We start from the raw sequence: 56,528 nt of genomic DNA, 5'->3' as shown, positions 1-56,528 counted from the left end.
GTGGGCGCGATCAGGCGGGCATCCGGGGTGTTGCCGACGCCCACCACCGCGACATCGTGCGGCACCCTGAGGCCGAGCATGTGCGCGGCGTTGATCGCGGCGATGGCGGCGAAGTCGGTCGTGGCGTACACCGCTCGCGGCCGGTTCTCACCCGACAGCAGCTCGACCGCGGCGGTGAAGGCGCTCGCCTGGGTGTCGGCGTACGTCACTGTCCAGCTCGGGTCGGGCTCGATGCCGGCAGCCGCCAGCTTCTCGACGTAGGGCGTGTAGCGCGTGACCTGCTCGCCGGCGAGGCGCACGGCTCCCTCCGCGGCGATGCATCCGATCGCGGTGTGCCGCTCCAGCAGGTGCTCCATCGCGATCTCGCATCCGGGGATCGCGTCGGAGCGGATCACATCGAAGCCCTCGGGCTCGAGGTGCTCGGAGAACACCACGAGGCGCTGTCCACGGCGCACGAGGTCGGCGAGGTTCTGCCGCGCCGCATCGTCGAGCCCCACACCGTCGAGGTAGGCCACATCGCTCTCGACCCGGTCGAGGGCGGCGTGCCAGTCACCGTCGGCGAGGATCAGCGTGGTGAGCCCGTGCTTGTTGGCCTCGGCGTTCACCGCATCGGCGACGGCAAGTGACCACGGGTCACTGAGCATGTGCAGCGACAACTGCACCATGCCGCTGCGTCCGGTGCGGATCGCGCGCGCCGCGCTGTTCGGCCGGTAGTTCAGCTCGTCAGCGGCTGCCAGCACACGGGCGGCCGTGGCCTCGGCGACCCCGGCACCCGATGCCGCACCCGCCCGCCCGGAGAACACGTACGACACGGTCGCCGTCGACACTCCCGCCCGCTCGGCGACCATGCGCAGGGTCGGGCGCCGCGGCGCCTGGTGTTCGCTCTTCGCCATGTCTCAGCCCTTCGATCCGCTGAACGCGATGCCCTGGATGAACTGCCGCTGCAGGACCATGAAGGTCACGAGCATCGGCAGTGTCGCCAGAAGCGCGCCCGCCATCAGCACCGGGTAGTCGGTGCCGTGGATGCCGACCAGCTGCGAGAGCCCGACCGACAGCGGCATCTTCGCGGGGTCGGTCGTCACGATCAACGGCCAGAGCAGATCGTTCCAGGACCACAGCACGGTGAACACCACAAGTGCGATGATGCCAGGCTTCGCGAGTGGAACCATGATCCGCCAGAAGGTCTGCCACGGATTCGCTCCGTCGATGCGGGCGGCCTCTTCGAGCTCTGCGGGCATCGACATGAAGAACTGCCGCATCAGGAAGGTGCCGAAGGCGCTGAAGATGCCGGGGACGATCAGTGCCTGCAGCGTGTTGAGCCAGCCGAGCGACTGGATGATCTCGTACTGCGGCAGCAGGTAGAGCTGAGACGGCACCATGAGCACCGACAGGAACACCACGAACAGCGCGTTGCGGCCGGGGAACGGGATGCGTGCGAACGCGTAGCCCGCCATGGTGCACAGCACCACCTGACCGACCGTGCGTCCGACGGTGAGCCAGACGGAGTTCAAGAACATCTGCGCGAACGGCATCGAGTCGAAGACTTCGGCGAAATTCGTGAACACCCATTCGCGCGGCAGGAACGACGGCGGCACCTGCACCGAATCGGACAGCGTCTTGAACGAGGTCAGCAGCTGCCAGACGAAAGGGAAGACCATCAGCACCGCGCCGAGGGCGAGCACGAGATGCACGATCCAGAGGCCGCGGTTCTTCGGCTTCCCGGCGCGGGTTCCGGAACGGCCGGCCGAGGCGCCGACCACGGCGCGCGTGTCGAGCGAGACGTCACTCATAGTGCACCCACTTCTTCTGCAGACGGAACTGCACGACGGTGAGGATCAGGATGATCACGAGCAGCAGGAAGGCGATGGCGGCCGCATAGCCGCGGTCGTTGTCGAGGAAGCCCGCTTCGTAGAAGAGGTAGACGACCGTGCGAGTGTTCGGCATCGCGGGGTTGCTGCGGCCGAGCATCATGTAGATGAGGTCGAACACCTGCAACGCACCGATCACACTGATCACGCTGACGAAGAAGATCGACGGCGACAGCAACGGGATCGTGATGGAGAAGAACTTGCGCACGGGGCCCGCACCGTCGAGGTCGGCGGCCTCCATGATCGTGTCGGGGATGCCCTGGAGTCCGGCGAGGAAGATGACGATGTTGGTGCCGAGGCCTGCCCAGATGCCGACGACGGCGATCGCGATCAGTGCGGTGTTCGGGTCGGTGAGCCAGCTGCGGCCGTCGATTCCGATCGCACCGAGTGCGGCGTTGAGCACCCCGTAGTCGCCGTTGTAGATCATGCGCCAGACCAGCGCGATGGCGGCGGGCATGGTGACCACCGGGATGAAGTACAGCGTGCGGTAGGCGCTGCGGCCCTTGAGCCCTGCGGTGTTCAACAAGGCGGCGATGCCGACCGCGAGCGGGATGCCGATGAGGGCGATGATCGTGTAGATCGCGGTGTTGCGGAGTGCTCCGATCAGCTCGGGGTCCTGGAACAGGCGCGTGTAGTTCTCGATGCCGACCCACTCGGATCCGCCGAACGGGCCGGACTTCGTGAACGAGATGATGAGCGTGCGGACGGTCGGCCAGAGGTAGAAGACGGCGATGCCGAGTGCTGTCGGGCCGAGGAAGACCAGTGCCCACCACGGTGAGGCTCCGGGATTCCGCCGGCGGCGACGGATGCCGGTGCTCTGCGGCTCCGGCATCCGCTCCGCCGTCTCGACCGCGCGCGGCGCGATGACGGTCATGCGCTCACTCCTGCTCGGCGTCCAGTGCCGCCTGCATCTGGTCGGCGAGGTCCTGCAGGCCATCCTTCGGAGCCACCGCTCCCGACCACACCTGGGAGAGCGCCTCGCTCTCGATGCTCGTCCAGGCGGAGGTGTTCCTCGACACCGGGTACGGCACGGCGTTCTCCAGCGCGTCGATGTAGACCTGCAGGTCGTACTGCGGCAGAGCGTCGACCCATGCCTGCTGCGTCCCGTCGAACGCGGGGATCACGGTGCCGGTCTCGGCCTGGATCTTCGCGGCCTGCTCCCCCGAGGCGAACTCGGCGAAGGCCTTGGCCTCAGCGAGGTGCGCGCTCTTCGCGTTGGCGACGTTGCCCACACCGTGGATCACGCTCTGGTTGCCCTCGGCTCCGGCGGGCAACGGGGCCACGTCGACGCTGCCGCCGATGTCGGCGTTGTCCGCGTAGGCGATGGCCGCCCACGACCCGTTCTGGAACATGGCGACCTTGCCGGAGAGGAAGAAGTCCTCGGGGTTGGTGTCGGTCATCTGCTGCGCCGTGGGGGAGGAGCCTGCCGCGATCAGGTCGGTCCACAGCTCGATGCCGGCGAGCGCCTCGGGCGAGCCGTATCCGCTCTTCGTGCCGTCGGCGGAGATCACCTCACCGCCGGCCTGGGCGATGGAGTTGTAGAAGTTCTCCTGGCCGTACTGGCTGGCGGCCACCCCGAACTGCCCCTTCGCGGGGTCGGTGAGCTTCGCGGCTGCCGCGGTGAAGTCATCCCACGTCCACTCCGCCGAGGGGTATTCCACCCCGGCCGCGTCGAACAGCGCCTTGTTGTACCAGAGGGCGACGGTGTCGAAGTCCTTCGGAGCGCCGTAGAGCTTTCCGTCGTAGGTGTACAGGTCGATCAGGCCCTGCGGGTAGTCGGCGGCGTCGATCCCGCCGTCGTCGAGCGGCGCGAGCTGACCGTTGGAGGCGTAGAGCTGGAAGTTCGGGCCGTTCATCCAGAAGACGTCGGCCGCCGAGCCACCGGTCGCGGCGGTCTGCAGCTTGGTGAAGTACTCCTTGTACGGGGTGACCTGGATGTCGATCGTGACGTTCGGGTTCTCCTTCGTGAACGCCGCGGCGATGTCCTCCATCGCCGGCTTCTGGTTCTCGTCCCAGATGGCGTAGCTGAGGGTGACGTCGCCGTCGGAGCTGCCGCCGCCCGTCGAGGACGAGCAGGCGCTGAGGGCGAGGACGGCGACCGCTGACGCGGCGAGGGCGCCGAAAGCGCGACGGGTCGTACGGGGCATCGGTGTCTCCTTCGACAGGTGCACGAGTGCGTGAACGGATGTTAATCGTTTAGCGTTAATCGATTAGCAAGGAGATTAGCCCGACGGGGACGCACCCCGCAACCCCTCACCCCGGACTGGGCTTTTCGAGTCGCGCAAGTGGTCGCACCCGGCGCTCGGATGCGACCATGTGCGCGACTCGAAAGCGGCCGGGGTTACAGGACGGAGCCGAGAGCCAGACCGAGTCCGGCCGCGAGCACCCCGAGCAGCAGCATCCCGACGGCGTTGAACGCCGAGGCTCCGCGCTCGCCGTCGCGCCACAGGGCGACCGTGTCGAGCATCGCCGTGCTGAATGTCGTGTAGCCACCGAGCAGGCCGGCCCCGAGGAGGAAGGCGGCATCCGGCAGCGCAGTGGTGACGAATCCGAGCGCGAACGAGCCGGTGAGGTTCACGAGCAGGATGCCCCAGGGAAAGCGGCGCCCTGCCAGACGCGCCACTCCGAGGTCGACGAGATAGCGCAGGACCGCCCCCACTCCCCCGGCGAGCGCGGCACCGAGGAACAGCAGCGGACTCACGACGCCACTCCAGCGCGGGGCCGACCGAGACGCATGCCCAGAGCCGCCGCACCGAGCCCGAGCACGAGGCTGCCCACTGCATAGGCGGAGGCGAGAACGGGCGCACCCTCCCACAGCTCGAGGGTGCCCGTCATGAAGGCGCTGTACGTCGTGAAGCCGCCGAGCACCCCGGTGCCGAGCATCAGCCGCAGGTCTGCCGATGCAGGCAGGCGCACGGCCAGCACCCCGATCAGGAGGGCACCGACGATGTTCGCGATGAGCACCGCGACGGGGAATCCTCCGGCATCGGGAAGCGCGAGGCCCAGCCCGAGCCGCGCGGCCGTGCCCACCGCCCCGCCCGCGGCGACGAGGAGGATGCGGCGGAGGTTCACGTCCGCCACTGTAGTCGCCGACCCGCATCGTGTTCGTCGCCTACTGGCAGCGCGTCGTGCGGATGTCAAGGCAGTGGATACCGAGATGCGTTGGGCGTTGACTGACGACATGAATCCCCTGTGGAAGCTCGACCGGATACTGCCCGTCGGATCGCCCTTCGAAGGCGGCGCACACCACGACGTGGTGATCGTGGGCGCCGGGATCACCGGCCTCTCGACGGCCGTGATGCTCACCCGGGCAGGTCTCGACGTGGCGGTGATCGATGCGGGCGGCATCGCCGAACTCGCGACGGGAGCGAACACCGGCAAACTCTCTCTGTTGCAGGGTGCACAGCTCGCCACGCTCCGCCGCCATCACCCGGCCGAGCTCGTGCGCGCCTACGTCGACGCCAACCGCTCGGGGATGGAGTGGCTGCTCGCCTTCGCCGAACTCGCGGGAGTCCCGTTCACCCGCCACACCGATCATTCGTACGCGCAGGGTCCTTCCGGGATCGACACCGTCCACGAGCAGCACTCCGCAGCCCGAGAGGCCGGGTTGTCGGCGCGGATGCCGTCGCCCACCGCGCTCCCCGCGACACCGTTCCCCGTGGCCGCGGCCGTGGCGCTCGACGATCAGGTCGCGATCGACCCCGTGGCCGTGTCGGTGGCCCTCACCGAGGAGCTCCTCGTCGGCGGCGGCACGCTGCACACCGGCATCAGGGCGACGGGGACCCACGCATTGGCAGGCCGTGTCGACACCGCCCAGGGGCCGATCTTCGCCGACCACATCGTGCTCGCGACCGGCGCCCCCATCACCGACCGCGGCCTGTACTTCGCGAAGACGCGCGGGCTCCGTTCGTACTGCGTGTCGTTCCGGGTGCCGGACGGCCTTCCCGAGGGCACGTTCCTCTCCGTCGACGGGCCGACGCGCTCCATCCGTCCGGTGACCGCAGCGGACGGGCCCGGCGGGGCTGCACGGCTCGTCGTCGGCGGCAACGGCCACCCGGTCGGCCGGTCGGACAGCGAGAAGGCGGCGGTGGAGGATCTCGTCGACTGGACGCAGCTGCACTTCCCCGGTGCCGAGGAGACCCATCGGTGGTCGGCGCAGGACTACGAGTCGCACGACCTCATCCCCTTCGTGGGCGCGATGCCCCGCGGCCTGGGTCGCATCCGCTTCGCGACGGGTTATGCCAAGTGGGGGCTGTCGAACGCGCCGGCCGCCGCCCAGCGCCTCACCTCCGAGATCCTGGGCACGCCCCGACGCGACCGCCCGACCTGGATCACGACGATCGGCACGCGCCTGACGGTTCCGGCCGACATCGCTCGCGGGGCGGTGGAGGGCGGCAAGGTCGCGGCGGCACTCACCTCGGGATGGGTGGATGCCGAACGCCGAAGCACTCCCGTTCCACAGCCTGCCGAGGGCGAGGGCGTCGTGGCGAATCGTGCGGGGCGCCCGGTCGCGGTCTCCACCGTCGACGGTGTCACCCGAGCCGTGAGTGGGGTGTGCACGCACCTGGGCGGCGTGCTCAGGTGGAACGACGCGGAATGCTCGTGGGACTGCCCGCTGCACGCCTCGCGCTTCCGCCCCGACGGCACCCGCATCGAGGGGCCGGCCCTGCGGGACCTCACTCCCCTGTCGCCGGCGGACCCGGAGTGACGTCGCCCGTCGGGGGCGCGCCATCCCACCCCTGCTGCGGCGTCTCGCCGTTCTCGCGGAACACGTACTGCGACACGAGCTTGCGCTGACTGCTCGACCAGTCGATCGCGGGGCGACGCTGCTCCGGCGGTAGGTAGCCCAGTCGGTAGACGGCCATGAGCTCGAGGTCGTCGGGCACGCGCAGCAGCTGCACGATCTCGTCCCAGCGGCCCGGCACCTCCATCGGGAACGAGATGAACTGGATGCCCATGCCGAGCTCGACCGTGGTCAGCCAGATGTTCTCCATCGCCGCGCCCATGCTGAACACCGAGTAGAACGACGAGAGCTGCCCCGGCCGGTACTCGCTGCGGTCCAGCATCACACCCAGCAGCAGCGGCGACCCCGCGACGAGCTTCCGGTTCTCGCCGCCCAGGGTCTTCGGCACTCCGAAGGTGTTCATGAGCGTCTGCCCGCGCTTGGTGAACACCTGGCTCGTGAACGGGCGGAGCGCCGCGGGCAGCTTGTCGAACAGCATCCCGCTGCGCTTCTCGTCCATCTCGGCCTGACTGAAGCGGAAATACGGCTTGTAACGCTCGAAGAAGGTGCCGTTCGACATCGCCTCCGTCATGCTCTCGCCCGAGATGCGGGCGATCTGCTCGATCGTGTCGCGGCTCTCGATCACGACGAACCGCCAGGGCTGACTGTTCAGCTGCGACGGCGCGCGCCCTGCGGCCTCGAGGAGGATGCGCTGATGATCCTCCGAGACGGGGTCGGGCAGGAAAGCGCCGTTGGTGGTCTTGCGGCGGCGGATGGCATCGAGCAGTTCCATACGTGTCACTTCCGGTCGGCGGTGGATCGCGAGAGCACCAGCCCCGCGACGATGAAGGGGGCGGCGGCGAGCGCGACCAGCGGATGCCGCCGGCTGTGCGTGCCGAGATAGGGGATCGCCGCGAGCGGCGCGGCGGCCGGCAGCAGCACGACGGCGGCACGGCGGCCGGCCGTGCGCGGCCCCCGCGACCAGCCGGTCGCGACGGCGACGGCAGAGGTCGCGCACGTCGCGATGTACAGCGCGTGGTGCAGCCAGCGGAAGCGACTGGTGTCGATCAAGCGCGCGGCGACGGATGCTCCGAGCGCGCAGTTCACGGCATAGGCCGTGGCCGCAGCGGCGAACAGCGGCGCGGCGTTCGCGCGCTCACGGCGGTGGACCATGGCATGACCCTACGCCCGCGGCTCGACCGCGGTCTCCCCCTTGCACGCGAGTGCGCCGGTCGGGTAAGTCCCGTTCGCGGAAGCGAACGGCCCCTCGTGCGCGGACATCGCACACGAGGGGCCGAGCGGCGCGCAGGCCTACAGGTTGCCCTCCGCGTAGACACGGAGCGCGTCGCGGACGAACTCCGCACCGTGCGTGCCGCCGGACGATGTCGCGTAGTTCGCGCCGAAGCGCGGGTCGGCGACGTACATCTCGCCGAGCCCGATCACATACGCCTTGACGTCTCCGCCGGGGACGGCTGCGGGTGTGCCCGGGATGCCCGTGAGCCACTCGACGTGGCGCCGCGCGACCTCCTGGGCCTCAAGCGAAGACGGATCGACGCCGCTCTCCGCCGCTGCGATCCAGTCGCGCCCGAGGTCGGACACCCGCTGCTGCCAGTCGGCGCGCTCGGCATCGGTCATCCCACGCCACCAGCTGTCGCTGTCGGCGTAGGCCTTCTTTCCCCAGCGCTCCTCGACCTCGTCCTTGTACTGCGTGTGGTCGAAACCGTCGAACATGTTCTCTGCCATGAGATTCTCACCTCCTCTCAATGCCGTGATGGTGGATTCGACCGACGCGATCTGTCGCGCCAGCCGGGTCTGTTCATCGCGCAGGAGCGCGAGATGGGTTTCGAGCGCCGAGGCCTCGTTCGCCGCGGCATCGATCGCGGAGGCAGAGCCGAGCACATCCGCGATCTGCGGCAGGCCGAGTCCGAGCTCCCGCAGCAGCAGGATGCGCTGCAGTCGCACGAGTGCCTTCTCGTCGTAGTGCCGATAGCCGTTGTGCGCGATGCGCGACGGCACCAGCAGACCGATGTCGTCGTAGTGCCGCAGTGTGCGGCTCGTGGTGCCGGCGAGGCGGGCGATCTCCTGGATCGACCAGTCGTCCCTCTCCATCACGCCTCCTCCCGTCGTGTTCGCCGTGATGCCTTGAACTCTAGAAGTTGACGCTGCGTCAAGGTCAAATCGATGGGCGAGATTCATATCGAATCGATTGAGAATAAACAGGTCATTCTGTATGTTTCTGAGCAGGCGTCACCCGACGCCTCGACCGGAAGGAATTCAATGAAGAATCGATCCAAGGCCCTCGCGGGGGCCGTGCTGGCAGTAGGGCTCATCGTGGCCGGCGCCACCAGCGCGCAGGCTTTCAGCGGCAGCCGCAGCGTCACGCTGCCGGGCACCAACATCAATCTTCAGGCGAACGCCTGGAGCCAGAGCGTGTTGAGCGGCGGTCGAGCCGACTTCGCCACGTCATCGAAGGCGACCGTCAACGGAAGCGCCAAGTCGGTTGCCACCATCAAGAACACCGCGACGATCGAGGCGCGAGGCGTCAACGCATCGATCTCGGTGCCGGGGGGAGTGAGCGTCGGGGGGTCGGCGTCCGCGAAGTCCCTGAGCTGGACGAACAACAACGCCTGGATCTCCGACCTCGGCGGCACGGCTTCGTACTCCGGGCTGACCGTCTCGGTGCACGCGAACAGCGCAGCTTTCGCCGTCCATCAGGGCGTGAAGAACTACGTCGACGTTTGGTCGTGGTAGACCTCACGCGTACGGTGGCCTCGGGTCGAGACCCGAGGCCACGACGCGCGGGGGCCGTCCCCGCGATCGCTGCTCTCACGGCGACACTGATCGGCGTGACCGGCTGCACGTCTCCGGAGGACGAGCGGAGTGCCACTCAGGCCGATACCTATGACTACGTGGACCGCTTGAGGGGCGTCAACGACCTGGCGCACTCTTCGCTCGAACTACCCGCAGCTGCGACGCTCGCCGGAGTCGCAGCCATCGCCATGAGCCAACGGTACGTCGGGGCTGAGCCCGAGCCGATCGACGACGTCGAGCTGAGGCGGCTCGCCGACCGTTCGCCGGAGGATGCTCCGGCGATCTTCTCCCAACTGTGCGAGATCTCTTCTGGAGATTCCCGGAAGGCCCGCAGCGCTCTCTCGCCTGACGACGCCGCCTCCCTCGACGCTCTCTCCGCGAAGGACCTGCCGTCGATCGATGACGAGGACGCGGCTGTGTTGGCAGCCGACGTCCTGAGCGCAATGGCCTGTCGTGACGGAGTGGCGGCGACCGCTGTGCCACACGACATCCGTGACAGGCTGCATCAATCCGTCGAGAGCTTTCCGTTGCCGTTTGCTTCGCTGCAACATCAGGGGCTCCTCGCAGAGTCCTCCTCGCCGACGGTGGCCCCCGAGGACATCGAACAGCTTCAGTCGGAAATCGCGGCGGAAGGATGCACGCAGTGGCGACAGGCGTGGGCCACCGCCGCGTCACGAGCAGCGACGCTTCCCGACACGATCATGCAATGCGCGGAGAGCACGACGACGGAGTTGGATGACCCGACGGTGCTGTACTACTTCGTTTCCGCTCAGATGCCACGCGCCGTGCTGTCCGGCATTCTCGAGCACAACGCCGCGGCCGTGTCCGAGTGGAGCCGCGTCGACGCGGTGTTCAGCACGGGGACCGACGAGCCGACAGGGCTGGGGACCATCGCCGCGACTCGCGACGCGGTCACCCTCCTGAAGACCCGGGGGATCGATACGCCTCCGGATTGGATCACGGACGGTCTCGCAACGGCCCTGGAGGGCGACCCCCTGGCATGGTCCGACGCGGGCTCGGCCAGCGACTTCCTTTATCTGTGCGAGTCCCTGGCCGGCGCATGCCCCGCGAGCGTGATCGAAGAGGTCCGCAGCACCGTGACGGCAAGCATCGAAGATCTGAGCCTTCCGGCACCCGGCGATGACCTGTCGGCGGCGCGGATCCTCGAAGCGGCTGCCGTCGCAGAACTCGAACTCCCGGGCTGCACGCCCGAGACGGTGGACCAATGGGCCCAGGACGCTCCTTTGTCGCTCGCGATGCTCGCCATGTCCCAGAAGGAGTGCTGGGAGACTCTGTCCTTATCGAAGCAGGACTATATCGAGGATGCGTCCGCTGCCATGCAGACGACGGAGTACCCGTCGGCGGCCGGCTATGTGATCCTTCACGCACTAGGCACCGATGGCAGCGGCGACAGCGAGATGCGCGACGCCGTGTCGGCGAGCCTCGACGGCCTGATCGCATTGATCGATGAATCAGAGGGGGCGGGTTATGTCGCCAAGGCGCGGCCACTGCCACTGGAACTGCTCCGTGCACGAATCGAGGATTGGACCGAGTGATCGATGCTTGTCGCTGAAGACGTGAGTTACCGATACCCCGGGAGCGCGCGTGGCATCTCCCATGTCAATCTGCACGCGCACGCCGGCAGAGTCACGGCGCTGGTCGGACCATCCGGCTCCGGGAAGTCCACCATCCTCGCCTGCCTGGCCTCCGTGCTTCGGCCTGATTCGGGCCGCGTCACGTGGAACGGAACCGACACCTCCGCCGCCGGATCGCGTGCGTTGATAACGCAGAACAGCTCACTCTTCGAAGACCTGTCGCTGTGGGAGAACGTGGCTCTGGCGTTCGGCCCACCGCGACGCGCGTCCAGACGGCGCGCCGTCGCGGTTCTCGAAGGTCTCGGAATGCACGAACTGGCGGACTCGGCTCCCTCCACGCTGTCTCTCGGCCAGCGCCAACGAGCGGCCATCGCCGCGGCCATTGCCCAGGAAGCGGACGTGATCCTCGCAGATGAGCCCACCGGAAGCCTGGACGAGGCGAACGGTCGGCGGGTGATGCACGCGCTGAGAACCATCGCCGACCGAGGAAGCGCGGTTCTGATCGCTACACACGACCCTCAGGTGATGAAGCTCGTCGACGCCGTCGTGACGCTCGAATCCGAAGGTGGAGAGCTGTGAGTTTCCCCCGCCCCAGCCAGTGGTTCGCGCTCTCCGTGCGCCGGCGATTCTCGACCGCCCGAGACTTGGTTCTCCCCGTCGCCTTCGCGACACTCGTGCTGAGCGCCATCTTGACCCCGGTGGCCGTGCTCTCGGGATTCGTGAGGGCACAGGAGGTCTCGAGCACAGCACTGACACAGGTCGACGTGACGCCGGCCGCAGGCATGGAGGACGAGATCGGCGGCATCACGTCGAAAGACATGGAGCGGATGGCGGCGATCTCTGGAGTCGTGGACGTTCTTCCGAACGCGTCGGTGGGGATCTACGCCGCCGACGGCAGCACGTGGGCCCTCACGCTTCATGTGCTGAACCCGGCCAATCTCCCGCCGGATCTGCCTGAAGCTGCAGCAGGCGAGGTCGTCGGCGACGGGATCGTGGTTCCGGACAAAGCCGACGGATCGGACCTGTCTGCTCTCGTCGGCGAAGCCGTTCCCGTCTCGTACACGCGAATGACGGGCGACAGCACCGGCGAGTTGAGCGAACGCGAGGTGCGCTTCGTCGCGTCCTACGAGTCGACCTGGCAGGGCTATGGTCCCGGCGTCGCCCTCGCATCCGAAGATCTGGTGCTCGAACTCCTGGCGGCGCGGGGAGGCCTGCCTGCCGACGACTATCTTGCGACTGTCGGATTGACGGCGGTCACCGTGACCTCCGCATCGTCCGACGAGGTACCGCAGGTCACCGCCGAGCTCCGCGATCTGGGATTCACCGCCGTGCCGGTGGGCGACCGACTCGGAACTCTGCCGGGGATCTTTGCGATCTTCCCGCAGATCCTCCTGGTCGCCGCTTGTGGGAGCGCCGTCCTCCTGCTGCTCCAGCTCTCTCGTGCTGTGCGCGGTTCCCTGGAACGCAGAGCCCCGGAGTTCGCACTGCTCCGCATCCACGGGTGGACCTCCCGCGACGTCAAGCACCTCATCGCTCTCGACGTCGCGGCCGGCAGCCTCGCCGGCGCGTTCGGCGGTGCGCTGGCGGGCGTGTCGATCGGCGCGTTGCTCGTCGTCACGCTCGTGCCCGGTGTCGCCCCGCCATTGGTTCTCACCGGCGCGCTCGCGGTGCCTGTCCTGGCACTGGTCGTGGCCGTCTTCTGCCTCGTCGTCTCCGTCTTCGCCTCACGGCGGGCCTTGAGGATCGATCCGTTCATCACTGTCATGTCGAGGAGCAGATGATGACACCGACGGGCACGACCGAGGATTGCGCCATCGACAGGTCGACGGTGCACCGATCGTCATCCGGCTCCGTGCTGCCCACGGGGTTCATCAACAACGGTGCGGACTTCGCGATCACGTTGAGACGACCCTCTGATCAAGTCTTCGCGGGCGACCGTTTCGATTCGCTGTTCCTCGCTGAGATGATCCGCCAGTCGACCATCATGATCTGCCACCTCGGTTATGGCGTCGCACCTACCCAGCGGTTCATCATGCTGGGGCTCGGCTTCGAGATGACGAGCCCGCAGCGGCTGAGCACCCGACTGAAGGCGCGAGCATGGGCGGAGTCGCCGAGGTTCGCCGCGGATGGGCAGCTCCGGTCCACGCGGATCCGCTTCGAGTTCAACGATGAACAGGGAAGCCTCGCTTCAGGGTACGGCGATGCGCGCATCGTCGACAGCTCCACCTATCGACGCATCCGGGGTGCGCACGCAGATGCACAGCCGCCGTCCGGACGCCCGGCGAGCAACATCCGCGCGAGCCAGATGGGAAGACGTTCCGAGATCGACGTGGTCATCCGGCAGGTGGGCGACGAGATCGCCCTCGATGTCGACGGGCGTCACCCGTTCTACTTCGATCATCCACTCGACCACGTCCCGGGGGTTGCCGTGATAGAGGCGTTCCGACAATCGGTCGCCGCACTCACACGCTGTCCCACCGCCGAATTCGAGACGTTCGAGGCCGTCTACTCACGCACCGTCGAGTTCGACACGGACGCCCTCCTCGACGTTCGCATTCGTCCCGGCACACGGGATGTCGAGTTCATGATCGTGCAGGATGGAAGGCATGCTGTCCGCGCCTCGGCGAAGCTGCAGGCGAGCCCCTCAGCCGATATCTCCGAAGATCCGGTCCGCCTCATCGATGAACTCGACTCTGCGGTCGGTGTGTGACACGGCATTCACCAGGACATGCCACATCTCGCCGACGCGTCTCCGGAGATCAGCCCGCCCCGTGAGCGTCTCGGACACCAACTGAATCCCGGTGAAACTGGGAATGATGAAACGGGAAAGGACCTCGGGGGGAATCTCGCCGTTCGTCTCCCTGTTCGCATCGGCTGCACGCGCGAGTTCGGTGAAGAGCTCGAGCCAGTCGAGGTAAGGATCCGTGACGGGTCGGCCGAAGGTGGAAGAGTCTGTGGTGAGCCGAACCCCGGCACGCACCACCTCTTCGTCCGTCAATCGTCGCGCGAGGTCCTCGCAGAGCAGCATCATCTGCGTGATGGCCGGGCGCTCCACCGAGAGGATCTCGGCGGCGGCCTCACGCACGATACGGTGCTGTTCGTCGACCAGAGCTCGAGCGACATCTTCTTTGGAGCGAAAATGAAAGTAGAGCGCACCCGCCGTCACCCCGGCCGCGTCCGTGATATCCCCGAGCGTAGCGTTGGCGTATCCCGACCGACGGATCGCCACCGCGGCGCCTTCGAGTATTCTCCGTCGAGTCGTGCGAGCCCGTTCCTGCATCAGGTCTCCAGGTGTTCAGGGGTCGTCAGTACTCTACCGGCCGCGTGTGCCGCCCGTGCCCGCCGATGACCGGCACCGGTTCCCTTCCGTCGACGGCAGAAGTGGCGCTGATCGGGAGCAGCGGATTCATCGGCGGTCATACCAAGGCCGCCCTGGCCGAACAGGGCGTCACCGTCCGTACGCTCTCGCGGCGTGAGATCGGACCGGCGGGCCACCCCGTCGACATTCGAGACGCTCGCGCACTCCGACTGGCTTTGACGGGCGCCGCGGCAGTCGTGCACGCAGCCTCCTATGTCGGGAGCGACTCGAGCCTGTGCAGATCGATCAACATCGATGGCACGCGCAACGTCGTTCGAGAATGGCAGGCGAACGCCCGCGGGCCCCTGGTCTACGTCAGCACCGCTGCGGTATACGGCGATCACCGCCTTCACGATCTGGCCGAAGGCGATCGAGAGCCCGCGCCGCGAACGGTCCGCAGTCAATCACGTCGCGAAGCAGAACTCATCGTTCTCGACGCAGGGGGAACGGTCGTACGACCTCATCTGGTGCTCGGCCACGGAGACCGTTGGGTCGCTGACGGAATCCGTGACCTCCTGGCCAGATTCGGCACGCTGGGAGACGCGGGTTCGGCGCGCCACACCGCGATTGAGGCCACGCTTCTGGGACGCGTACTCGCCGAACTCGCTGTCAGCCCGCGCCGGTGGCCAGCGGAGGTGTTCCACGCCGGGAATGCCGAACCCATCACGGTGTCCACGTTGCTCGATCTGCTCGGCGTCCCGGCACAAGGGCCACGGAGTGACTCTGCGATCATGACGGACATCGCGACGCATCCCGCTTATCGATTCCTTGCCGCCGATCGACACCTGAATGTCGACAAGCTCGCCCAGGTGTTCACGGGGAGCCTCACCTCGCCGTTCTCACTGGCGCCCTCGTCTGCCGCGTGGTACCTCTCCCGCTCGTGACGTCGGGCGCCAGGATTCGTCGCCGCGGAGCACTATCTCTCAGAAAGCCTTGACAGGATCGAGATATATCGTGTTATCGTGGCAACACACGATATATCGTGACCTTCAACCCAGGAGAAGCAGACATGACCGAGAAGTGGCTCATCGCCCCCGGCGAGGAACGCGTCATCGACATCGAATCCGTCACCCGCCTCAAGGTGGGCCTCGTCGGCGGACAGGTCGACATCATCGCCCACGACGAACCGGGCATCCGCATCGAGGTGCACGGCGTCACCACCAAAGACCTGCGTATCGAGTCCCACGACGGCGAGGTCGAGATCGACCACCCGCAGCTGGGCTGGGACAACTTCCTCGAGGTGTTCCGCAACTTCGGCTCGGGCGGTCCCCGCGCCGAGGTGAGCGTGGCGGTCCCCCGCGCGATCGCCCTGAACCTCGGCGTCGTCAGCGCCGGCGCCCTGGTCTCCGGGCTCCGCAACGATGCCCGGCTCAACACCGTGTCGGGCGACATCATCGTCGACACCCTGATCGGCGACCTCACGGTCAACTCCGTCTCGGGCGACGTGCAGGTGCGCGGGCTCACCGGCTCGATCAGCGCGAACAGCGTCTCGGGCGACGTGGCCGTCACCGGAGCCGTGCGCCGTGCGACCGTCGACATCGTGTCCGGCTCCACGCTGGTCGATGCCGCGGGCGACGTGAACACCATCAACGTCAACTCGGTCTCCGGTGGCACCACCGTGCGCCTCGACGAGTCGCTCGCCGCGAACTACGTCATCCGGTCGCTGAGCGGACGCCTGCTGATCGACGGCGTCGAGCGCAGCACCTCGGGCCCCAGCAACTACACCGGCACGACCGGAGAGCTCGCCGGACGATTCGTCGACCTGCGTGCGAACTCCGTCTCGGGCGGGGTCACCGTCCTCCGTCGCACCCCGGCGTCGATCACCGACGATCCGGAGTGGGAAGCATGAGCCCCGCGGTCTTCTCCCACGGCGACCTGCGCCTGTACCTGCTGTCGCTCCTCGCCGAGGCGCCGCAGCACGGCTACGGCATCATCCAGTCGCTCACCGATCGCACCGGCGGCACCTACACGCCGAGCGCCGGCACCATCTACCCGCGGCTCGCGAAGCTCGAGGAGGAGGGCCTGGTCACCAAGACCGTCGACGGCCGCACCACGATCTACTCCATCACCGAGGCCGGTCGGGCCGAACTCGCGTCGCGCGAGGGCGACCTCGCGGGCATCGAGGCCGGCCTCACCGACTCCGTGCGCCTGATCGCGAGCGAGGTGCGACAGAGCGTGCAGGACGCGATGAAGAGCCTTCGCGCCGACCTGGCAGCGGCGGAGAAGGGCGAGCGCACCGCAGCGAAGAACCGTCCCCGCACGGCGACCGATGATTCCCGTCTCGTCAGCCGCGAGGAGATGCATCGCGCAGACGCCGTGATCAACGCCTTCCGCGCCAGGGTGCGCACCGACCTGCGCACCCACATCGCGAAGGGCGGCACCCTGTCGCCGTCGGTCGTCACCGAACTCGAGACGGCACTCGACACCGCGGCACGCGGCGTGACGGTCGCCCTGAGCACTCCACGCTCGTGACCGCGTCGGATCCTCCAGCCGCACGTCCGCGGCTGGAGGGTGCTCGCCCCCGGACGGCATCGCCCGCTCCGACGCCGCAGCCGCCCAGCGCCGCACCGCCCAGCGCCGCACCGCTCGCGCCGCAGGCGCCGTCGGCGCGGCGTCACGGCATCGTCATCCACATGGGGTGATCCACGACGAGAAGAGGCCCCGCCGGCGTATCGCCGACAGGGCCTCTTCTGCGTTCGCGGACCGGCCGCTATTTCTCGGGCCAGATCTCCTTCTGCTCGTCCGGCACCGACTCGCCGAGCGGCACGACCAGGATCGAGCGATGCTGTCGATGGGCGAGACGCGCGGCAACCGATCCGGTGAAGAACTCCCTGATCGACTCGCCGATGCCGCGCTTGCGCGTGCCGACGACGATCAGCTGCGCGTCGAGCTTGTTTGCCAGCTGCTTGATCGCCAGGGCCGGATCGCCGACCAGCTGGCGCGCCGTCCAGGTGACATCGGTCCCTGCCAGGAGAGTGGCGGCCGACGCCTCCACCGCCTCGAACTCCGCGGCGCCGGCGTCGAAGTTGATGTCGATCGGAGCCGAGTGGACGTAGCCATCCGGATCCTCATAGGTCACGAAGCGCGTGACATCGACGTGCGCCACCACGAGGGGCGCGTTCAGCAGCCGCGCGTAGCGGACCGCCTCATCGATCACGTGTCGGTCCTGGTCCAACTGCATGCCGACGATGACGGCTTTCTGCAGCGCCGCGTTCTGTGCGGCCTCGTCGGACGGAGTGGAGGTGTTGTCGGTCATGATGATCGTTCCCTTCACCAGCCTGGCATCAGCCAGAGGGTCTTACCCGCGTGCTATTCTGAATGCTACTCTTACCGGCCTTTAGCCGGTGTCGTGAAATGCCTCGGGCCTGAACAGCCCGCAGCTTAACTCGTGAGGGGGTCTCGCGCATGGGCCGTGGCCGTCAGAAGGCGAAACACACCAAGATCGCCCGCGAACTCAAGGCGTACAGTCCGTCGGTGAACTACTCCGCTCTCGAGCGCGAGCTGGCTCATCCGACCGACGAAGACGCATATGTCGACAAGTGGGCCGATGAGTACGAAGACGAAGACGAAGACGAGCTAGAGAAGGCCTGACCGCCCCTCTGTTCGAAACACCCGCACCACGTGCGGGTGTCTCGTCGTGTCCTGGCGCCGGGAACACACCCTCGGCGCCAGGTCTTCATCCGTCATGCTCGGGCGTCGACAGCTGAGAGGATCTCCTCATGGCCCGCGTCGTCGCCCTCTATCGTCACCCCATCAAGGGGCTCACTCCCGAGCGCCGCGACTCCTTGACCGTGCAGTCCGACGGCAGAGTCGCCGGAGACCGCGTCCTCGCCTTCCGCTTCGCGGATGCCGCCGAGCCGGAAGATCGTGACGGCTACGACTACTGGCCCAAGGCCAAGGGACTCGCACTCCAGGATTTCCCGGCACTGGCCGCGCTGCGTACGAGCTATGACGACGAGACGCGACTCATCCGCATCGCATACGCCGGCTCGGTGCTCGTCGAGGCGGCCATCGACGGCGACGGACGTCGCCAGCTGACCGATGCCGTCACCGACTTCGTCCTGGCGACCCCCGAGGGGCGTCGCCTACGACGCCCCGGACGACTCCCGCTCGTGCTCGTCGGCGATGGGGAGACGTCTCGCTTCCAGGACCGCCCCCGCGGTTACGTCTCGGTACACGGACAGGGCAGCGTTCGCGAACTGGGCGAAGCGCTCGGGATGAGCATCGACGATCGACGCTTCCGTTCGAACGTCGTGATCGACGACGTCGCCCCGTGGAGCGAGCTCGACTGGACCGGCGAGGTGCGGATCGGCGAATTGAACTTCCATGCCGCCGGCCCCATCGTGCGCTGCCTGGCCACGCACGCGAACCCCGATACCGGAGTGCGGGACGCCAAGGTGCTGACCACCCTGACGGGGGCCCTCGCGCAGCAGGAGCCGACCCTCGGGCGCCTGCTGCTGCCCGGCTGGCCCGCTGCGGATGACCACCATCCGCGGGGTGGCGGCGTGATCCGTGTCGGCGACGAGGTCCACGCCCGCTGAGCGCGATCCCCGACGGTGTCGACTCCCGATGTCAGCGCTCCCTTTCGACATCGCGGTTTCGGCTGAGATGTCATCATCCCAGGCTTGTGAGCGCAAACATTTTCTGATTTGATGTGCTTGTGATCGACGACGCCTCGGCGTCACTCCCCCGCCCAGGGCGATCCGCAGGAACATGACCTCAAAGAGGAGAACAGCATGGCAATCACCCCTCGCTTCACCCGCACTGCCGCGATCGTCGCGGTCGGCGCGGTGTCGGCCTTCGGCCTCGCCGCCTGCTCATCCGGCGATTCCGGTGACAGCGGCGCCAGCGGCGAACCCATCACGATCGAGTACCTGCACCGCCTCCCCGACGGCGAGGGCATGACCCCCGCGTCCGAGATCGTCGACCGCTGGAACGCCGAGCACCCCGACATCCAGGTGAAGGCGACGAAGTTCGACGGCAAGTCGAGCGACATGATCCTCAAGCTCGAGACCGATGTGAAGGCCGGCAACGGACCCTGCCTCGCGCAGACCGGCTACTCCGAGGTGCCGCAACTGTTCGTCAAGGGACTGCTGCAGGACGTCGCGGACGAGGCCAAGAAGTACGAAGACGACTTCTCGGCCGGAGCCTTCAGCGGCATGAAGGTCGGCGATGCCATCGTGGGCCTCCCGCAGGACACCGGCCCCCTCGTGTACTTCTACAACGAGGCCGAGTTCCAGGCGCTGGGCCTCGACGCGCCGAAGACGCTCGACGACCTCACGGCCGACTCCGCCACGGCGGCAGCAGCCGGCAAGTACGTCACCGCGTTCACGCCCGATGAGGCGCAGAACTGGCTCGCCGCCCAGTCGGCTGCGGCCGGTGACACCTGGTTCAGCACCGCCGGCGACGAGTGGAAGGTCGATGCGGAGGGCGAAGGCTCTGAGCGCGTCGCCGCGTTCTGGCAGGGCCTGCTCGACGGCAAGCAGACTCTCGCGACCGAGCGCTGGGGCGAGGGCTTCACCGCGGCCCTCAACGACGGCAGCCTCATCGGCCACGTCGGAGCCGCGTGGGAGGCCGGATTCCTCCTCGACTCGCTCGACGGCACACCGGCCGAGGGCCAGTGGCGCGTCGCGCAGTTGCCCGACTTCGGCGCCGGTGCCATGAGCGGGCCCGACGGCGGTTCCGGCGTCTCGGTGATGAAGGGCTGCGAGCACCCCGCCGAGGCCATGGAGTTCAACGACTGGTTCAACACGCAGGTCGACGACCTCGCCTCGCAGGGTCTCGTCGTCGCCGCCAAGGGCGACGTGGAGACCCCCGAGAAGATGCTGCGCCAGTTCGGCGGTCAGGATGTGCTCGCCGAGCTCGGCACCGCGACCGAGAACCTGAACCCGGACTTCCCGTACGCACCGGGCTTCTCGACGCTGTCGAAGATGAACGAGACCGCCGCAGCGGCCGTCGCCGGCACCGCATCGGTCGCCGACATCTTCACCACCGCTCAGGAGACCGCAGTGGCCTCGCTGAAGGACCTCGGCCTTCCGGTCGCGGAGTGAGTCGACGAGAAGGCATCATCGGATGATCGACGGCGGAGTGCACGCGCAATCGTGCACTCCGCCGTCGTCTTGACATCGAGAGGCGACACCATGGTCACAGTGACCGAAACGCGGGGTGCGACACCGGCGCCGACACCGCGCATCCCCGCGGATCCCGCGCGCCGGCGCCGGTTCGGGACCCGACGAGAAGGTCTCACGGGATGGCTGTTCATGACGCCGTTCGCCGTGCTGTTCGTGCTGGTCTTCCTGGTGCCGATCATCGTCTCGATCCGGTCGTCGTTCTTCGCGCAGGTGCCTGCAGGCGACGGACTCTACGGCGGCGGCGAGCTCGTCGACACGTTCGTCGGTCTCGAGAACTTCGTCACCGCCGCGACCAACGGCGCCTTCTGGACGGGCATGGGTCGCGTCGTGCTCTACGCCGCGCTGCAGATCCCCGTGATGATCTTCGTCGCGCTCGGTCTCGCCCTGCTGCTGGACTCGTTCATCGTGCGCCGCCCGACGCTCTTCCGGCTCTCCTTCTTCCTCCCCTACGCGGTTCCCGGCATCATCGCGGCCATGATGTGGCTCTACCTCTACACGCCGGAGGTGTCGCCCTTCCTGCCGTTCCTCCCCGAGGGCACCGATTTCATGGCGCCGGGGACGATCCTCTTCTCGATGGCGAACATGACCACCTGGACCTACACGGGCTACAACATGCTCATCTTCCTCTCGGCGCTGCAGGCCGTGCCCCGCGACCTGTACGAGGCCGCCCGCCTCGACGGAGCATCCGGCTTCCAGATCTCGATGCGCATCAAGGTGCCGCTGGTGCGGGGTGCGGCTCTCCTCGCGGTGCTGCTCTCGATCATCGGCACCATCCAGCTCTTCAACGAGCCGGTCGTGCTCCAGGCCGCGAACTCGTGGATGGGCAAGGACTTCACCCCCATGATGCTCACCTACAACACGATGATGGGCGAGATCTCGCCGTCGGGCAGCGGCCCGGCATCCGCTTACTCCCTGCTCATGGCTCTGATCGCGGGCGTGCTCGCGATCGTGTACGCGCTGCTGCAGCGCCGGAAGGGCGACGCATGACCACCACGCGCCTCATCACCACCGAGGCATCCACGCGTCGGCGCCCTCGCCGTCCGCGCGATGCGGATGCTCCGCCGCCCTCGATCGCACCGAGCCCGCTCACGCGGGTGTTCGGCATCATCGCACTCGTCGTCGCGACGCTGTACTTCCTGGTGCCGGTCTACTGGCTCGTCGTCGCCTCCACGAAGAACAACACCGACCTCACCTCGACCTTCGGCTTCTGGTTCGCCGACTGGAACCTCGACACCAACTACGACAGCCTGATGAACTGGACCCAGGGCCTGTTCTGGCGGTGGGTCGGCAACTCGATGTTGTACTCCGTGAGCGCAGGTGTCATCGGCACCCTGTTCGCGGTGATGGCCGGCTACGCGATCGCGAAGTTCGCGTTCCCCGGCAAGAAGATCGCGGTCGGCGTGATCATGGCCGGGCTCCTGCTCCCCGTAGCCCTGCTGACGGTGCCGCTGTACATCGAGTTCCAGGCCCTGGGGCTGACGAACACCGTGTGGGCGATCATCATCCCCTCGGCGGTGTCTCCTTTCGGCGTCTTCCTCGGCATGGTCTATGCGCAGTCGTCGGTGCCGACCGAGCTGCTCGAGGCTGCGCGCATCGACGGTGCCGGCGAGGCCCGCATCTTCTTCACGATCGTGATGCGCCTGCTCGGCCCCGCCATGGTGACCATCTTCCTGTTCATCTTCGTGGCGACATGGAACAACTTCCTACTGCCGCTCATGATGATCTCGAGTCAGGATCTGAAGCCCGTGACCCTCGGGCTCTACGGCATGGTGAGCTACTTCGCCCCGGACAAGGGCGCCGTCATGCTCGGTGCCCTGCTCGGGGTCATCCCGCTGGTGCTGCTGTTCTTCGCCCTGCAGAAGTACTGGCGCTCCGGCCTCGCCGCCGGCGCCGTGAAGGGCTGATCCCTTCCCCACCCGTCGGGCCCCGCCCGGCACCCCATCCGCCCTCGGCACTGCGCCGAGGGCGGACTTCTTGTGCCCGCGGGTTCTGTTGCGAGCGCGCGAGAGCCGTCGAGTGCACGGGATCTCGGCGAGCGCACGGGTATGCACGAAGACGAGCCGTGCACTCGGCGACGTATCGCGCTCGACGACGGGGATGAGCGAGGCGGAGGGGACGCAGAACGGCCCGGAGGATGAGCCTCCGGGCCGTTCTTGGTCGATGCGTCAGCAGTGGCGGCGTCTCCGCACCCAGAGCGTCAGGCCGAGGCCCATCGCGAGCATCGCCGCGAGAGCCGCGCCCGCCCAGATCGCTCCGTCGGCACCGGTGGTCGCGAGGTTGCCGCTCCCTCCGGGGGCGGCGGTGACCGCGAGGGCACCCCTGGCCAGCTCGACGCCCTGGGCATCCGTCGCGACGAGCGCGTGCGCCCCGGCCGGTGTCCCCTTCGGAATCGAGACGGTCGCCACAGCATCACCGTCGGCCGACATCGTCACCTCACCGATGCGCACCGGCTCGGAGTGCAGCCAGAGCTGCACCAGCGCGTCGGGCTCGAAGCCGCTCAGCTGCACCGTCAGGGTCGCTCCCGCGGCGACCGATCCGATGGATGCCGTGACGGTCGCCTTCTTCCCCGGCTTCGCCTTCTTGACCTTCAACGGAGCGCTCGCGAGTTCCGTACCGGCCGCGTCCTGCACGATCACCCGGTGCTTTCCGAGCTCGGCGTTCGCCGGGATCAGCAGCCGGGTCGTCAACGCGCCCTTCTCATCCACAGTGGCGTCCGTCAGCTTCACGCCGTCGAGCCACACCGACACCGTCGAGCGCGGCCCGAAGCCCGTGAGCGCCATGCCGACGGCGTCCCCGGCGCGCACCGAGTCGGCATCGAGTCCGAGCTGGGGATCGGTCGCCGGGTTGCACGCGCTCAGGTCATCGGCCGGACGCGTCTTCGGCGCATGCCCACCCTGGGCCGCCGAGGATCCGTAGATCGCCATCTCGGCGACCGCGGCGAACTGCGTTCCCGAGATCGATGACGTGGCGGTGACGCGGATGTAGCGGGCCGTGGTCTCCGCGAAGTCCACGTCCTGCCACTCGGCCACGTTCTTCCACTCCCCTGACGTGACCGGCGTGAACGTCTGGCCGTCGGTCGACACGGCGACCTCGTAGCCCTTGATCGGACCGTTCTGATTGGCCCCACGGCGCAAGTACGAGACGCCGTCGACCTTCTCGGCAGCACCGAGGTCGAACGTCAGCACATGCGGGTACGACGTCGCCGGCGAACTCCACCGGCTGTGCCAGAACGTGCCGGCGTCACCGTCGAGCATGTTCACAGCAGCACCGTCTTCGCCGTCCGTCTCCTCGGAGCTCGCCGTCACGGAGACCTGCGCGTTGGGGATGCGTGCCCGTGAAGACACCGACACCTCCTGCGTCGTACTGACCGTGCGCACATCGCAGTCCGCGAGGTACGTCGCCGCGATCCCGATGCCGACGGTCGCACCCGCAGCCGCCGCCGGCGCGGTGACCAGCCATGTGGTCTTCACGCTGTCGCCGGCCGCGACCTCATCGAACAGGTTCGACGAGCCGTCGGCGACCTCCACCAGATAGCCCTCCGGCACCTCGAGCTGCACGCCGATGTTCTCGACGCCGATCGACTCGCTGTTGGTGAAGGTGGTCGTGAACGCAGTCTGTGCACCGGGGCTCAAGGTGCCTGTGTCGCCGGACACGGTCGCGCAGGGCGTGCCGCCGGCCGTCGGGCCGAGGTCGGTGACGGTGAAGTCGTCCAGTATGAAGTCGACCTCCGGTCCGCCGACGCGCTCGAGTCCCACCCAGGTGTAGTCGCCGCATCCGACGATCACGTCCTGCGAGAACTGTGCTGTCTCGTGCGCCTGCGTGATCCCGGTGCGGCTGAGCGTGGTCGACGTGACCTTGCCCCCCGCCACGGCATCGGTGCCGGTCAGCCAGCGATACGCCCCGCTCGCCCCGACCTGGTAGTGGAACCCGATGCGGTAGGAGTGTCCTGCCTGCAGCGGCACGCGGGACGGGTCGGTGCGGTAGACGAGCCCGTTGTTCTCGGAGTGCGACATCAGCGAGTGTTCGCCGTCGAGCGTCGTGTCCACGGCCAAGCCGGCACGGGGCCCCGCATCGAACGGCCTGGCAGTGTTGCGCCAGTCGCTGCTCGTGTACGGGTCGTGACGGCGCGAGATGCTCGTGCGCGGATCTTCGATACCGCCGGCGTCGCCCTTCACGAACGGTCCCCAGCCCGCTTCGTTGCCCTCGAAGTCGTTCGAGTACACCGTGCCGGCCGCGAACGGCGACGTGGTGTCTGCCGAGACGCGGGCGTTGTCGATGCGGACCTTCGCGTCACCCGCGACGGCGCCGACCGAGACGGTGACCTCACCGGAGGCCGGAGCGAGGAACGACGTCGAGCCGCGCTGGTAGTACTGTCCCGCCTTGGAGTCGGCCCGCATGTAGTTGTACGTCGGCGAGAGGTTCCACGTGCGGGTCACCGCACCGGAGCCGGTGTCGACCGAGACGCTCACATCGCGCGTCGCCGTGGGATCGATCTGCACCTGGGCCGAGAACGCGTACCGCTGCCCGGGGGTGAGCCCGGTCACGGTCTGCGAGATCGACGAGGCGGCCGCCCCGAGCACGGCGATGTTGTCGCCGCGGGACTCGTTCTTCGCGCTGCCGAGGTCGGTGCGTTCGATCGTCACATCGCCCTGGGGGTTCCAGCCATCGAGCGAACCGGAGTTGAACCCCGGGTCGTCGAGGCCGGCATCGTGATACTCGACGGCTGCGCGCTGTGCACCCCCCTGCGGAACCACGACGTACGCCGCGCCCTTGTCACCGCTGAGTGTGAGCTCGTCGTCGGTCGCGTTCACCGTGCCGATCTTGATACGCCCCTGGTCACCGAGCTCGAAGACATCGAAGGCGGTGTTGCCGCGGAAGGCGTCGGTGAGACCGAACGTCTTCTCGCCACCGGATGCGGAGTAGAAGTACATCTTGTCGGCGTCGACCGGCGAGCCTGCGTCCTCGTTCGACGCCAGCGACTGCCACGGCAACAGGTACGAGTCGCCGCGCAGCACCGTGGCGCCGTCCATCGTGACGACCCTGGTGGTTCCGTCCATGCGCACCGCCACGTCGTCCGTCAACGTCGCCGCCGCACCTGCCTCGTAGGTGAGCAGGTCGAAATGCTGCAGGAACTTGGTCGGCAGACTCTGCTTCCAGATGTTGTCGACGAAGCCGTCCCAGTTGCGGTTGCCCTGCCACCCCTCGGCGTCGATCAGCCGCTGCTGGCCGAGAAGAGCGTCGTCGTTCCAGACGTCGGCCTGGCCGTTCTGGATGAAGCGCACCATCGTGGAGTTGATGCCCTTGTTGTCCTTGCCGCCGTAGGCGAGGTCGTTGGGCCAGTGCGACCAGACCGTGTTGTCGACGAACTTGTCGCCCCATTCGGTCGCGACCTCGAGGTCCATGCCGTTCAGCTCGTCGGCGAGCTCTTCGGCGACCCAGCCGTTGGAGTAGTACACATCGATGTAGACGCCGCTGAGGCCGGGAACCTCGTCGCGAAGCTGCTGGAAGCGGTCGAGCACCCGCCCGGTCCCCAGGTCGGTCTGCTGATTGATGTAGTACGACTGGTCGAGCCATTCCCAGTTCGGCTTGTAGGGTGCCGCCCCGTCGAGGATCGCGGAGTCGAAAGCGTTCGCCTGGGGGTAGATCTCGGTGGCGTTGACGTGCACGCTCATGTCGGCATTGAGCTTCGCGCCCTCGTCGACAAGGGTGTTCAGGTCGGAGAGACCACCGGCGCGCTCGTTGTAGTTCCCGCCGTAATCGGTGTTCGCCGAGTCGTGACCCTCGCTGCCGAAGCCCTTGTTGAGCACCCACTGTCCGAGACCGTCGGTCTGGTTCGCGATGCGCTTGGTGTTGTCGAGGGTGAGGTCGAAGTAGTTCGTCGCGCTGGAGGCGAAGTTGAAGGGGATGCGGCTGACCACACGCTCGGCGACCCGGTCGGCGCCCAGACGCGGGGTGTCGACCTCCCGGTAGCGGATGGCGGCATCCTGCCAGTCGACCTCTGCATCGCCGTTGCGGTCGGCGGCGAGGAGGACCGTGACCTTCGGCAAGGCGTACGTGGTCACGCGGCTGTCGACGGCGGTGGTCGGATGGATCAGCCAGGCACTGGACCCGATCTCGGCCGTGCGCCCCGCCGCCTCGGTCACGCGCGTGGTCAGACGCGTGTTCCAGGAGGGGGTCCCCCCGGAGGCCTGTGTCGTCGCGTTCGTGATCACGCTGCCCACGAGCGCGCCGTTGCCGAGGAAGGCGAAGGCCGCCCCCTTCTGGCCGGTCGCCGTCGAGGCGTTCACCGCGATGTGCTCGTCGGCGTTCTTCGTGCTGTCGGGGCTGATCACCGTGCGATCGAGCGCCGACTTGGAATCTGCAGCGCTCGCGCTGAGGAAGGCGTTGTCCGGGAGCCCGAGCGTGGTCACGGTCGCCGTGCCGTCGACGGCGGTGACCTCGAACCCGACTGTGCCGTCTCTCGCGACGCGGATGCTGCTGCGCACGGTGACGTCGATGCCGGCGAGCTTCGACACGTAGTCGACGCCGGTGGCGGAGGATGTCGAGGTGGTCTCCGACGCGTAGCTCGCGCCGTTCACCGACCAGGTCTTGGCCGAGGTGCGCTGGCCCGCGATACTCTCACCACCCACCCGGTACCCCGTGATGCGCGGGAACTCGGTGGAGACGACGGCGGTCGTGCCGCCGTCGGCGATCTCGACCGTCTCGTCGGTGTCCGGTACCTCCGGTTCGGTGACGATCGGCGGCAGCTGCTCGTCGGAGAGCACCTCGATCTCGCCGGCGCCTCCGCCGGTGGTCCCCTGCGCGTCGATCACGAGCAGGGCCACGTACCGACCGTCTTTCGCGGTGTCGAGCGTGATGCGCTGCTTCTCGTCGTTCGCGGTCGGCGCGTGCAGCGTCGCCGTTCCCGAGGCCGCGCCCCACCCGCCGTCCGCAGGCGAGTTGCGCGCGACGTCGGCATCGTCCGTCACGTAGACCTCGACCGTCTTGGCAGCGACGCCCTGTCCCTTCTTGACCGAGTAGTCGAGCGCCTTCACCGAGAGCGATCGCTGCAGATCGACGACGAGCCAGTGCGGGAACGGGGCGTTCGCGGAGTATCTCGACGTCCACTGCGTCGCGAAGTCGCCGTCGAATGCGCCGAGGGCGGTTCCATCGAGAGACGGCGGCGCCGGGTAGGGGTCGGATTCGCTCGACACCGCGTGCAGGCGGTAGTCGGTCTTGGGGACCGGGATCAGGTCGGCGGCCTGCGCGGCCGGCGTCTGGGTGAGCACACCGCCGAATGCGAGAGCCGTCGCCAGCAGGGAGCTGAGGGCGACGGCAGCGCGGGGCGGTCGGGAAGGTTTCGACACGTCTTGCCTCTCGGTCGGAGCGACGTCCGGGAGTACAGACGCCCCGATGCGCCGCAGATCGTCATCAATGACTCGCATCGATGTTTGCGCTATCACAATAGGCATGCGCAAGCCGGTATATCAAGCATTACGCCATAGCTAGCGCAAACATTGGCCAAAGGTCGTGCACCCAGCCGAAAAAGAGCCGCCCCGCACACACGCGCGGGACGGCTCTTCGAGCATCCGTTTCAGGAGCCGATGAACTCCTCGGTCTCGCCGAAGGAGGGTTCCTCACGAATCTCCACTGTCGACCCGAGGCCATCGGTGTCGAGCACCACGATCTCGTTGCGGCCCACCTTCCAGAGCGGTGCCGGTGCGTAGAGCGTCTCCTGCGGCCCGATCTTCCAGTACCGGCCGAGCAGGAAGCCGTTGAGCCAGACCATCCCCTTCGAGCCACCGGGGAAGGCGAGCCAGGCATCGAGCCGCTCGACGACGTCGAACGAGGCGACGGCGACACCGTCGGATGCATCCGACGCAGAGGAGGTCGAGGTCGGGGCATGTTGCGGAACCAGGCGGTGCGCCCAGCCGTTCACCAGCCGCCGACCGATCATCACGCCGCGCATGATGCCCTTGCCCTCGCCCGTGTATGGACCGTAATTGATCCGCCCGAGACTCTCGACGACGATCGTGAGCTGGCCCGCTCCGCCGTCGACGGGCAGAGCGAGAGAGGTCTCGCCGTCGCGCTCGAGCACCCCGATCGCCTGACTGTCGAGGAACACCACGGCACGGTCATGGAGTCCGTCGATCGTGAGCGTCGCCTCGGCGGGGAAGGACACGTCCGCCTCGTAGGCGACCAGACCGTCTTCGGTGCCGAGCTCTTCGAATGTGCGCGGCCGTGGCGAGATGTCGCCGGTCACGGGGAGAGTCGCGATCAATTCGAGCAGGGAGGCGCGCGGCTCGAGCGATGCGGTCGCCGAGGCCTGCCGCCGCGGCGACGCGGGGATGGGAGGGAGCTCATTCGCGTGGAAGGGCGCGAACATCGCCCGCAGCGCGTGGAACTTCTCGTTGAGGGTGCCGTCTTCGCCGATCGGCGCATCCGAGTCGTAGCTGGTCACGGTCGGTTGCAGCACCCGGTCGTGGTTCGCGCCGTTCCAGAGCCCGAAGTTGGTGCCACCGTGCGCCATGTAGAGGCTCACGGATCCGCCGGCAGCCAGCAGCTCCTCGATCGTGCCCCCGGTGCTCGCGGCGGATCGCACGTGGTGCCGCTCTCCCCAGTGGTCGAACCAGCCGCCCCACAGCTCGCTGCACATGAGCGCATCGCCCTCGCGTCGCAGCTCCACGGCCCTCGCGACACCGGTACCGAAGGTGAACGTCGCCAGGGCACCGGGCACACTGCCGTGCTCGATCATGTCGCCCGTGATGCCGTCGGCGGTCGTGAGCATCTCGACCATCCCGCGGCGACGGAGCCCGTCACGCAGGTGCGTGAGATACGCGGAATCACTGCCGAACGAGCCGTACTCGTTCTCGATCTGGACCGCGACGACAGGCCCGCCATGTGAAGCCTGGAGCGGGACGAGCCGAGGGATCAGCTCGTCGTACCAGGCGTCGACCGCGGCGAGGAATCCGGCGTCGCTGGTGCGCAACGCGGCGACGCGGCCCGACAGCCAGAACGGGATGCCCCCGTTGGACCACTCCGCGCAGATGTAGGGGCTGGGACGGAGGAAGACATCCAGGCCGACGTCTCCGGCGAGGCGGATGAAGCGCTCGATGTCGCGCCATCCGTCGAAGCGCGCGTCGCCCTCGACGCGCTCGTGGAAGTTCCATGCGACATATGTGTCGACGGTGTTCGCGCCCATCGCGGCGAGTCGGCGCAGGCGGTCTTCCCATTGGTCGGGGTGCACCCGGAAGTAGTGGATCGAGCCGGCGAGGATGCGGTGCGAGACACCGTCGCGGAGGATCTCCCCGTCACGCCAGGTCAGGGTGGGCGCGCCGATCGGCGACGCGGCGGCCGGGGCGTCGACGGCAACGGAAGAGCCGTCGACAGCCGAGGCGAGAAGGTCAGACATAGCGCTCCAAGCACGAGTGTTTGCGTTCACATTATCGCATCACACGACTCGCCGCCTCCTGGATTTACGCCGATTGATCGCTACCATTGAGCACATGTCACCTCGTCGCCCGAGAGACGACCGCGCCCCCAGCCAGGTCGATGTCGCCCAGCTCGCCGGAGTCTCCACGCAGACCGTCTCGCGCGTCATGTCCGGACAGGACAACGTGCGTCCGGATACCGCCAGACGAGTGCTCGCCGCCGTCGAAGAGCTCGGCTACCGCGTGCACGCCGCCGCCGCCTCTCTCGCCTCCGGCCGCACCCGTGTGCTGGGCGTGATCGTGGTCTCGACCGACCGATACTCGTCGGCCGCGCTCGGTGTCGGCATCCAGCAGGCCGCTGCCGCGAACGGATACACGGTGTCGACGGCGGCTGTCGCCGACCATGCGTCGGCCGAGGCGTTCCTGGAGGCCTTCGACCGCCTGGAGCGTCAGGGAGCCGAGGGCATCATCCTGGGTGTGCCGGTCGAGCTCGAGAGCCCGGCGATGCGGGCGCGCACCGAACGCACCCCCGCGACCCGCAGCGAGCGCACCTCCCTCGACGAAGATGCTCCGCTCGCCGTCGACCAGCGTGCGATCGCCCGCCTCGCCGTCGAGCACCTGCTCGACCTCGGGCACAAGACCGTCTGGCATGTCTCCGGCGACGACTACTGGACCGAGACGCAGCAGCGCAGCGAGGCGTGGGAGCAGACCCTCCGCGACCGTGGAATCGTGCCCCCGCCGCTGATCCCCGCCGACTGGACGCCCGAGTCGGGCTACCGCGCCGGTCGCACGATCGCCGCCATCCCCGAGGCCACGGCCGTGTTCGTCAGCAGCGACGAGATGGCCTTCGGTCTGATCCGCGCCCTGCACGAGGCCGGCCGCAGCGTGCCCGACGATGTGTCCGTGGTCAGCGTCGACGACATCGCCCTCGCCGCCTACGCCTCCCCCGCCCTGACGACGGTCCGCCAGCCCTTCGAGGCGATGGGCCGTGCGGCTGCGCTCCGGGTCATCGCCCAGATCGAGGGACACGATGCGGTCGGCGACATGCCCTCCACCGATCCTCAGCTCATCGTGCGCTCGTCGACCGCACCGCCGAGATCCGCGTAGCCCTCCGCGCCGCGGAGAGCAGGGCTCCGCCTAGCGCAGGGCACTGCGGAGCGCACAGGAGGCGGTCGCCGGACGGAAGCTCACGCCAGTGGCAGCGCCGCCCGCACCACCCACTCATCGCCCTCGATCGTCTGGGTGAACTCACCTCCGAGAAGACCGACTCTCTCTGCGAGGCGTGTCGTTCCGAATCCTCCAGAAGGCAGACGGTTGCGCAGGCCGGTGACGCCACGGCGATTCCTGACCTGCAGCGAGATGGTCTGCGCATCTGCTTCGACGTGAATACGCACCGGCCCCTTCCGTCCGTGTTTCAGGACGTTCGTGGTGCTCTCACGGAGAACGCGTGCCAGAGCAGAGTCCATCATGCGAGGTACAGGTTGCGAGAGATTCGAACTCACCGCCGGTGAGTATCCCGCAGTGCGCAACGTCGCCACCATGTCAGTCAGTGTCGTCTCGAAGTTTTCGATTTGCCCTGTCGACACCTCGCCGTGGCCGGGCTCGATGAGGCGTCGAACGTCCCGAAGCGCGCGCCGAGCCGCGTCACCGATCTCACGATGGATCTCGGCCCGCAGCACCGGATCGTCCTGACGTTCGACGACCCTGGCCTGCATCGCGATCGCTGTCAGGTCGTGCGCGATGACGTCATGCAGTTCGTCGGCAATGAGCAGACGCTCGTCACGACGAAGTTCCGCCATGACGGATGCCTGTTCTCGGGCAGTCGCGGCCAACCGCTGTTCACGGCCACGCGCAGACCGCATCAGCAGCCCTGCGGCACCAGAGACCACCGCGATCAGGAGCCCGATCTCGATGAGGACCGGCTCAGAAGGTCGCAGCATGACGATCTTCGCCGCGCTCAATAGCAGCAGTCCGGCGAAGACGATGATCACGCGCGTGGATCCGGTTCTGACCACCACTCCGGTGGCCACGGCCAGTGCCGTGAAGGCGGACCCATCCCACCCGGTCAGGAACGCGAGGACCATCGCCGCAGCGAACATGGCCACGGCGATCGGCGGCGAGACCAAGAACACAGCGAAGAGCCCCGTGACCCCCAGGTCGAGCAAGACCGCGAGAGTGAACGAGTTGCCGAGAGCCGCCGTGAGCAGAATGGTGCCCATCGCGCCGCCGACGACCACGAGGAGGACCATCCGCTCAGCCGTGTTCATCGGAGCGGGGGCCTCAAATGCGTGCGACGCGCCGGATGTTTGGAAGATGGTCCGCACGTTGCTCACAGTCCATTATCGCGACATCATCCACCGGACACCGATATTCCGGCCGTCGCCCTTCCTTCCACTCGAAGTGTGGTCACGCGTCCACACCCGTCGGTACTTTCGTACCTCCTCACGACGATTCGACCTCGTGACGCATTGCAATGACATACATTTGTACCGCGAACTTCAACTTTGATCCCCTTTAAGGCGCACCGCGCAATCACGCTCCTTTCTTCGTGTTAGCTTTTCGACGGTCAGGCGACAGAAGAGCCTGGCAGCAATCTGCTCGAATGTCTCACTGAACAGAAAGGGGGAAATCTATGTTGTCATTTCTGGCTAAAATCGGCGGCGCGGGAGTGCGGGTCGTCAATTGGGCGCGAAATAACTGGGGCACGGTTCAGAAATGGATCGATGCCGGGAAGTCCATCGATTGGATCATCCGCACCATCACCAGCATCATCAGCGGCGGGTGACACACAACGTCGCGAAAGCACATCTTGTGTCGCGACTGTCCATCAACACATACTCGACATCAGCCAACGAGGACTCGGGTGTCGTAATCGAGAACGCAACGGAGAAACAGTAAATGGGTACAGTAATCAAGCTGGTCACGAAGTACGGCGCACAGGCCGTCGCTTGGGTGTGGAACAACTCGAAGCGCGTGGGCGAGATGCTGGCAAGAATGTCGCCTGAAGAAGTGGCGAGGGTTATCGCTCAGATGTTCGGCTAAATCAATTCCGGGTGATGGCCTCGGGGTAGACTGAGGCCATCACCACCCACTCGACTCACCACAGAAAGAAATCTGATGCAACTGGCGCCCAAGGCCGTAGCCGTCGATATCTTGCGCGGGGCAATAGTGTGGGCGATACTCCTCATCGCTGCCGTCAGTCTGGTGCTCGGAATCCCGGCCCTGCAGATCCCCGTCGTGTTCGCCGCTCTCGTACTCGCAGTGATCGTTCTGATCATCGAGCTCGCATGGCTGACGCCGGCCACTGTGCGCAGCTTTCGCTATTCCGTCTCACCTGACGGAATCCATACGTCGGCGGGCGTCATCTTCAGGCGAGAGAATTTCGTCCCCATGCAGCAGATCCTCATCGTCGAGCGGCGCCAGGGACCCATCCTGCGATCCTTCGGGCTGGTGAAGGTGCGATTCCGGGTTCCCGGATCGTTCATCGACATCGACGGCGTCACGGACGACGCCTTCGCCGTTCTGCAACGAGAAGTCCGCTCGGCGCATGCTCCCGACGATCATGGTTGAGAGGAACAGCCGCGTCATGGTCGCGATCGTCTGTGTTCGCGCCCTCCTCGGCGGCACTCTCGGTCTCGCGGTCGCCCTTCTCATCAGCGCGCTGGTCGGCAAGGCCGTACCGCTCGCCGTCTACTTGATCCTGATCGTCGGGTTCGTCGTGCGCCTCGTACTCGCCGTGGCCGAGTGGCGAACAACGACGTATCAGCTCCTCGAGTCCGAGCTCATCTACCGGTCAGGGTACGTCAACTCGAGTTCTTTGCAGGTTCCGTGGTCGACCGTCCGGGGTGTGCACGTCGAAACACCCTGGCTTCTGCGGCTGTTCGGGCGTTCGGAGCTCAGGGTTGCGCACGGTGCCGGGGAAACGAGCGATGTTCATTTCAAAGCGCTTTCTCCCGCAGCCATCGCTGAACTGCGCAACCACATCGAGAGCGCCCAGACCGTGGGTGCTCTCGATGTACGGTTCTCGGACGACACCGAGGACTTCACACGCGCCGGTATCTGGCTGTACGCCTTCACGCATTCGCGGTGGTACGTCATCTTCCCCCTCGCCATCGCCGCGATCGGATTGCTCTCGCAGTTCTTGGAACGCGACATCATTCAGACTTCATTCCATCTGTGGCAGTGGTTGACCCAGCTGCCGGTCGAGATGCTGATCGTCGTGCTGGCGGGCATGTGTGCATTGGCGACGGCGACAGGTGTCGTTTCCCGGTTGGTGGAGATGTCGAACTTCCGGATCCGCCAGACGGAGGAACTCATCGAGACCCGACAGGGACTGCTCTCGACGAGAACGCGAACGATCAACGCCGCGGACATCACCCTGCTCGACCTGCACCAGCCACTCCTGTTCCGTCTGGCTCGTCGCAGTATCGTTCGCGTGTCGGGCGGATCGGGTGAGGGAGACCCACCCAATTTCGTGTCACCTCATGCGACGGCGCAGGAGGCAACCTCAGCGATTCGCAGCGTCTTCCGGGGCCACGACGAAGGCACCCTTCTCGCTCGGTCGAGGATCTTCGGCCTGCTCACCATCGGTGGTCTCTGGATCGGCGTGATCATACTCATCCAGTCGTTGATCGGCGCGGCCTGGTCGTTTGCGGCAGGGGCAACTCTGATTGCCATCGTCGCATTCTGGATCGTGCGTGCACCGACGAGGCTCTTCCTCTCGCGCGACGGGGTCGTGGAGATTCGTCGAGGAGTTCTGTTCCGCCGGAGATTCCTCTTCCGGGCATCGTCGATTCTGTACTACGAATCCGTCGTCAGCCCTGTGGGTCGATGGCTCCCTGCGAACAAGTTGAAGATCACGATTGCCGACAGAGGTACTCGTGACATCTCCGTGAGGGCTGTCCCTCTGGCAGAGCTGCATGTGGCGGTTCAGGCACTCGCCCGATTGGATCAGGTCGGGACGTATCGATACAGCCAGATTCCTGAGGTGATGGAGGACGCGACAGACGACATGCGCGATGACGTCGGCGCGATGGGCTGACATGCGACCGATACGTGTGGTGATCGTCGATGACGATGCGCTGGTACGTCGCGCATTGAGGGTCTTCCTCGAGGATGCGGATGACATCGAGGTCGTCGCTGAGGCGCCGGACGGCATAGCCGGCGTCGCCCTCGTCGAGCAGCAACGGCCCGACATCGTTCTCCTCGATATGCAGATGCCCCGTATGGGCGGCGTCCAAGCAGCGCACGAGATCGTTCGCGCCGTGCCGAACGCCCGGATTCTGGCGATCACGACCTTCGGCTCCATCGACATGATCCTGCCGATGCTTCGTGCCGGTGCGTCAGGCTATCTTCTGAAGGATGCCGAGCCAGAGGCGATCATCGACGCCGTCCGCCTTGTTCATGCGGGGGCCGCAGCACTGTCCGCCGCGATCAGCGCTCGCCTGATCGAAGCCGCTCAGACCGGTGATGTCGAGACTACCGACGAGTTCCCCGACGGACACCTGCTGTCGGAACGGGAGCATGAGACTCTCATGCAACTGGCGCTCGGGCGTTCGAACGCCGAGATCGCTCGGTCCATTCATGCGTCGGAGAGCACAGTGAAAACACATGTCAGCAGCATCATGGCCAAATGGCGTGTGACCAGCCGTGTGCAGATCATCATCCGCGCGGCCCGTGGAGGGCTCGTCCGATTCGACTGAGAACGACCGAGCCAGGACCGAAGTGCACGATTCTCCCGCGTCGAAGCCGCGCCGGCAACTGGCCCGCAGACTCACCAGCGACCGTGCCGGTGCTCCCACTCGTCCTCGACCGTGCGACGACGGCCCGCGACGATGCCGGCGGGGATCGCGACGATCAGGACACCCGCGATGACGAGCAGCGGGATCTGCCAACCGGCGGTCGTCTCGTGGAGCAGCCCGACCAGCAGGGGGAAGGTCGCCGCGATGGCGTAGCCGATGCTCTGCACGAATCCGCTCAGCGCGACGGCGCTCTCGGGTGTGCGGGCACGGATGCTGAGCAGCACGAGACTGAGCGGGAACATGATGGCCGTGAGACCGAAGATGCTCACCCACAGCGGCAGCGCGGCGGTCGGCGCGAACAGGAGACCGGCGAGCCCGACCAGTCCGCCGCCGACGGCCACGAAGAAGAGCGGACGGGTCGCCTGGAACCGGACGACGAGGATCGGCACGAGCAGCGAACACGGCAGACCGATCAGCGCGAACAGGGAGAGCAGGAAGCCGGCGGTCGCCGGAGTGACGCCGCCGATGTCGACGAGCATGGTCGGCATCCACGCGAACGAGACGTAGGCCATGGTCGACGACGTCCCGAAGACGATCGCGAGCGCCCATGCGAGGGGCAGCCGCCACAGCCGGGCGAAGTGCCGACGATTCGCCGGAGTTGTCGAGATCGGGCCGGTCGAGGCGGCCACCGCGTCCTGCATGTCGTCGACGCCGTCGGTGGGATCGGGGACGAGCAGTTCCGTCTTCACCGACTCACCCGCTCGCGAGCCGTTCTTCAGCAGCAGAGCCACCCACGGCACCAGCGCGATCCCCGCGACGATGCCCCACATGCCCAGCGACACCCGCCACCCGAGCGAGTCCGCCACCGGCACGGCGACCAGCGGAGGCAGGAACGTCGACACAGCCAGCGTCGTCGAGTAGATCGTCATCACGATCCCGAGCCGATCCGGGAAGTACTTCTTCACCAGCGGCGGCAGCAGCACGTTGCCCGATCCGACACCCGCGAACACCACGGCGGTGGCCGCCAGCAGGCTGATCGAATCCACGGCGAAGCCCCGCAGCAGCATTCCCAGCGCCATCAGCGTGATCGCCGCGACGGCCATCCGCTCCAGACCGAATCGACGCTCGAACAGCGGCGTGAGCAGACCGAAGATCGCGAAGCACACGGGGGGTGCGGCGCCGATCAGCCCGACGATGACCGGCGAGACCGGGAAGTCGGCGGCGACGTGGTCGATCACCGGGGAGAGGGAGGCGACCGCCGAGCGCAGCGAGAACGCCACCAGGACGATCCCCACGAGTGCGAGAGCCCGACCCTGCCAGAGCGGTCGTGCGCTCGGCGACGTCATGAGGTCTGCGACCGCTCCACCCAGGCCAGGTATTCATCCGAGACGGTGCCGGTCACGTACCGCCCGTCGAAGCAGCTCATGTCGAGATCGGTGAGCACCGAGCCCTCGATGATCGCCGCCTTGAGGTCGTCGACCTCCTGGTAGACGAGGTGATCGCAGCCGAGCTCCTCGGCGATCTCGGGGATCGTCCGCCCGTGGGCGATCAGCTCGTGACGCGACGGCATATTGATGCCGTAGACGTGCGGGTAGCGCACGGGAGGGGCGGCGGAGGCGAAGGTGACCGAGGCGGCCCCGGCATCCCGCGCCATCTGGATGATCTCCTTCGAGGTCGTTCCCCGCACGATCGAGTCGTCGATCAGGAGCACGTTCTTGCCCTGGAACTCGGTCGACATCGCGTTGAGCTTCTGACGCACGCTCTTCTTGCGCACGGCCTGGCCCGGCATGATGAAGGTGCGGCCGACGTAGCGGTTCTTGTAGAACCCCTCGCGGTACTCGATGCCGAGTTTGCGGGCGACCTCCATCGCGGCGGGGCGCGACGAGTCGGGGATCGGCATGACGACGTCGATCTTGTCCATCGGCACGTGCTTGGCGATCGTGTCGGCGAGACGGTCGCCCATGCGCAGACGTGACTCGTACACCGAGATGCCGTTCATCACGGAGTCGGGGCGGGCGAGGTAGACGTACTCGAAGGCGCAGGGCGCGAGCGTCGCGGCCGTGGCGCACTGCTTGGAGAACAGCTCGCCGTCGTTGGTGATGAAGACGGCCTCACCGGGCTCGACCTCGCGCACGACGTCGTAGTCGCCGTTCTCGAGCACCAGCGACTCACTCGCGACGACCCACTCGTCCTTGCCCTCGGCCCCGGCCACGGTCGAGGGGCGACGGCCCAGGATCAGCGGACGGATGCCGAAGGGGTCACGGAACGCGAGCAGACCGTAGCCGGCGATCACGGCGATCACGGCGTACGCGCCCTCGATGCGCTCGTGCGTGCGGGCGACGGCCTCGAACACCCGCTCGGGGTCGAGGTCGACGGTCGATGTGGTGTTCTGCAGCTCGCCCGCGAGCACGTTCAGCAGCAGCTCGGTGTCGCTCGAGGAGTTGAGGTGGCGGCGGTCGCGCTGGGCCATGTCGGCCGTGAGCTCACGCGTGTTGGTGAGGTTGCCGTTGTGGATGAGGATGATGCCGTACGGCGCGTTCACGTAGAACGGCTGCATCTCCTCTTCGTTCGATGCCGTGCCCTTGGTGGCGTATCGCACGTGACCGAGGCCGACGTTGCCGAGCAGCGCGCGCATGTCACGGGTGCGGAACGCCTCGCGGACCATGCCCTGCGCCTTGGCGTTGTGCATCACGCCGTTCGCCTCGGCGGTGGCGATGCCCGTCGCATCCTGGCCGCGATGCTGCAGCAGCAGGAGTGCGTCGTAGATGTCCTGATTGACCGGGGCAGAGCCCACCATTCCGACGATGCCGCACATGGGCTCTTACTTCGCTCCGTCCGCGTAGGCGCCGACCAGGCGCACTGCTCCACCGTCGACGCCCTTGGCGCCCTGTTCGAATTCGCCGGTCGGACGCGGGCCGAAGCCGACGGTCCCGACCTGCCACGAGGGCATGCCCTCGGCGTTGAGCGCCGCGATCGCGGCATCCTTCTTGTCCGCGGCGATGACCGCGAGGAATCCGATGCCGAGGTTCCAGGTGCCCTCGGCGGATTCCAGCGTGGAGCCGGCGATGTCGCTGAGCACGCGGAAGACCGGGCTCGGCGACCAGCTGCTGCGGTCGACCTCGACCCAGCTGCCCTGCGGGAGCACGCGGGCGAGGTTCGCCGCGATGCCGCCGCCGGTGACGTGGCTGAGCGCGTGCACGCCGCCGTTACCCGACGAGCCGCCGAGCTGCTCGATCAGGCGCAGCAGAGGAAGCGTGTAGAGCCGGGTCGGCTCCAGGAGAGCCTCGCCCCACGTGGTACCGAAGTCGGCCGCGTTGTCGCCGTAGCCGATACCCGCACGGGTCACGATGTGACGCACGAGCGAGTAGCCGTTGGAGTGCAGTCCGCTGGAGGCGACCGCGATCACCGCGTCACCGTCCTGCACGAGCTCTGCACCGAGGATCGCATCCGCCTCGACAACGCCGGTCGCTGCACCCGCCACGTCGTAGTCACGCGGACCGAGCAGGCCAGGGTGCTCCGCCGTCTCGCCGCCGACCAGCGCGGTGCCGGTGGCCGAGCACGCCTGGGCGATACCGCGCACGATGTCGGCGATCCGCTCGGGGACCACCTTTCCGCACGCGATGTAGTCGGTCATGAAGAGCGGCTTCGCGCCCACCACGACGATGTCGTCGACGACCATGCCGACCAGGTCCTGCCCGATCGTGTCGTGCTTGTCGATCGCCTGCGCGATCGCGACCTTCGTGCCGACGCCGTCGGTGCTGGTCGCGAGCAGCGGGCGACGGAAGTCGCGCAGCGCGCTGGCATCGAACAGTCCGGCGAATCCGCCGACACCGCCGAGCACTTCGGGACCGTGCGTCGCGCGCACGGAAGACTTCATCAGCTCGACGGCGAGATCACCTGCAGCGGTGTCGACGCCGGCTTCGGAATAGGGATTGGTGGGGGAGGCAGCCACGCCTCCAGCCTACCGCCCGCAGCCGGTCCAACTCTCCGCGAAGTCGGACCTCGGATCCGAACGCCCGACCCGCCTACGATGGGGCCATGGCAGACAAGCCGCAGTGGCTCATCCGCGAAGACGCGAGCGTTCCGGTGCTCCTCGCCCTCGCGCTGCGGCAGCGCCTCGGGATCAGGGTCCCGGAAGATCTGCCGAGCCTGCGCGAGCTCGCCGTGCGTGCACCGGATGCGGTCGACGCCTCCCCCGCGATCGAGGCGCAGTGGCGGGACTACTGGGACATGACGGTCGAGCCTCGCGCGCATCCGTCCGACGTGCCGCTCGAACTCATCGACGGGTTCGACACCCTGGTCGCCCTCCCCGCCCACGGTGCGGAGGAGCTCACGGCGGCCATCGCCCCGCAGGCGACGTCGGCCCTGCTCTACGCGCGAGCCGCGCACGACCGGTACGTGAACTCGATGAAGAGCCACACCGGCGGCGACGCCTACCGCGCCTATGCGAGCGCGATCGCGGAGTTCGAGCGCGAAGTCGGTCGGCGCGCGCACTCGTTCGAGCTGAACGTGCAGGTGCTGCCGTTCTCGCAGCGCGGCATCTGGTGGATCGGGGCTCTCACGGTCGCGGTGACCGATGGCCTGCGCCGCGACGTCGTGGCGTTCGACGCGGCGATCCGTCCGGTGATCGCCGAGCTCGCCTAGGGGTCAGTCCTCGTCGACGACGGTCTCGCGGTCGACCCGCACCACACGGTCGTGACGACGGGCGAGGCGCTCCAGGATCAGACCGGCGACGCCACCGAGCGCGATGCCGATCGGCACCGTCCACAGCAGCAGGAAGCCGAACACCTGGCCGGGCGGGTAGACGACGTCGAGGGCCTGCGACTCGTCGAAGCTGCCGGTCCAGGTGAGGATGCCCGCCGCGATCACACCGACCACGACGCCGATGCCCATGAGCACGCCGTACCGCGGCACACGGCGCACGGTCGCTTCGACGGTCTGGTGGGAATCGGTGGGGGCCATGCCTCCATTGTCCCACCGCCGACGGATGCTGTGTGCCGGGGTCTCTGGACAGCGGACGGCCCTCCCCGCGTCCGCCGCAGGGAGGGCCGTCCGGTCTTGCGCCTCGACTACACCTCGGTCGTCGTCTCGGCGGTCTCTTCGCTGCGGTTGCGACGGGCGATCAGCACGCCGCCGGTCGCGGCGAGCGCCACGACCACCAGGCCGCCCACGATCCACGGCCACACCGGAGCGTCGTCGGAGTCGGCGGGCTCGTTCGCGGCGGTCACCAAGGCGGTCGCCTCGGAGTCGGTCTCGGGCTTCTCCTCGGCGACGCCGCAGTCGGCGCCGACCGGGATCACGGCCGTGACCGGGTCGAGCTCCTCACCCGCGGCGTAGGTGCCGAACGCCGACGCGCCGGCCTCGGTCAGCGTGGTCGGGATCGCGTCGAGGGTCAGCACGCCGTCGACGACAGCCGCATCGCCGAGGGCGAACTCCGCGAGGCGGACGCCCTTCTGGTCGATGCTCTCGCCGCCCTGGGTGGTGCCGGTCACATCGAAGACCAGGTAGCCCTTGTCTCCGGCGAGCTCGATACCCGCGTTCGCGAGCGTGGTGTTCAGTGCGCCGTCGTGACCGGTGAAGGTGATGGCGCCGCCGTAGGTGACCAGGCCCGCGAGGCTCTTGTCGTCGAACGAGCCGGTTCCGTTCCCCCACACGAAGTCGGGGTACTGGTAGGCGACGTCGGTCAGCGTCCAGCCGCCCTTCGCGATGCCCTCGATGTAGGTGCGGAACGACTCCTTGTAGCCCCACTTGAGAGTGGCACCCTCGACCGTGCACGCACCGATCGCGGTGGTCGCCCTGTTCAGGGTGAACGCGAGACCGCGGTTCACCGAGCCCTGGAATGTGAGCGTGTGCTCGCCGTCCTCGAGGCTCGCGGGAAGGGCGCCCGACCAGGTCGCGACGCCGTTCGCGTCGGCCGTCACCGTCTCGAGCTGGACGGGTGTCGAGTACACGACGACCTTGATGCCCTGCTCGTTCGCCCGGAATCCGGATGCCGACACCGTGGCCGGCTGTCCGGATGCGAGCGCGGACAGATTGGCCTCATCGGCCTCGATGCCCTCGGTCGCCGGCGGGGTCGCCGGGAGGGTGGTCTTCGGCTTCACGACCGCCGCAGCCACCGTGCCGCTCGAACCGGCAGGCGCCGCGGCGACCGAGCCGATCGTGAACGTCACCGGATTCAGCGTCGTACCGTAGCCCGACAGCACACGGTCGCGTCCCTCCGCGGTCAGCGCCGCGGGAGCCGCCGTGTACGTCACGGCGCCGTTGGCCGCGATGCGCGCCGCGCTCGAGAGGTCGAGTGTCGCGAACGGCACCTGTGCGCCGCCGCTCGTCACGTACAGCGTCGCCGCGCTCGGTGAGGTGATGCGGATCTGCGGGTTCGAGACCGTCACATCGAGCACACCCTGATGTCCGGTGAAGCGCACCGAGCCCCGGTATACGACGCTGCCGAGACCGGTGTTGACATCGAAGTCACTCCCGACCGTCTGGCCGAACTGGAACTGTCCGCCCGAGCGGGTCGCACCGTCGGAGACCGCGATGGATCCCTTCGCGATGTCGCTCGTGATGTAGTCGGTGAAGGACGAGGAGATCGCCCAGCGGAGGGAGCCGCCGGGAACGTTCGCCGGCGGAGTCGTCGGCGTGACCGGGGTCTCGGGCACCTCCGGCACCGTGACGTCGAGCAGTGCATCCCACTGCGCCGGAGTGATCGTGACGGTCGAACGGGCGTAGATCGTGCTCGCGTCGGGGTTCGAGTGCTGCTTCCACACGATGACCTCGTACGACTTCGTGCGGTCCAGGTTCTTCGCCGCGGTCGTGAGGTCGACCGCGAATGCCCCGAACGTGACCTTCTGCACGTACTGCATCGCGAGGAAGCCACCGTCGGCGCTCACCGCCCCCTCGGTGCCGGCCTCGATCAGCGCGACGTACGCGCCGGGGACCTCACCGAGATTCGTGGCTGCCGCGGCAACGGTCAGACCGTCCTTCGCCGTCGCCGTCTTCACCGTCGTGGCCACGGACGGGCCTGCCGGGAAGAGTGCCTCCCACTGCGCGTCGGTCACCGTGACGGCGCCTCGGGCGTAGATCGTGTTCGCGTCGGGCATCGAGTGCTGCTTCCAGACGATGACCTCGTACGACTTCGTGCGGTCGAGCGTGTCGGTGGCGGCGGTCAGGTCGATCGCGAGCGCGCCTCCCGTGATGTTCCGCACGTACTGCATCGCGAGGAACCCGCCGCCGGCGGTGACGCTCCCCTCGGTGCCCTTCTCGATCAGCGCGACGTACGCACCCGTGATCGCACCGAGCTTCGAGGCGGAGGCGGTGACGGTCAGGCCGTCCTTCGCCGTCGCGGCCTTGACCGTCGGGGTCACGACCGCGGTGACGCCGTAGTCCAGGGCGACGCCGCGCTCCTGATCGGCGTTGATCACGCCACCGGCCGGATACGTGTAGACGCCGTACGTGCCGGGAGAGGCTGCGGCATCCTTCAGTGTCAGCGTCGCCTGGAATGTGCCGTCGGCGGCGATGTCGACCCACTGCGCGCGGATCGCGCTCTGGTACTGCGCCGGCACCTGGTTCAGCACGCCCTCGGCCAGAGCCCAGACCTGCGCCCCCACCGAGCGGGTCGACGATGCCGCGCCCGTGGAGGGCTGCCATGCCGAGGCGAAGTTGCCGAACACCACATAGGTGCCCTGGGGCAGGTGCTTCGGGACCGGCACACCGCGACCCTCGGTGCCGAGGTTCGAGGTCGGGTCGTAGCCCGAGCCCTTCACGACGACTTTGTCACCGGCTTTGAGCGGCACGCCGGCTGCCGGGGTGGTGCCGTCAGCGAGGAACACCTCGATCGCCGCCGAGACCGGAGCCGGCTTCAGGGCCTCCCACTGCGCGTCGGTGACGGCGATGGTCGAGCGTGCGTAGATCGTGCTCGCGTCGGGGTTCGAGTGCTGCTTCCATACGATGACCTCGTACGTCTTGGTGCGGTCGAGCGTGTCGGCCGCGGCAGTCAGGTCGACCGCGAGGACGCCGCCGGAGATCGGGCGCACGTACTGCATCGCGAGGAACCCGCCGCCGCCGGTGACGTTCGCCTCCGTGCCCTTCTCGATCACCGCGACATAGGCGCCGGTGATCGCGCCCAGCTTCGAGCCGGATGCCGTGACCGTCAGGCCGTCCTTCGCAGTCGCCGACTTCACGACCGTGGAGACGGCCGGAGCCTCGGTGTAGTTCAGCGCGACGCTGCGCTCTTGATCGGCGTTGATCACGCCACCGGCCGCATACGTGTAGATACCGTACGACCCCGGCGTCGCCGCCGCATCCTTCAGGGTCACCGTCGCCTGGAACGTGCCGTCGGCCGCGATGTCGACCCACCGCGCACGGATCGCACTCTGGTACTGCGCGGGAACCTGGTTCAGCACGTCCTCGGCGAGCGCCCAGACCTGAGACCCGGACGATCGTGTGGCCGACGCAGCGCCGACGGACGGCTGCCACGCCGAGGCGAAGTTGCCGAACACCACATAGGTGCCCTGGGGCAGGTGCTTCGGGATCGGCACGCCACGGCCTTCGGTGCCGAGGTTCGAGGTCGGGTCGTAGCCCGAACCCTTCACGACCACATTGTCGCCGGCCTTGAGCACAGTGCCCGCGGCGGGAGTGGTGCCGTCGGCGAGGAACACCTCGATCGCGGCGGACTTCGGCGTCTCGCCCGTGCCCGGGTCCGTCCCGGGATCGGTTCCGGGGTCTGTCCCGGGATCGGTGCCCGGACCTGTACCCGGGTCAGTCCCGGGGCCCGTGCCGGGGTCGGTGCCGGGGTCGGTGCCGGGATCGGTGCCGGGATCGGTCGGAACCGGGCCGAACACGGCATCCCACTGTCCGGCGGAGATGGTGACGTCGCCCCGACCGTAGATCGTGGTCTCGTTCGGGTTGGAGTGCTTCTGCCATACGAGCACCTCGTACGACCGGGTGCGATCCAGCGAACCGGCCGGCGCGTCGAGCGTGAACGTGCTCGCCCCTCCGGCGACGGTCGGCATCACGAACGCGGCGTACCCACCTGCACCGCTGAGCCCGGACTCGGTGCCCTTCACGATGAGGGCCGCGTACGCGCCTTCGACCTCGGGCAAGCCGCTGGTCTGCACCTGCACGCTCACACCCGACGTCGCGGCGGAGCCGACCGTGGCCGTGACTGCCGCGCCGGCGGCGTGCGCGGGCGGGACGATCACCGCGCCGGCGGCGATGAGGAGGAAGGAGACGAAAGCGGCGAGCAGCACGCGTATGCGGGCGCTGCCTGGGGATGCTGTGGCTGTGGCGTTCACGGTTCTCCACGGCTCCGGGCACGCAGAAGAGCACGCGCGCCGGCGGTGCCGCAATGCAGTCGGGCGAAGGTGGGAGTTTTGGTTAGGCTTAGCTAAGCAAGCCGCCATTCCTGAGCGTAGAGGTGCGAATCAGCGCGCGTCAAGTTTTAGGATAGCCTTGCCTAATGCGTCGCTTCTCCGCCCTCCTCTTCGTCGCCGCTCTTGCCATCGGGCTCACCGCGTGCGCAGAGCCAGGAGCCACAGCCGCACCGGCCGCCGCTGAAGACGACAACTGCCCGCAGGCCTCCGTCCCCCTTGCCTCGCTCGACCTGATCGACGACGTGCGCGGCCACACCGGCCCGTCCACCGCCTGCCTGTCGAGCCATGCGATCGAGCCGATCGACGACGACAGCGCCCCGAAGCTGCCCGTGACGGTGACCGACAGCGAAGGGCACGAGGTCGAGATCACCGACATCGACCGCATCCTCCCGATCGACATCTCCGGCACGATCGCGTCGACCGTGTTCGCGCTCGGTCTCGGCGATCAGGTCGTCGGGCGCGACGCCTCCACCGTCTTCGCCGGTACCGAAGACCTCCCGGTCGTCACCAAGACCGGTCACACTCTCAACGCCGAGGCCATCCTCGAGCTCGCTCCGACCGTGGTCCTCACCGACACCACGATCGGCCCGAAAGAGGTGCGTCAGCAGCTGCGCGATGCCGGCATCGCGGTCGTCGTGATCTCCAGCGACCGACGCCTCGACACCACGGACGAGCTGGTGACCGAGATCGCCACCGCCCTCGGCGTGCCCAGCCGTGGCGACGCACTCATCGCACGGCTCGACGCCTCGGTCGACGAGACGCTCGCCGAGATCGCCGAGGTGGTACCCCCCGCCGAGTCGGACCGAGCGCGAATGCTGTTCCTCTACGTGCGCGGCAGCGCGAATGTGTACTACATCTTCGGCGAGGATTCCGGGGCCGATTCCCTGATCGACGCGGTCGGCGGGGTCGACGTCGCGGCCGAGATCGGCTGGGAGGGGATGAAGCCGATGACCGCCGAGGCCCTTGTCGCCGCGCAGCCGGACGTGTTGGTGATGATGACCGACGGGCTCGAATCGGTCGGCGGCATCGATGGTCTCATCGAGCGGATCCCCGCCGTGGCCGAGACCCCTGCCGGAGCGAACCGACGGGTGATCGACATGGCCGACAGCGAGATCCTCAGCTTCGGCCCGCGCACCGCCGACGTGATCGGCGCGCTGGCCCGCGCCCTGTACGCCCCCGAGCCCGCGAAGTGACCGGGAAGGTCGTCACCCCGACGCCGACCAGGCACCGGGGCCTGCGCTTCGCCCTGGTGACGGTCATCCTGATCGTCGCGCTCGCGATCACGTGCGTGGTGTCGATCACGAGCGGGCAGTACGACCTCTCCCCCACCTCGCTGGTCGGCGTGCTGCTGCGCGGCATCGGCATCGACACCGCCTGGGCACCCTCGGCGTCCACCGACTACGGCGTGATCTTCAACCTGCGGATGCCGCGCATCGTGCTCGGACTCCTCGTCGGCGCCGCCCTCGCGGTCTCGGGCGTGCTCATGCAGGCCATCTTCGGCAACCCGCTCGCAGACGCCGGGGTGGTCGGAGTCTCCTCGGGCGCAGCGCTCGGTGCAGCCGCGAGCATCACGTTCGGACTCGCGACCTTCGGGATGTGGACCACACCCGCCTTCGCTTTCCTCGGCGGCCTGGTCGCGGTGTTCTCGGTGTACCTCATCAGTCGCTCGGGCGGCCGCACCGAGGTGGTGACTCTTCTCCTCACCGGCATCGCGATCAATGCGATCGCCGGCGCCGGCATGGCCTTCTTCACCTTCCTCGGCACCACATCGACTCGCGAGCAGATCGTGTTCTGGCAGCTGGGTTCGCTCAACGGCGCGCTGTGGTCGAACATCCAGTTGGTGGCGCCCCTCGTGTTGATCGGCGTGGTCGTCTCCCTGATCGTCGCGCCTAGCCTCGACCTCTTCGCCCTGGGCGAGCGCACCGCACGACACCTCGGCGTCAACGTCGAGCTGCTGCGGATCGTGGTCATCGTCACGGTCGCGCTGCTGGTGTGCGCGGCGGTCGCGTTCGCGGGGATCATCGGGTTCGCCGGGCTCGTCGTGCCGCACCTGATGCGCATGATGATCGGTCCCGCCCACCTGCCCCTCGTGATCGCCTCGGCGCTCGGCGGCGCGCTGCTCATCGCCGTCGCCGACCTCGTCGCACGCACCGCCGTTCCGCTCGCCGACCTGCCGATCGGGATGATCACCTCGCTCGTGGGCGGCCCGTTCTTCCTGTGGCTGCTCGTGCGCACACGCCGTCGTTCGGGAGGATGGGCATGACCGTGCGGCTCCGCGGCGCAGGGCTCACCGTGCGCGTCGGCGAAGGGCGCACGATCCTCGACGATGCCTCCATCGAGATCCACGAGGGAGAGATCCACGCCCTGGTCGGGCCCAACGGAGCGGGCAAGTCCACCCTGTTCGGGGTGCTCTCCGGCGACGTCGCCGCGCAGGCAGGAAAAGTCGAGCTCGACGGCCGGCCGATCGACCGAGTGAAGCCGCGCACTCTCGCCCAGCAGCGGGCCGTGCTGCTGCAAGAGAACACGGTCACGTTCCCGTTCAGCGCAGAGCAGGTCGTGCGCATGGGGCGGACTCCCTGGGCACGTACCCCGGCGGCCGATGACGACGACGAGCGGGTGTCAGCGGCGATGGCCCAGACCGAGGTGACCGCACTCCAGGCCCGCGCGGTCCCATCCCTTTCCGGCGGCGAGCGCGCCAGGGTCGCCCTCGCCCGCGTGATCGCGCAGAGCACCGCCATCCTGCTGCTCGACGAGCCGACCGCGGCGCTCGACCTCAAGCATCATGAAGACGTCATGCGGCTGATCCGCGGGCGTGCGGATGCCGGCGTCGCGGTGGCCATCGTGCTGCACGACCTCAATGCCGCCCTCGCACACGCCGACCGCGTCACGTTGCTCGCCGATGGCCGGGTGGCAGCGACGGGTACCGCGGCGGAGGTGCTGACGGCCGAGCGGATCGAGCAGGTCTACGGCCAGGCGGTCGACGTGTTCCCACACCCGGCGACGGGGGTTCCGTTGGTGGTCGCCCGGCGCTGAGACGAGCACCCCTCTGGTGGCGGAGGCTACGTCCGCACTCCCGCCCCTATACGAGGGAGGATCGCTTTTCGGAGGCCGACTACGGCACGAGGATTCCGCGTAGGCCGACTCCGGCGCGGAGTTCGTCGAACGCAACTCGAGCCTCGGTGAGCGGACGCTTCGTACCGACGAGCTCGTCCAGCGGCAGACGCCCGTCGAGGAAGAGACGCGCGAGGCGCGGAATGTCGACGGCGCCGACGCTAGAGCCGTAGTTGCATCCCAGCAGGCGCTTACCCTGGTCGGCGAGGTCGAACGCGTCTATCTGCACCTTGGCACCGACAGGCGGCATGCCGACCACCACGGCCGCACCGCCCGAACGAACCATGGCAGGGAGCTGCTCGATCAGACCGGGTCGTCCGACCGCCTCGAAGGCGTAGTCCGCACCGCCGAGGTGCTCCTGGCACCAGGCGGGGACGTCGACCGACGCTCCATCGAGTGTTGCGGTCGCACCGAATCGCGCGGCAGCCGCGCGTCGCTCCGCGGACAGGTCCACCGCAACGATCGTTCCCGCTCCGGCGAGCCGCAGCCCCATGATGATCGCGAGCCCGACGCCACCGCAACCGACCACCACTGCCGTGTCTCCTGGCCGAACGCCGGCCGTGTTCACGGCAGCGCCGACACCGGTCGTGACGGCGCAGCCGAGTAGAGCACCGACGTCGAACGGCAGTTCCTGCGGAACCCGGATCGCGGCCGTTCGCGGCACGACCACGTTCTTCGTGAACGCACCTAAGCCCAGGAACGGCCACACCGGCTCGCCATCCATGTCGAAGGCGGTGCCCCCGTCCGGCAGCACGTTCTCGACCGCGCGAGTGCCGGTGCACAGCCAAGCTCGGCCCGCAGCACAGCGCTCGCAGCGTCCGCAAGGAGCGAACCAGGAGAGGACCACGTGATCGCCCGGGATCAGGTCGACGCCCTCCCCGACTGTCGTCACGACTCCGGCAGCCTCGTGGCCGAGCACGAGAGGACGATCCTCGGGCCAGTCGCCGTTCAGGATGTGGAGGTCGGAGTGGCAGACGCCGGCCGCGCGAATCTCGACGGACACCTCACCCGCACGCGGCGCACGGACCGCGACCTCGCGGATGCGCATGCCGGATCCCGGCTCGAAGACGACTGTGGGCGTCGTGGGGGTCATCGTTCGGTCTCCTTCTGTGTGTGGGCATGTCGCTGCTCCGGGGCGGTCGCGCCCCGGACATCGAGGTGTGGCTTGCGGACCGCGAGATACCCGAGTTCGATCACGATGAGCGCACTGAACACGAGGACCACCGCCCACACCTGCACCCAGGTGCCCTCCACTGGCGCAAGTTCGGTCCTCGGCCACGCGACGTTGATGACTTCGAAGGCGAGCCACACCACCGCGAGGATGTTGATGATCAGTCCGAAGCGACCAGGGGAGAAGGACCCCTGGCGCGGATCCCAGCGTCCGCTCAGGCGGGCCCACAGGGCGACGACTGCGACGATCAGGAAGACGATGTAGAAGCCGCCCGAGCCGAAAGAGATCAATGTGGCAGCCGCGTTGCCGTTCAGACCCAGCAGGAGTCCGAGTGCCGCCAGAACGGCGGTGGTGACAAGCGCGACATACGGGATCCCCTTCGTGCCGGTGCGGGACAGGAGCGGGGAGAACGGGATCTGACTGTCACGCGCGAAGCTGAACACCATGCGGCCGATGTAGGTCTGGATCGAGACGGCACAGGCGAAGAATGCGATGAGGACGACGACGACGAACGGCTTCTCACTCCAGTCGCCGAACGCCTCGGTGATGGAAGCCAGCACAGGGTCGCCGACTTCACCGGTCACCGCGCGGGCAGGATCGCTCAGCGAGAGCGTCACCGCCGTGCCGCTCAACAGCACGGTGATGCCGACGAAGAGGAAGGAGAGCAGCATTGCCCTGGGCACCGTGCGACGCGGCTGGTGCGCCTCCTCGGCGACCTGCGTCGTCGCATCGAAGCCGAGGAACGCCCAGCCTGCCACCGCGAGACACGTCAGAATCCCTGTGAGCGTCGAGCCACCGGAGTTCTCCTCCGCCCCCAAGGTCTGAAGAAGCGTCCCCACGTCGTTGTGCATGAAGAAGGCGAGCAGCAGGACGCTGACCACGATCGAGGCGACTCCCTCCGCGATGATCCCGGCGCTCAGGAAATACTTGACCGGGTTCACGCCGAGCAGATTGATACCGAGAGCGACCACGAGGAAGATCGCCCCGTAAAGCACGAGCCCGCCAGAGCCGTCGGACGAGTCGCCGACGAGCGCCTTCATCCAGATCCCGCCGAGGTAGGCGACCGTCGAGAGCGACGCGATAGCCGCTGCGAGATAGATCCAGCCGGTCATCCAGCCGAGCTTCGGGCCCGCGAGGCGACGGACCCACTGGTAGACGCCACCCGTCATCGGAAACTGGGACGAGAGCTGCGCGTAGACGATCGCCACCAGCAACTGGCCGATGAACGCGATCAGCACGGCCCAGATCCAGACCGGGCCCGTGAAAAGGAACCCGAGCTGGATGACGGCATAGATCCCGACGACCGGCGAGATCGTCGCGAAGCCGAGGGCGAAGACCGCCCAAGGCGAGAGGGCGCGCTTCAGCTCCTGCTTGTAGCCGTATTCTGCGAGCTCGTTCTCATCGCGGTCCAGATCCGCCGCCTGCCCGGATGATCGAGAGGAGTGAGTGGACATGTCGGAGTGCCTTTCGTCATTGAGAGAGCGGTGGGATCGTCATCGATCGACTGACCGGAACCGGCAGGTCGGCATGCTGCCGAGCAGCCAATCCTTCTCGTCGGATCGCGGACCTGCTCCGTCAGGGACGACAGTAGAGCGGGTTCCGCAAGAACTGAAGCGAAAACCGAGTCTGATTCGAGGTGAAATGTAAATTCGTCGCAACTCGTTGCAGAATGAGACGTCTATCGCGATCTGGGGCACTTTCGGCTCGTGAATCGCTCCCCGCCAATCGATGAATCTGGAGACCGAGATGGAGCACCGGGATCCGCTGACCCCGCAGGTACTCGCCGCACTTCGCGAGGATGGACGGGCGAGCTATACCCGAATCGCTCAGTCACTCGGTGTGACGCGGCGACGCGTCACGCAGATCGTCGAACACGCCGTCGAGCGCCACGAGGTGGTGTTCACGGTATCCGTGAGCCCGGATCTGCTGGCACTGCAGCGCTTCGCGTACACACAGCTCCGACTCGACGGGCCGGTTTCTCCGGTGCGCGACGCGCTCATAGCGATGCCCGAAACCACGTTCGTCGCTGACATCAGCGGCGAAGCACCGATCGATGCCGAGATCCGCGTGGGTGCCGACCCGCACCTGCGACGCACCCTCGACCGCATCCGCTGCCTCCCGGGAGTACGCGACCTGCAGACGCACCTCTACGAGAGCATCGAGATCAACCTCTACTCTCCTCTCCGCACCGGTCGCACGGCATTCCGCCTCGACGCCGTCGATCGCGCAATCGTGCGTCGACTCCAGATCGATGGCCGCGCGTCCTTCCTAGAGCTCGGAGAAGCAGCCGGCATCTCCCCCAGCGGCGCCCGGCTGCGCCTGCATCGGCTCGTCCATCATGACGCCGTCAAGGTCGTCGGTATCCCGGTGCGGCACCACAGCCCGGATGTCCTCACCCTCGGCGTCGGCATTCGAGTCCGAGGCGAGGTGGCCACCGCACTGGAGCATGTACGCAGCCTCTCGCCGGAATTCCTCGCGGTCACGATCGGCGAGTACGAGCTCATCGCTACCCTCACAGCCGAGTCCGTCGACGGGCTCCTGCAGCTCTCCGACCGGCTGAGGGCCAGTCCACAGATCGCAGGGATGCGAACGTGGACCAACCTTCGGACCGTCAAAGAGGAGTACGGCAGAGGCGACCGTCTCGCCGACGAATGAAGGCGGACGGCATCGATTGCCGGTACCGGACGGGCAGGAGCGGCGTCACGGTCGTACCGGCAGGACGTCGCTGAGATCGGCGCGGGTACCGGAGGCGTGGATACGGCCGGATGCCGCGGCATCCGCCCATCGCTCCGTGCCGGTGGACACGGCGATCCAGGTCGCGGCATCCATCTCGACGACGTTGGGCGGGGTGCCTCGGGTATGACGCGGGCCCTGGATGACCTGCACCGCACCGAAGGGAGGCACCCGCACCTCCACGCTGTTGCCCGGTGCCTTCTCGTCGAGCAGCTGCAGCAGGTAGCGCACGGCGGTGGCGAGGTCGGTGCGCTGCGGCTTCGTGCCCGCTGCTTCCGCGGAACGGACCGCATCGAGCGCCGAGCGCCCGTCCACGATGTCGATCTTCCTGGCCATGGCTCCAGACTACGACCGACCACGCACGGCGAGTCCTATGCTCGGACGCATGAGCATGCATCCCCAGGGCGCCCGCGCCGAGCTGCTCGCGGCGATCGCCGACCATTCATGGGGTGTCCGCATCCCCCCGCTCGCCGACCCGGAGAGCGCCCACGACGCAGCCGTGCTCATCCTGTTCGGCGTGCTCGATCACGTCCCCGCCCCCACGACCGATGCGGCCGTCGCCCGCGACCTCGACGTGCTGCTGCAGCGACGCGCCCCCACCCTCTCCTCTCACCCCGGGCAGGTCTCGTTCCCTGGCGGCAGGGCGGAGCCGGAAGACGCCGATCTCGTCGCCACGGCCCTGCGTGAAGCCGAGGAGGAGACCGGACTCGACCCCCGTGGTGTCGAGGTCCTGGCCACGCTCCCGGTGATCCCGCTCGCCGCGAGCAATCATCTGGTCACCCCGGTACTGGCGTGGTGGCAGTCGCCGTCGCGGGTCGTGGCGGTCGATCATGCGGAGACGGTCGAGGTGTTCCGCGTTCCCGTCGCGCAGCTGCTCGACCCCGAGACGCGGTTCACCTCGACGATCACCCGCATGGGGCACACGTTCCGCGGCCCGGCATTCGACGTCGACGGGACGATCGTCTGGGGCTTCACCGCGATGGTGCTCGATGCCCTCTTCGATGCGGCCGGCTGGACCGTGCAGTGGGATGCCTCCGTCGAACGGACCGTCGACCTCTGAGCCGCGCCGACCCGTTCGCACGCGACGTGCGCACGCTGACTGGTGCACAGCTCAGGAGGAACGTGTCCCGATCCGGCCGAGGCGCCGCCAGCGAGCGCCGGTCCGGCACGTTCTCCTGAGTTGTGTACGCCCGCCGGACCGAAATCCGGAGCGTCACCCTCGGTAGTCTGGACGGGTGAAGATTCTCGTCCTCGGTTCCGGTGCCCGTGAGCACGCGATCATCCTCGCCCTGCGAGCCGAGCAGACGGAGCACGAGATCTTCGTCGCCCCAGGCAACGCCGGCATCGCGCGGGATGCCACCCCCGTCTCGGTCGATCCGCTCGACGGCGGGGCGGTCACCGCGTTCGCCCACGAGCACGCGATCGACCTGGTCGTCGTCGGCCCGGAAGCGCCGCTCGTCGCCGGAGTCGCCGATGCCCTGCGCGTGCGCGGCATCCCCGTGTTCGGACCCGGGAAGGCTGCAGCACAGCTGGAGGGCTCGAAGTCGTTCGCGAAGCGGGTCATGGATGCCGCCGGCGTACCCACCGGTCGCGCCGTCCGCGCCGCCACCGCCGCCGACGTGGAGAGTGCGTTCGACGACCTCGGCGCCCCGTACGTGGTCAAGGCCGACGGGCTGGCTGCGGGCAAGGGTGTCATCGTCACGTCCGACCGCGCGGAGGCGCTCGCGCACGCCGAGCAGTACCTCCCCGCCGGCCCGGTGCTGATCGAGGAGTTCCTCTCCGGCCCCGAGGTCTCCCTGTTCTTCCTGAGCGACGGCGACACCGTGCGTGCGCTCAGCCCTGCCCAGGACTTCAAGCGCGCGCTCGACGGTGACGCCGGACCCAACACGGGTGGCATGGGCGCCTACTCCCCGCTGCCGTGGCTCGCAGAGCAGTTCGGCAGCGAGCAGGCCTTCGTCGAAGAGGTCACCCGTGACGTGGCGCTTCCCGTGGTGCGCCAGCTCGATGCCGAGGGCACGCCGTTCATCGGACTGCTCTATGCGGGCCTGATCCTGACCCCGGCGGGTGTGCGCGTGATCGAGTTCAACGCACGCTTCGGCGACCCCGAGACGCAGATCGTGCTGCCGCGACTGGTCACCCCGCTCTCGCAGCTGCTGTTCGCCGCGGCATCCGGCACCCTCGAAGACCAGCCGGAGCCCGTGTTCAGCGATGACGTCGCGATCACGGTCGTGCTGGCCAGCGAGGGATACCCGGAAGCGCCGCAGACCGGCCGTCCGATCGAGGGCCTCGACGATGCCGCAGCCATCGAGGGCGTCCGCATCGTGCATGCCGCGACCGCGAGCCCCGATGCGCCCGGCGGATCGCTCATCGCGACGGGTGGCCGCGTGCTGAACGTGGTGGCCGTCGCCTCCGACTTCCGCACCGCGCGTGACCGCGCCTACGAGGCCATCGCCCGCATCCGCCTCGACGGCTCCCAGTACCGCACCGACATCGCCGCCCGCGTCGCCGAGTAGCCCCGCCGCCCGGCTCGTCCGGGTGAACGGAAAACCGTCGAACGCGGAGAGGAATCCTGCCAACGTGCGGGTTCGCGATTGACATCGACAGCTTTCTTCAAGAAAGTGGGCGGATGCCACTCCGCTCCGACTGGTCATCCGCGACCTGCCCGATCGCCCGCTCCGCCGACGTGCTGGCCGACCCCTGGGTGCTGCTCATCCTGCGTGAGCTCTTCTCCGGCCGCACCCGCTTCGACCAGCTGCGCGATGCCACCGGTGCCGCCGACTCGGTGCTGTCCCGGCGGTTGACCGCGATGACCGAAGCCGATCTCGTCGAGCGCGAAGACTCCGACGAGGCCCGCAGCGGGTACCGGTTGACGGAGGCCGGGCGTGAGACCCTTCCGATCCTGCATGCTTTCGCTCGCTTCGCCCGCATCACCGACCCCGAGGGACCCTGGGGACTGACGGTGAGGTGCGGCGAGGTCTCGGAGTCGGCCGACTGGTGCGCGACCTGTGCTGCACCGCTCGATGCCGACAGCACCCGCTGGGCACGACGCAGCATGGGCGGGGAGCCTTTCGCTCTCATCGCCGGACACACGGCATGACCGCCGAGTCGCTCGACGGGCCGATCGAGGAACCGCTGGGCGCGCGACAGCGCCGCTTCCACCCCGCGTGGACGGTCGCCGTCGTCGCCCTCATCGCCCTCATCGGTGCGGCCGGCTTCCGCGCAGCCCCCGGGGTGCTCATGGTGCCGCTCGAAGAGGAGTTCGGCTGGAGCACGGCCGAGCTGTCCCTCGCGGTCTCGATCAACCTCCTCCTCTACGGACTCATCGCCCCGTTCGCCGCGGCCTTGATGCAGCGCTTCGGCATCCGCGCGGTGACGGTGGTCGCCCTCTTCGTGATCGGGGCGGGCGCGGCGCTGAGCGTGTTCGTCGCGACTCCCGGTCAGCTCATCCTGACCTGGGGTGTCCTGATCGGACTCGGTACCGGATCGATGGCGCTGGTCTTCGCCGCAACCATCACCGATACGTGGTTCGCCGCGAGGCGCGGACTCGTCTCGGGCGTGCTCACGGCCGGCAGCGCCACCGGGCAGCTCATCTTCCTCCCGGTGATCGCGGCAGCGGCCGAAGACGTCGGATGGCGCGGAGCATCGCTCATCATCGCCGGCGGGGCGCTCGCCGTCATGCCCCTGGTCTGGATCTTCCTCCGCAACCGTCCGAGCGACCTCGGCGTCGCCCGCTACGGGGAGACCGCGCCCGCCGTGGCTCCGACACCCGTTCCTCGTGGCACGGCTTGGGGAGCTGCGAAGCTCGCGCTGACCACGCTGCGGGAGGCCGCGCGCACGAAGACGTTCTGGGCGCTGGCGATCGGATTCGCGATCTGCGGTGCGACGACCAACGGACTCATCGGCACGCACTTCATCCCGAGCGCGCACGACCACGGGATGGCGACCACCACGGCCGCCGGGCTCCTCGCCGTCGTCGGGATCTTCGACATCGTCGGCACCGTGTTCTCAGGCTGGCTGACCGACCGCGTGAACCCGCGCATCCTCCTCGCCGCGTACTACGCGCTGCGCGGCGTGAGCCTGCTGTTCCTGCCGAGCCTGCTCTCGGCCGAGGTGCAGCCGAGCATCATCGTGTTCATCGTGATCTACGGGCTCGACTGGGTTGCAACCGTGCCGCCGACGATCGCCCTGTGTCGCGAGGTCTTCGGCGACAAGGGCCCGCTCGTGTTCGGCTGGGTGTTCGCAGCGCACCAGATCGGCGCCGGCATCGCCTCGATTCTCGCCGGGATCGTGCGTGACCACACCGGCCAGTACACGTTCGCGTGGTTCGCGGCCGCGGGCCTCTGCGCCGTCGCCGCGCTGGTCAGCGCCAGCATCCGCCGCCACCCCGCCACCTGACCCTCGTTCGAATCGCGGGTAATTGGGGGGGGCCGGGGGGGGGGGGGGCGCGTTGGGGGGTTGTATAGGGGGGGGGGGGTGGGGTGGAGACCAGGGGGGGGGGGTGAATGAGA

The 56,528-nt window shown here is 67.8% G+C and carries 51 protein-coding genes (1 of these 51 running past the window's edge); 29 read left to right on the top strand and 22 right to left on the bottom strand.

From position 1 onward, the window contains the following. The 6 genes from ACFVWL_RS09620 to ACFVWL_RS09595 all read right to left on the bottom strand — a co-directional run. Positions 1-893, bottom strand: partial view of a LacI family DNA-binding transcriptional regulator gene (locus ACFVWL_RS09620; protein WP_387181650.1) — the 5' portion only. 166 nt of this gene lie to the left of the window's left edge; 893 of the gene's 1,059 nt are visible here — the first part of the coding sequence; the start codon lies at positions 891-893; the stop codon falls past the left edge of the window. A gap of 3 nt (positions 894-896) precedes the next feature. Next, positions 897-1,790 (bottom strand): carbohydrate ABC transporter permease, encoded by an 894-nt coding sequence (locus ACFVWL_RS09615; RefSeq protein ID WP_387181648.1) that lies wholly within the window; start codon positions 1,788-1,790, stop codon positions 897-899. Further along, positions 1,783-2,742 carry a carbohydrate ABC transporter permease gene (locus ACFVWL_RS09610; protein WP_387181645.1) on the bottom strand — a complete coding sequence of 320 codons (960 nt, stop codon included), beginning with the start codon at positions 2,740-2,742 and terminating at the stop codon, positions 1,783-1,785. The genes ACFVWL_RS09615 and ACFVWL_RS09610 overlap by 8 nt, the downstream gene beginning before the upstream one ends. A 4-nt stretch (positions 2,743-2,746) precedes the next feature. After that, positions 2,747-4,015: an ABC transporter substrate-binding protein gene (locus ACFVWL_RS09605; protein ID WP_387181643.1), complete on the bottom strand. Its 1,269-nt coding sequence runs from the start codon at positions 4,013-4,015 to the stop codon at positions 2,747-2,749. A 194-nt stretch (positions 4,016-4,209) separates the two neighbouring features. Next, entirely contained in the window at positions 4,210-4,569 is a 360-nt protein-coding gene (locus ACFVWL_RS09600; protein ID WP_387181640.1) for a fluoride efflux transporter FluC, read from the bottom strand. Then, positions 4,566-4,940: a fluoride efflux transporter FluC gene (locus ACFVWL_RS09595; RefSeq protein ID WP_387181639.1), complete on the bottom strand. Its 375-nt coding sequence runs from the start codon at positions 4,938-4,940 to the stop codon at positions 4,566-4,568. The genes ACFVWL_RS09600 and ACFVWL_RS09595 overlap by 4 nt, the downstream gene beginning before the upstream one ends. Before the next feature lie 109 nt (positions 4,941-5,049). Here ACFVWL_RS09595 and ACFVWL_RS09590 point away from each other — a divergent pair, with 109 nt between their 5' ends. Beyond that, the gene (locus ACFVWL_RS09590) at positions 5,050-6,576 is read left to right on the top strand and encodes an FAD-dependent oxidoreductase (RefSeq protein ID WP_387181636.1); all 1,527 of its coding nucleotides are present in this window, start codon (positions 5,050-5,052) and stop codon (positions 6,574-6,576) included. Here the strand turns inward: ACFVWL_RS09590 and ACFVWL_RS09585 are convergent. The 3 genes from ACFVWL_RS09585 to ACFVWL_RS09575 form a co-directional block, all read right to left on the bottom strand. Then, complete coding sequence (locus tag ACFVWL_RS09585) at positions 6,545-7,384, bottom strand: nitroreductase family protein (protein WP_387181632.1); 840 nt, start codon at positions 7,382-7,384, stop codon at positions 6,545-6,547. The two genes, ACFVWL_RS09590 and ACFVWL_RS09585, sit on opposite strands and share 32 nt — an antisense overlap. A gap of 5 nt (positions 7,385-7,389) precedes the next feature. After that, a complete protein-coding gene (locus ACFVWL_RS09580; protein ID WP_387181629.1) occupies positions 7,390-7,764 on the bottom strand; it encodes a hypothetical protein in 375 nt (124 codons plus the stop codon). Between the two features lie 138 nt (positions 7,765-7,902). Beyond that, on the bottom strand, positions 7,903-8,700 hold the full coding sequence (locus tag ACFVWL_RS09575; protein ID WP_387181626.1) for a MerR family transcriptional regulator: 798 nt from the start codon (positions 8,698-8,700) through the stop codon (positions 7,903-7,905). 168 nt (positions 8,701-8,868) lie between these two features. Between ACFVWL_RS09575 and ACFVWL_RS09570 the strand changes: the two genes are divergently transcribed. From ACFVWL_RS09570 to ACFVWL_RS09550, 5 genes are all read left to right on the top strand, one after another. Beyond that, complete coding sequence (locus ACFVWL_RS09570) at positions 8,869-9,342, top strand: hypothetical protein (RefSeq protein ID WP_387181623.1); 474 nt, start codon at positions 8,869-8,871, stop codon at positions 9,340-9,342. Positions 9,343-9,818: 476 nt separating this feature from the next. After that, complete coding sequence (locus ACFVWL_RS09565) at positions 9,819-10,958, top strand: hypothetical protein (RefSeq protein ID WP_387181620.1); 1,140 nt, start codon at positions 9,819-9,821, stop codon at positions 10,956-10,958. Between the two features lie 21 nt (positions 10,959-10,979). Beyond that, on the top strand, positions 10,980-11,576 hold the full coding sequence (locus tag ACFVWL_RS09560; RefSeq protein ID WP_387181618.1) for an ATP-binding cassette domain-containing protein: 597 nt from the start codon (positions 10,980-10,982) through the stop codon (positions 11,574-11,576). Beyond that, a complete protein-coding gene (locus ACFVWL_RS09555; protein WP_387181615.1) occupies positions 11,573-12,778 on the top strand; it encodes an FtsX-like permease family protein in 1,206 nt (401 codons plus the stop codon). The genes ACFVWL_RS09560 and ACFVWL_RS09555 overlap by 4 nt, the downstream gene beginning before the upstream one ends. Continuing rightward, positions 12,778-13,707 (top strand): AfsA-related hotdog domain-containing protein, encoded by a 930-nt coding sequence (locus tag ACFVWL_RS09550; protein WP_387181612.1) that lies wholly within the window; start codon positions 12,778-12,780, stop codon positions 13,705-13,707. Before ACFVWL_RS09555 ends, ACFVWL_RS09550 begins: the two co-directional genes overlap by 1 nt. Here the strand turns inward: ACFVWL_RS09550 and ACFVWL_RS09545 are convergent. Further along, a complete protein-coding gene (locus ACFVWL_RS09545) occupies positions 13,642-14,277 on the bottom strand; it encodes a ScbR family autoregulator-binding transcription factor (RefSeq protein WP_387181609.1) in 636 nt (211 codons plus the stop codon). The genes ACFVWL_RS09550 and ACFVWL_RS09545 overlap by 66 nt on opposite strands. 65 nt (positions 14,278-14,342) lie before the next feature. Between ACFVWL_RS09545 and ACFVWL_RS09540 the strand changes: the two genes are divergently transcribed. The 3 genes from ACFVWL_RS09540 (at position 14,343) to ACFVWL_RS09530 (ending at position 16,827) form a co-directional block, all read left to right on the top strand. Beyond that, positions 14,343-15,239, top strand: a complete 897-nt coding sequence (locus ACFVWL_RS09540) for an NAD-dependent epimerase/dehydratase family protein (protein ID WP_387181606.1) — start codon at positions 14,343-14,345, stop codon at positions 15,237-15,239. Between the two features lie 125 nt (positions 15,240-15,364). Further along, positions 15,365-16,204, top strand: coding sequence for a DUF4097 family beta strand repeat-containing protein (locus tag ACFVWL_RS09535; protein ID WP_322957510.1), 840 nt, complete (start codon positions 15,365-15,367; stop codon positions 16,202-16,204). After that, a complete protein-coding gene (locus ACFVWL_RS09530; RefSeq protein WP_387181603.1) occupies positions 16,201-16,827 on the top strand; it encodes a PadR family transcriptional regulator in 627 nt (208 codons plus the stop codon). Before ACFVWL_RS09535 ends, ACFVWL_RS09530 begins: the two co-directional genes overlap by 4 nt. 238 nt (positions 16,828-17,065) lie before the next feature. On the opposite strand, the gene ACFVWL_RS09525 is transcribed toward ACFVWL_RS09530, so the two are convergent. Further along, positions 17,066-17,611 carry a universal stress protein gene (locus ACFVWL_RS09525; RefSeq protein WP_387181600.1) on the bottom strand — a complete coding sequence of 182 codons (546 nt, stop codon included), beginning with the start codon at positions 17,609-17,611 and terminating at the stop codon, positions 17,066-17,068. Positions 17,612-17,760: 149 nt separating this feature from the next. On the opposite strand from ACFVWL_RS09525, the gene ACFVWL_RS09520 reads away from it, so the two are divergent. The 5 genes from ACFVWL_RS09520 (at position 17,761) to ACFVWL_RS09500 (ending at position 22,390) form a co-directional block, all read left to right on the top strand. Next, positions 17,761-17,946 (top strand): DUF3073 domain-containing protein, encoded by a 186-nt coding sequence (locus ACFVWL_RS09520; protein WP_029263716.1) that lies wholly within the window; start codon positions 17,761-17,763, stop codon positions 17,944-17,946. A gap of 128 nt (positions 17,947-18,074) precedes the next feature. After that, complete coding sequence (locus ACFVWL_RS09515; RefSeq protein ID WP_387181597.1) at positions 18,075-18,896, top strand: MOSC domain-containing protein; 822 nt, start codon at positions 18,075-18,077, stop codon at positions 18,894-18,896. Positions 18,897-19,091: 195 nt separating this feature from the next. Next, positions 19,092-20,405 carry an ABC transporter substrate-binding protein gene (locus tag ACFVWL_RS09510; protein ID WP_387181594.1) on the top strand — a complete coding sequence of 438 codons (1,314 nt, stop codon included), beginning with the start codon at positions 19,092-19,094 and terminating at the stop codon, positions 20,403-20,405. 90 nt (positions 20,406-20,495) lie between these two features. After that, entirely contained in the window at positions 20,496-21,473 is a 978-nt protein-coding gene (locus ACFVWL_RS09505; RefSeq protein ID WP_387181591.1) for a carbohydrate ABC transporter permease, read from the top strand. Continuing rightward, positions 21,470-22,390 carry a carbohydrate ABC transporter permease gene (locus tag ACFVWL_RS09500; protein ID WP_387181588.1) on the top strand — a complete coding sequence of 307 codons (921 nt, stop codon included), beginning with the start codon at positions 21,470-21,472 and terminating at the stop codon, positions 22,388-22,390. The genes ACFVWL_RS09505 and ACFVWL_RS09500 overlap by 4 nt, the downstream gene beginning before the upstream one ends. A gap of 261 nt (positions 22,391-22,651) precedes the next feature. Here the strand turns inward: ACFVWL_RS09500 and ACFVWL_RS09495 are convergent, their stop codons facing one another. Beyond that, a complete protein-coding gene (locus tag ACFVWL_RS09495; RefSeq protein WP_387181585.1) occupies positions 22,652-27,832 on the bottom strand; it encodes an endo-alpha-N-acetylgalactosaminidase family protein in 5,181 nt (1,726 codons plus the stop codon). A gap of 227 nt (positions 27,833-28,059) precedes the next feature. Then, positions 28,060-29,877 (bottom strand): beta-galactosidase family protein, encoded by a 1,818-nt coding sequence (locus ACFVWL_RS09490; RefSeq protein ID WP_387181582.1) that lies wholly within the window; start codon positions 29,875-29,877, stop codon positions 28,060-28,062. Between the two features lie 94 nt (positions 29,878-29,971). On the opposite strand from ACFVWL_RS09490, the gene ACFVWL_RS09485 reads away from it, so the two are divergent. Next, positions 29,972-31,003 (top strand): LacI family DNA-binding transcriptional regulator, encoded by a 1,032-nt coding sequence (locus tag ACFVWL_RS09485; protein ID WP_387181579.1) that lies wholly within the window; start codon positions 29,972-29,974, stop codon positions 31,001-31,003. Positions 31,004-31,083: 80 nt separating this feature from the next. Here ACFVWL_RS09485 and ACFVWL_RS09480 read toward each other — a convergent pair whose 3' ends face one another. Beyond that, positions 31,084-32,163 carry a sensor histidine kinase gene (locus ACFVWL_RS09480; protein WP_387181576.1) on the bottom strand — a complete coding sequence of 360 codons (1,080 nt, stop codon included), beginning with the start codon at positions 32,161-32,163 and terminating at the stop codon, positions 31,084-31,086. A 365-nt stretch (positions 32,164-32,528) separates the two neighbouring features. Here ACFVWL_RS09480 and ACFVWL_RS09475 point away from each other — a divergent pair, with 365 nt between their 5' ends. The 5 genes from ACFVWL_RS09475 to ACFVWL_RS09455 all read left to right on the top strand — a co-directional run bounded on the left by ACFVWL_RS09475 (position 32,529) and on the right by ACFVWL_RS09455 (position 35,598). Continuing rightward, a complete protein-coding gene (locus tag ACFVWL_RS09475; protein WP_387181573.1) occupies positions 32,529-32,681 on the top strand; it encodes an aureocin A53 family class IId bacteriocin in 153 nt (50 codons plus the stop codon). A 113-nt stretch (positions 32,682-32,794) separates the two neighbouring features. Then, entirely contained in the window at positions 32,795-32,938 is a 144-nt protein-coding gene (locus ACFVWL_RS09470; RefSeq protein WP_387181571.1) for an aureocin A53 family class IId bacteriocin, read from the top strand. A gap of 75 nt (positions 32,939-33,013) precedes the next feature. Then, positions 33,014-33,466, top strand: coding sequence for a PH domain-containing protein (locus ACFVWL_RS09465; protein WP_387181568.1), 453 nt, complete (start codon positions 33,014-33,016; stop codon positions 33,464-33,466). Positions 33,467-33,590: 124 nt separating this feature from the next. Beyond that, a complete protein-coding gene (locus ACFVWL_RS09460; protein WP_387181565.1) occupies positions 33,591-34,937 on the top strand; it encodes a PH domain-containing protein in 1,347 nt (448 codons plus the stop codon). A 1-nt stretch (position 34,938) separates the two neighbouring features. Further along, positions 34,939-35,598, top strand: a complete 660-nt coding sequence (locus ACFVWL_RS09455; RefSeq protein ID WP_387181563.1) for a response regulator — start codon at positions 34,939-34,941, stop codon at positions 35,596-35,598. Between the two features lie 71 nt (positions 35,599-35,669). Here ACFVWL_RS09455 and ACFVWL_RS09450 read toward each other — a convergent pair whose 3' ends face one another. From ACFVWL_RS09450 to purM, 3 genes are read right to left on the bottom strand one after another with little or no spacing between them, the layout of a single operon-like run. Continuing rightward, positions 35,670-36,983, bottom strand: a complete 1,314-nt coding sequence (locus tag ACFVWL_RS09450; RefSeq protein WP_387181561.1) for a CynX/NimT family MFS transporter — start codon at positions 36,981-36,983, stop codon at positions 35,670-35,672. After that, positions 36,980-38,452 carry an amidophosphoribosyltransferase gene (purF, locus tag ACFVWL_RS09445; RefSeq protein ID WP_387181558.1) on the bottom strand — a complete coding sequence of 491 codons (1,473 nt, stop codon included), beginning with the start codon at positions 38,450-38,452 and terminating at the stop codon, positions 36,980-36,982. The genes ACFVWL_RS09450 and purF overlap by 4 nt, the downstream gene beginning before the upstream one ends. Before the next feature lie 6 nt (positions 38,453-38,458). Beyond that, positions 38,459-39,589 (bottom strand): phosphoribosylformylglycinamidine cyclo-ligase, encoded by a 1,131-nt coding sequence (gene purM / locus ACFVWL_RS09440; RefSeq protein ID WP_387181555.1) that lies wholly within the window; start codon positions 39,587-39,589, stop codon positions 38,459-38,461. A gap of 86 nt (positions 39,590-39,675) precedes the next feature. On the opposite strand from purM, the gene ACFVWL_RS09435 reads away from it, so the two are divergent. Then, positions 39,676-40,281, top strand: a complete 606-nt coding sequence (locus ACFVWL_RS09435) for a zinc-binding alcohol dehydrogenase (RefSeq protein ID WP_387181553.1) — start codon at positions 39,676-39,678, stop codon at positions 40,279-40,281. 3 nt (positions 40,282-40,284) lie between these two features. On the opposite strand, the gene ACFVWL_RS09430 is transcribed toward ACFVWL_RS09435, so the two are convergent. Further along, entirely contained in the window at positions 40,285-40,599 is a 315-nt protein-coding gene (locus ACFVWL_RS09430; protein WP_387181550.1) for a potassium transporter Trk, read from the bottom strand. Between the two features lie 107 nt (positions 40,600-40,706). Continuing rightward, the gene (locus ACFVWL_RS09425) at positions 40,707-44,927 is read right to left on the bottom strand and encodes an HtaA domain-containing protein (protein ID WP_387181547.1); all 4,221 of its coding nucleotides are present in this window, start codon (positions 44,925-44,927) and stop codon (positions 40,707-40,709) included. 164 nt (positions 44,928-45,091) lie between these two features. Between ACFVWL_RS09425 and ACFVWL_RS09420 the strand changes: the two genes are divergently transcribed. Genes ACFVWL_RS09420 through ACFVWL_RS09410 form a run of 3 tightly spaced genes read left to right on the top strand, consistent with a single transcriptional unit; the run spans position 45,092 to position 48,038 of the window. Then, positions 45,092-46,198, top strand: coding sequence for a hemin ABC transporter substrate-binding protein (locus tag ACFVWL_RS09420; RefSeq protein ID WP_387181545.1), 1,107 nt, complete (start codon positions 45,092-45,094; stop codon positions 46,196-46,198). Continuing rightward, positions 46,195-47,268, top strand: coding sequence for a FecCD family ABC transporter permease (locus ACFVWL_RS09415; protein ID WP_387181543.1), 1,074 nt, complete (start codon positions 46,195-46,197; stop codon positions 47,266-47,268). The genes ACFVWL_RS09420 and ACFVWL_RS09415 overlap by 4 nt, the downstream gene beginning before the upstream one ends. After that, positions 47,265-48,038, top strand: a complete 774-nt coding sequence (locus tag ACFVWL_RS09410) for a heme ABC transporter ATP-binding protein (protein ID WP_387181542.1) — start codon at positions 47,265-47,267, stop codon at positions 48,036-48,038. Before ACFVWL_RS09415 ends, ACFVWL_RS09410 begins: the two co-directional genes overlap by 4 nt. Before the next feature lie 79 nt (positions 48,039-48,117). On the opposite strand, the gene ACFVWL_RS09405 is transcribed toward ACFVWL_RS09410, so the two are convergent. After that, positions 48,118-49,209: an alcohol dehydrogenase catalytic domain-containing protein gene (locus tag ACFVWL_RS09405; protein ID WP_387181540.1), complete on the bottom strand. Its 1,092-nt coding sequence runs from the start codon at positions 49,207-49,209 to the stop codon at positions 48,118-48,120. Further along, positions 49,206-50,741 carry an APC family permease gene (locus ACFVWL_RS09400; RefSeq protein WP_387181537.1) on the bottom strand — a complete coding sequence of 512 codons (1,536 nt, stop codon included), beginning with the start codon at positions 50,739-50,741 and terminating at the stop codon, positions 49,206-49,208. Before ACFVWL_RS09400 ends, ACFVWL_RS09405 begins: the two co-directional genes overlap by 4 nt. Before the next feature lie 274 nt (positions 50,742-51,015). On the opposite strand from ACFVWL_RS09400, the gene ACFVWL_RS09395 reads away from it, so the two are divergent. After that, positions 51,016-51,942 (top strand): Lrp/AsnC family transcriptional regulator, encoded by a 927-nt coding sequence (locus ACFVWL_RS09395; protein WP_387181536.1) that lies wholly within the window; start codon positions 51,016-51,018, stop codon positions 51,940-51,942. Positions 51,943-51,987: 45 nt separating this feature from the next. Here ACFVWL_RS09395 and ACFVWL_RS09390 read toward each other — a convergent pair whose 3' ends face one another. Next, complete coding sequence (locus ACFVWL_RS09390; RefSeq protein ID WP_387181534.1) at positions 51,988-52,356, bottom strand: sterol carrier family protein; 369 nt, start codon at positions 52,354-52,356, stop codon at positions 51,988-51,990. A 49-nt stretch (positions 52,357-52,405) separates the two neighbouring features. Between ACFVWL_RS09390 and ACFVWL_RS09385 the strand changes: the two genes are divergently transcribed. From ACFVWL_RS09385 to ACFVWL_RS09370, 4 genes are all read left to right on the top strand, one after another. After that, positions 52,406-53,080, top strand: coding sequence for an NUDIX hydrolase (locus ACFVWL_RS09385; RefSeq protein ID WP_387181532.1), 675 nt, complete (start codon positions 52,406-52,408; stop codon positions 53,078-53,080). Between the two features lie 175 nt (positions 53,081-53,255). Further along, positions 53,256-54,533 (top strand): phosphoribosylamine--glycine ligase, encoded by a 1,278-nt coding sequence (gene purD / locus ACFVWL_RS09380; RefSeq protein ID WP_387181530.1) that lies wholly within the window; start codon positions 53,256-53,258, stop codon positions 54,531-54,533. A gap of 113 nt (positions 54,534-54,646) precedes the next feature. Next, complete coding sequence (locus ACFVWL_RS09375; RefSeq protein WP_387181527.1) at positions 54,647-55,117, top strand: winged helix-turn-helix transcriptional regulator; 471 nt, start codon at positions 54,647-54,649, stop codon at positions 55,115-55,117. Then, positions 55,114-56,415, top strand: coding sequence for an MFS transporter (locus tag ACFVWL_RS09370; protein ID WP_387181525.1), 1,302 nt, complete (start codon positions 55,114-55,116; stop codon positions 56,413-56,415). Before ACFVWL_RS09375 ends, ACFVWL_RS09370 begins: the two co-directional genes overlap by 4 nt. Positions 56,416-56,528: the final 113 nt, after the last annotated feature.

It is taken from the genome of Microbacterium sp. NPDC058269 (assembly GCF_042881445.1).
In the GTDB taxonomy this organism is placed as follows: domain Bacteria; phylum Actinomycetota; class Actinomycetes; order Actinomycetales; family Microbacteriaceae; genus Microbacterium.
The sequence above is the reverse complement of the archived record's forward strand: the minus strand, read 5'-3'. Positions and strand labels throughout refer to the sequence as shown.

Bases quoted from the DNA above. Each gene is read 5' to 3' on its own strand.
- ACFVWL_RS09435 (WP_387181553.1), top strand. From the start codon at position 39,676: ATGGCAGACAAGCCGCAGTGGCTCATCCGCGAAGACGCGAGCGTTCCG.
- ACFVWL_RS09400 (WP_387181537.1), bottom strand. From the start codon at position 50,741: ATGTCCACTCACTCCTCTCGATCATCCGGGCAGGCGGCGGATCTGGAC.
- ACFVWL_RS09500 (WP_387181588.1), top strand. From the start codon at position 21,470: ATGACCACCACGCGCCTCATCACCACCGAGGCATCCACGCGTCGGCGC.
- ACFVWL_RS09430 (WP_387181550.1), bottom strand. From the start codon at position 40,599: ATGGCCCCCACCGATTCCCACCAGACCGTCGAAGCGACCGTGCGCCGT.
- ACFVWL_RS09530 (WP_387181603.1), top strand. From the start codon at position 16,201: ATGAGCCCCGCGGTCTTCTCCCACGGCGACCTGCGCCTGTACCTGCTG.
- ACFVWL_RS09470 (WP_387181571.1), top strand. From the start codon at position 32,795: ATGGGTACAGTAATCAAGCTGGTCACGAAGTACGGCGCACAGGCCGTC.
- ACFVWL_RS09385 (WP_387181532.1), top strand. From the start codon at position 52,406: ATGAGCATGCATCCCCAGGGCGCCCGCGCCGAGCTGCTCGCGGCGATC.
- ACFVWL_RS09615 (WP_387181648.1), bottom strand. From the start codon at position 1,790: ATGAGTGACGTCTCGCTCGACACGCGCGCCGTGGTCGGCGCCTCGGCC.
- ACFVWL_RS09590 (WP_387181636.1), top strand. From the start codon at position 5,050: ATGAATCCCCTGTGGAAGCTCGACCGGATACTGCCCGTCGGATCGCCC.
- ACFVWL_RS09535 (WP_322957510.1), top strand. From the start codon at position 15,365: ATGACCGAGAAGTGGCTCATCGCCCCCGGCGAGGAACGCGTCATCGAC.
- ACFVWL_RS09375 (WP_387181527.1), top strand. From the start codon at position 54,647: ATGCCACTCCGCTCCGACTGGTCATCCGCGACCTGCCCGATCGCCCGC.
- ACFVWL_RS09580 (WP_387181629.1), bottom strand. From the start codon at position 7,764: ATGGTCCACCGCCGTGAGCGCGCGAACGCCGCGCCGCTGTTCGCCGCT.
- ACFVWL_RS09395 (WP_387181536.1), top strand. From the start codon at position 51,016: ATGAATCTGGAGACCGAGATGGAGCACCGGGATCCGCTGACCCCGCAG.
- ACFVWL_RS09490 (WP_387181582.1), bottom strand. From the start codon at position 29,877: ATGTCTGACCTTCTCGCCTCGGCTGTCGACGGCTCTTCCGTTGCCGTC.
- ACFVWL_RS09510 (WP_387181594.1), top strand. From the start codon at position 19,092: ATGGCAATCACCCCTCGCTTCACCCGCACTGCCGCGATCGTCGCGGTC.
- ACFVWL_RS09515 (WP_387181597.1), top strand. From the start codon at position 18,075: ATGGCCCGCGTCGTCGCCCTCTATCGTCACCCCATCAAGGGGCTCACT.
- ACFVWL_RS09605 (WP_387181643.1), bottom strand. From the start codon at position 4,015: ATGCCCCGTACGACCCGTCGCGCTTTCGGCGCCCTCGCCGCGTCAGCG.
- ACFVWL_RS09455 (WP_387181563.1), top strand. From the start codon at position 34,939: ATGCGACCGATACGTGTGGTGATCGTCGATGACGATGCGCTGGTACGT.
- ACFVWL_RS09540 (WP_387181606.1), top strand. From the start codon at position 14,343: ATGACCGGCACCGGTTCCCTTCCGTCGACGGCAGAAGTGGCGCTGATC.
- ACFVWL_RS09505 (WP_387181591.1), top strand. From the start codon at position 20,496: ATGGTCACAGTGACCGAAACGCGGGGTGCGACACCGGCGCCGACACCG.
- ACFVWL_RS09405 (WP_387181540.1), bottom strand. From the start codon at position 49,209: ATGACCCCCACGACGCCCACAGTCGTCTTCGAGCCGGGATCCGGCATG.
- ACFVWL_RS09370 (WP_387181525.1), top strand. From the start codon at position 55,114: ATGACCGCCGAGTCGCTCGACGGGCCGATCGAGGAACCGCTGGGCGCG.
- ACFVWL_RS09570 (WP_387181623.1), top strand. From the start codon at position 8,869: ATGAAGAATCGATCCAAGGCCCTCGCGGGGGCCGTGCTGGCAGTAGGG.
- ACFVWL_RS09585 (WP_387181632.1), bottom strand. From the start codon at position 7,384: ATGGAACTGCTCGATGCCATCCGCCGCCGCAAGACCACCAACGGCGCT.
- purF (WP_387181558.1), bottom strand. From the start codon at position 38,452: ATGTGCGGCATCGTCGGAATGGTGGGCTCTGCCCCGGTCAATCAGGAC.
- ACFVWL_RS09480 (WP_387181576.1), bottom strand. From the start codon at position 32,163: ATGAACACGGCTGAGCGGATGGTCCTCCTCGTGGTCGTCGGCGGCGCG.
- ACFVWL_RS09525 (WP_387181600.1), bottom strand. From the start codon at position 17,611: ATGACCGACAACACCTCCACTCCGTCCGACGAGGCCGCACAGAACGCG.
- ACFVWL_RS09545 (WP_387181609.1), bottom strand. From the start codon at position 14,277: ATGCAGGAACGGGCTCGCACGACTCGACGGAGAATACTCGAAGGCGCC.
- ACFVWL_RS09550 (WP_387181612.1), top strand. From the start codon at position 12,778: ATGACACCGACGGGCACGACCGAGGATTGCGCCATCGACAGGTCGACG.
- ACFVWL_RS09420 (WP_387181545.1), top strand. From the start codon at position 45,092: ATGCGTCGCTTCTCCGCCCTCCTCTTCGTCGCCGCTCTTGCCATCGGG.
- ACFVWL_RS09475 (WP_387181573.1), top strand. From the start codon at position 32,529: ATGTTGTCATTTCTGGCTAAAATCGGCGGCGCGGGAGTGCGGGTCGTC.
- ACFVWL_RS09575 (WP_387181626.1), bottom strand. From the start codon at position 8,700: ATGGAGAGGGACGACTGGTCGATCCAGGAGATCGCCCGCCTCGCCGGC.
- ACFVWL_RS09485 (WP_387181579.1), top strand. From the start codon at position 29,972: ATGTCACCTCGTCGCCCGAGAGACGACCGCGCCCCCAGCCAGGTCGAT.
- ACFVWL_RS09450 (WP_387181561.1), bottom strand. From the start codon at position 36,983: ATGACGTCGCCGAGCGCACGACCGCTCTGGCAGGGTCGGGCTCTCGCA.
- ACFVWL_RS09610 (WP_387181645.1), bottom strand. From the start codon at position 2,742: ATGACCGTCATCGCGCCGCGCGCGGTCGAGACGGCGGAGCGGATGCCG.
- ACFVWL_RS09465 (WP_387181568.1), top strand. From the start codon at position 33,014: ATGCAACTGGCGCCCAAGGCCGTAGCCGTCGATATCTTGCGCGGGGCA.
- ACFVWL_RS09390 (WP_387181534.1), bottom strand. From the start codon at position 52,356: ATGGCCAGGAAGATCGACATCGTGGACGGGCGCTCGGCGCTCGATGCG.
- ACFVWL_RS09410 (WP_387181542.1), top strand. From the start codon at position 47,265: ATGACCGTGCGGCTCCGCGGCGCAGGGCTCACCGTGCGCGTCGGCGAA.
- ACFVWL_RS09520 (WP_029263716.1), top strand. From the start codon at position 17,761: ATGGGCCGTGGCCGTCAGAAGGCGAAACACACCAAGATCGCCCGCGAA.